Source organism: Cellvibrio sp. OA-2007 (genome assembly GCF_000953825.1).
GTDB lineage: Bacteria > Pseudomonadota > Gammaproteobacteria > Pseudomonadales > Cellvibrionaceae > Cellvibrio.
The window spans coordinates 173,015-230,285 of the sequence record NZ_BBUL01000092.1 but is presented as its reverse complement, the minus strand read 5'-3'; the positions used below and the strand labels follow the sequence as shown (position 1 = coordinate 230,285).

Sequence of the window (57,271 nt, the reverse complement as noted above, 5' to 3'; positions counted from 1 at the left end):
CGCGAAGCAAAAAAACTCACTAAAACCCTACTTGATGATGTGCGTCTGGGGGGGGGGGTGAACACTGAGCAGGCAAAGGCGACAGTTAAAGATTGCGTCGGTAGTATTTTGCGCAATGCCGATGCACTTATCTGGATGTCGCGCATGCGCAACGAGGATGAATACACCGCAGAGCACTGTTTGAATGTTTGTATTCTGGCGATTGCGTTTGGCCGCCATTTGGGCATGAGCGAGCCGGAGCTGGAAAAACTAGGTTTATGTGGTTTGTTGCATGATGTAGGCAAAATGCGTGTGCCGCAAAATGTGCTGAATAAATCCGATCCGTTGAGCGATAAAGAATTTAGCATGATTAAAGCCCACACTGTGCACGGGCGTAATTTGTTAATGTCATCGCCCGGTGTGCCAAACTCTACCGTCGATGTCGCCTACAGCCATCATGAGCGTGTTGATGGCACAGGCTATCCGCGCAAATTAAAGGCGGCTGGTATTTCTGATTTTGCGCGAATTGTTAGTATTGTTGATGCCTACGATGCAATGACTGGCGATCGCTGCTACTCCCGCGCAATTCCCAGTACCGATGCGCTTAAGCGTATCTTTCAAGATCGCGGCACTCATTTTGACGAGCGTCTTGCGCTTGAATTTATCAAGTGCGTTGGTTTATATCCACCGGGCAGTATTGTCGAATTGGTGAATGGCTTGGTGGGCATAGTGTTGGAGTCTAATCACCGCTATCGCCATCTACCCAAAATCATTGTGGTAAAAGATTTAAACCGACCGCTTGAAAAAGAACAAATTGTCAATTTGAACGAAATCGAACAAAAGACTTTGGATAAGAGCTTTTTGATTAAACGTGCGCTCTGTGATGGCAGTTATGGCATTCGCATACGTGAATATCGCGAGAAGGGCTTGGCATTTTCATACGGTTGATTTTTTGTTATCAACAGATAAGGCGCTCTAGGGCGCCTTATTTTTTTCAGGTAAAACAATTAGTCAGGATTAATGATTCGTTTGGGCTTTGATTTTTGAATCACCAGTGTTTTGGTAGCGGGTTTTGTTGTCGGTCTGGGTTTGTTCGCTGTCGTCGGCCGCGCATTGGGTTGCGTGCTTTTGCTTTTCGCAGCGCCAGTTTTATTGCTATCGGCCGAGTTGGCTTTCGCTGGATTAGTCTTTGCCGTTTTGCTTGCAGGCTTGTGCTGTGAACGGCTGTTTTTATTGCGCGCACTGCCAGTATTTGATTTAGGTGGTTGCACCGTTTCGGTTTTGTATTTCCCCTGTTCTATTCCCTCCAGGGTCCAATTGCCAATCTTTACGCGCACCAAGCGCAGGGTCGGGTGACCAACAGCGGCAGTCATGCGGCGCACCTGACGGTTGCGCCCCTCAGTAATAATTATCTCCATCCATTGCGTAGGAATATTGGCGCGTTCGCGAATAGGCGGTACGCGTTCCCAGAGCTTGGGAGTTGGAATCAGGCGTACTTCCGCCGGTTGGGTCATGCCATCGTTCAGCTCAACACCCTGGCGTAATTTGGTTAGGGCGTAGCTGTTCGGCGCTCCTTCAACTTGTACCCAATAGGTTTTTGGTTGTTTGTGTGCTGGATGGCTTATGTGATGTTGTAGGTCGCCATCATCGGTGAGCAGTAATAAGCCCTCTGAATCGTGATCCAGACGCCCGGCAGGGTACACATGGGGAACCTTGATATAGTCTTTTAAAGTCGGGCGACCTTCGCCATCGGTAAACTGGGAAAGTACGCCAAATGGTTTGTTAAAAAGAATCAGAGAAGCCATAAATATCGCTAGAGCCAAGTGATGATGCAGGGAAAAAGCGGATTCTAGCTGAGATTGATGCGGATGCCATAGCAACTAAACCATGCATAAACCTGTGTAGAGGTGTAGAATCGCCCGCGCTCTGGCAAGGGGCAGTTCCCTGTGGCGGGGCTCTTTTTCTAAATTTTCATATCGTTAATGGTAGAGCTCACAAGGCCGAGCCGCATGAATTGATGGAGCCATCTTTAAATGACAGATTCAAAAATTATTTATACCCAAACTGACGAAGCGCCAGCCCTGGCAACTTACTCCCTACTTCCCATCGTTCAGTCCTTCACCAAATCCTCCGGCATAGCCATTGAAACCCGCGATATCTCCCTCTCCGGACGTATTATTTCGGCATTTCCCGAGCTGTTGACCGACGCACAACGTATTGGCGACCATTTGGCTGAGTTGGGTAAATTGGCGACTACGCCAGAAGCCAATATCATTAAGTTGCCAAACATCAGTGCTTCAATTCCACAATTGAAAGCGGCGATCAAAGAATTGCAGTCGCAAGGCTATAGTCTGCCTGATTACCCTGAGAACCCAGCTAACGATGCAGAAAAAGACGCTAAAGCCCGTTACGACAAAATCAAAGGTTCTGCAGTAAACCCGGTTTTACGTGAAGGCAACTCAGACCGTCGCGCACCCTTGTCAGTCAAAAATTACGCGCGCAAGAATCCGCACAAAATGGGTGCTTGGGCTGCTGACTCTAAATCTCATGTGGCACACATGACCGCCGGTGATTTCTACGGCAGCGAAAAATCGGCGCTGATTGCTGATGCCGGCAACCTGAAAATCGAATTGGTTGGCAAAGATGGCAGCACTAAAGTATTAAAAGAAACCGTAAAAGTATTGGCTGGCGAAATTATCGATGCCTCAGTATTGAGTAAAAATGCACTGCGCACCTATATTGCTGCGCAAATTGACGATGCTAAAAAATCAGGTGTATTGCTGTCTGTGCACTTGAAAGCGACCATGATGAAAGTGTCTGACCCGATCATTTTCGGTCACTTTGTATCTGTGTTCTACGCGCCAGTATTGGAAAAACACGCCGCTGTATTGAGCGAATTGAAAGTTGATTTGAACAACGGTATCGGCGATCTGTATGCCAAAATCAAATCCCTGCCGGCAGACAAACAAGCTGAAATCGAAGCGGATATCAAAGCGTTGTACGCTGATCGCCCTGAATTGGCGATGGTGAACTCTGACAAGGGTATTACCAACCTGCACGTGCCAAGCGATGTGATTGTTGATGCTTCTATGCCTGCGATGATCCGTGACTCAGGCAAAATGTGGAACACCGCTGGCAAACTGCAAGACACCAAAGCCTGCATTCCAGATCGCTGCTACGCCGGTATTTACCAGGTTGTTATCGACGACTGCAAAAAGCACGGCGCATTTGATCCAAAAACCATGGGCAGTGTGCCTAACGTTGGTTTGATGGCGCAAGCGGCTGAAGAATACGGTTCACACGACAAAACTTTCCAAATCCCAACCGATGGCGTTGTGCGCGTGGTGGATGCGGCAGGTAAAGTGCTGATCGAACAAGCCGTCGAGCAAGGCGATATCTTCCGCGCCTGCCAGGTTAAAGATGCACCAATCCAGGATTGGGTAAAGCTGGCTGTTAATCGCGCACGCGCTTCCAGTACTCCAGCGGTGTTTTGGCTGGATCCAAAACGCGCTCACGATGCGCAACTGATCACCAAGGTAAATACTTACCTGAAAGATCACGACACTTCTGGTCTGGAGATTTACATCAAGACTCCAGAAGAGGCGATTCAATACTCGCTCGATCGTATCCGTGTAGGTAAAGACACTATCTCTGTGACTGGTAACGTACTGCGCGACTACCTCACTGACTTATTCCCCATTATGGAATTAGGTACTTCAGCCAAAATGCTGTCGATCGTTCCTTTGATGAATGGTGGTGGTTTGTTTGAGACGGGCGCTGGTGGCTCCGCTCCGAAGCACGTACAGCAGTTTGTGGAAGAAGGGCATCTGCGTTGGGATTCATTGGGTGAGTTTTTGGCACTGGCAGAATCCTTGGATCATTTTGGCAGCGTGACTAACAACGCCAAAGCCAAAGTGTTTGCCAAAACCCTGGATCAAGCGAACGGCAAGTTCCTCGACGAGAACAAATCGCCAGGCCGTGCTGCAGGTGAGTTGGATAACCGTGGCAGCCATTTTTATCTGGCGCTGTACTGGGCCCAAGCGCTCGCTGCGCAAACAGAAGACGCTGCGTTGCAAGCAGAGTTTGCCCCTGTTGCAAAAGCCTTGGCTGACAGCGAAGCCACCATTGTGGCTGAATTGAAAGCTGCAGCAGGCAAGCCGGTTGATTTGGGTGGTTATTATCGCCCGGATGTTGCCAAAGCCTCTGCTGCCCTGCGCCCAAGTGCCACCTTTAATGCAGTATTGGCTAGCTTGAGCTAAGGCTTCCTCGATACCGAAAGCACTAAAAGCCCCTCGTAGTAATACGAGGGGCTTTTTTATTGGGGGCTTTTTGCGCCAAACCTAGGCTGGAACTGCGCTCTTTCGGTTGCTGTGATCCACATTGCCTTCATTGGCGGGGGCAGCGATATTCACCGCGTGTAGCCCTTTATCGCCCTTGGTAACATCAAATGTTACCTGTTGGCCAGCCTTGAGGGTTTTATAGCCCTCCATTGTGATGGCGGAATAGTGTGCAAATAGATCTTCACCGCCTTCATCCGCAAGGATAAAGCCGTAACCTTTTGCATTATTGAACCATTTAACTGTGCCTGTTGGCATGATTGGAGTCCTTCTGCCCAAGTGATGCCCTTGAAAAACATCACTGTCGTTATTATTGTCCCAAGTACAGCACTTGCTTGGGGTTGGACGAGATATCAGTTTCGTAACAATGAGCGTCGTTATTTGAGTTTTGGTGCTTTTATTTGAACTATGTGCCGCATTTGTGTGCAGCTGTGCTCTTTTTTTATCCAACAATTGACCCAAAGTCAAGCATTTATCCGTATTAGACTCCATTAGGGCTTGTTATGCCGATGAGTTACAATACTTTCGAACGACTAATCATTTTTAATTTGTATTGAATCTCTATGGGCAATCTCCAAAACCTTCAACTAACCTTAGCTAAAGACGACGATAAGTTTGCCGATGACTCAGATGGTGGCCTTGCCGTTTTAACGTCCAAGCCAAAGCTAAAGCGGCCACCTATGTACAAGGTGATGTTGTTGAATGACGACTACACACCGATGGATTTTGTGGTGGAAATACTGGAAGTGTTTTTTTCCATGTCGCGCGAAAAAGCTACCCAAATCATGTTAACGGTACATGTTCAAGGCAAAGCTGTTTGTGGCATCTATACTCGTGATATAGCTGAAACAAAAGCGGCGCAAGTGAATCAATATGCAAGAGAGAATCAGCATCCGCTGCTGTGCGAAATCGAAGCGGTTGACGATGGAGAATGAGTGACTTTGCCAAAGCATTCAGATCTGGTTCAGTTAGCTACGGTTTAGATAAGGCTGAGCAGTAAAAGTAGATTTTAAATTTGTTGGTTAGATGAGGGTAAGCGCGATGTTAAGTAAAGATCTTGAAGTAACTTTAAATCTTGCTTTCAAAGGTGCGCGTTCCAAGCGCCATGAATTTATGACGGTAGAGCATTTATTGTTGGCGCTCATCGACAATGATTCTGCTGCGAATGTATTGCGCGCTTGCGGTGCCGATTTAATGAGTTTGCGAAAAGAGTTGATCGAGTTTGTCGATTCTACAACCCCACTTATCCCCGAAAACGATTCCGAGCGCGAGACTCAGCCAACACTGGGATTCCAGCGTGTATTACAGCGCGCTGTGTTCCATGTGCAATCTTCCGGTAAACAAGAAGTCACTGGCGCCAATGTATTAGTTGCTATTTTTAGCGAACAGGAAAGCCAAGCAGTTTATTATCTTAAACAACAAAGTATTGCGCGAATCGATGTGGTGAATTACATCACCCACGGTATTCACAAAGTGTCTGGTCAAACTGATCACGGTCACGATCATCACTCTGCGCCGGAAAATCAGGACGAAGATGCAGCGACAGGCGAATCCGCTTCACAAAGTCCGTTGGAAAATTTTGCCGCAAACTTGAATGAAGCGGCGATGCAAGGGCGCATTGATCCGCTTGTTGGGCGCGAGTTTGAAGTGGAGCGCGTCTGTCAAATTTTGTCGCGCCGCCGTAAAAATAATCCGCTGTTGGTGGGTGAGTCAGGCGTTGGTAAAACGGCGATTGCAGAGGGGCTTGCTAAACGTATTGTGGATGGTGATGTGCCTGAAACTTTGGCGGATAGTGTGGTCTACTCCTTGGATATGGGGGCGTTGTTAGCGGGCACCAAATATCGCGGTGACTTTGAAAAACGCTTCAAAAGTTTGCTCAACGAATTAAAGAAACAAAAAAATTCCATTCTATTTATCGATGAGATTCACACCATCATTGGTGCCGGTGCAGCGTCCGGTGGTGTGATGGATGCATCTAATCTATTAAAGCCATTGTTGTCATCTGGCGAAATTCGCTGCATGGGTTCAACAACCTATCAAGAGTATCGCGGTATTTTTGATAAAGACCGCGCGTTGTCTCGTCGCTTCCAAAAAGTGGATGTTAATGAGCCAACGGTGGAAGAGACTTATCAAATCTTAAAAGGGCTCAAGAGTCGTTTTGAGAAGCATCACAATTTGCGTTACACCGATGCTGCTTTGCGGGCGGCCGCGGAATTGGCCGAACGCTATATCAATGATCGCTTCTTGCCCGATAAAGCGATTGATGTGATTGATGAGGCGGGTGCTTATCAACAGTTACAAACACCGAGCAAACGCAAGAAAACCATTGGTGTGACAGATGTAGAAAATGTCGTCGCCAAAATTGCGCGCATTCCACCAAAAAGTGTCTCGTCTTCTGATAAAGAGCAATTGCGCAAGCTGGATCAGAATTTGAAAATGACCGTGTTTGGTCAAGACGAAGCGATAGATACCCTTGCCACTGCGATCAAGTTGTCGCGCGCTGGTTTGGGGTCGGCCGAAAAACCAATTGGCTCTTTCTTGTTTGCAGGCCCGACTGGTGTTGGTAAAACCGAAGTTTGTCGCCAGCTTGCGTCTTGCATGGGCATGGAGTTAATTCGTTTTGATATGTCCGAATACATGGAGCGTCATACCGTATCCCGTTTAATTGGTGCACCACCGGGTTATGTAGGTTTTGATCAGGGTGGTTTGTTGACCGATGCCATCACTAAACAACCGCATTGTGTGCTATTGCTGGATGAAATTGAAAAGGCGCATCCCGAGGTATTCAACTTGCTGTTGCAAGTAATGGATCACGGTAGCTTGACGGATAATAACGGCCGCAAAGCCGACTTCCGCAATGTGATCTTGATTATGACCACCAACGCAGGTGCGGAAGTGATGAGTCGTGCCTCTATCGGCTTTACCCATCAGGATCACACCACCGATGGTATGGAAGCAATCAAGAAGATGTTCACGCCTGAGTTCCGCAATCGCTTGGATGCAATTGTTCAATTTGCTTCGCTGACACTCAACACCATCAAAACTGTGGTTGATAAATTCCTGATGGAGTTACAAACCCAGTTGGATGATAAACACGTCACCTTGGAGATTAGTGATGAAGCGCGCGAATGGCTCGCTATTCATGGTTACGATGTGAAAATGGGGGCTCGCCCGATGGCGCGCTTAATTCAGGACAAACTGAAAAAACCATTAGCTGAGGAAATCCTGTTTGGATCACTTTCTCATGGTGGCGGTACTGTTGATGTGGATGTGGATGCGGCAGAAGATAAGTTGATTATCGATGTAAAGGCCAAACCCAAGCATGCGCAACCTGCCTAGGGTTTCAATGTGAATAGGTGAATAATCACCCGAAAAACAAAAAGCCGCACATGTGCGGCTTTTTGTTTTTATGCAAAACGTTAATTGATGCGATTAACGTGCGCGATAAGTGATACGGCCTTTGCTCAGGTCATAGGGAGTCATCTCAACCTTAACCTTGTCGCCTGTCAAAATGCGGATGTAGTTTTTACGCATCTTGCCGGAAATGTGGGCAATCACCACATGTCCATTCTCCAGTTTTACGCGGAAGGTGGTGTTGGGCAGGGTATCAACCACTTCGCCATCAAATTCAATGCAATCGTCTTTTGCCATGCGGCAGTTTCCTCAGGTTTTCAACAAGTCTGATCCAGCGCGCGGGGCGGTAGGATGGGGGTAAAAAAATAGGCGTGAATTGTGCCTTAATTAACCAGCGGCGCCAAGGGGAAAGGGAGGAAAAGCGACGTTTGCTGCAATTTATCCCTTTGATTCGCTGTAAATCTGCGCAAGTTGGGGGTGGTCTATTCAGTTGACTCGCATCCAGCGACGGTTCACCAGCAACTCTAGTGGGCGATACTGGATTTTATAGTTCATCTTTTCACATTCTTTAATCCAATAGCCAAGATACAAGTAATCAAGCCCCAGGCTCCGCGCTTTTTCAATTTGAGCGAGTATGGCGAATTTACCCAGGCTGCGGCTTTCTTCGGTGGCATCATAAAAGGTGTATACCGCCGAAAGTCCATCACCTAACTGGTCGCAGACCGATACTCCAATCAGGCGCCCGTCGAGACGAAATTCAATAAATTGGGTGATACCCCACTCGCTAGTGAGAAATGCCTTGTACTGATCTTCAGATGGGGGGTACATATCGCCATCTTGGTGGCGGCTTTCGATATAGCGAGAGTAAAGGTTGTAGTGTTCGAGAGTGTTGATAGTGTGATTAACATGCAGTGATAAGTCGCGATTACGCTGCAAACAGCGGCGTTGGGTGCGATTAGGTTTAAACAGATTGACAGGGATTCGGCAGGACACGCAAGCTTGGCAGCGCAGGCACTGTGGGCGATACAAGTGCGCGCCGCTGCGCCGAAAGCCCAATTGCGACAACTGGGTATAGAGTGTTGGATCTATTTTGGCTTCTGGATCGACAAAAACGGTAGTTGCCTCCTGACCATCAAGATAGCTGCAGGGATGAGGTTGGGTCGCAAACAGCTTGAGAGTGGAGAGGTCAGACATGATTGCCTCGCGTAATTCCAGTTATTCCCAAGCAGCGACAGCCAGTGTTGACCAAGGCAACACATTCGCACTGGGCCTATCGGTAAAGTCTATCAGCATTTGCTGGAATTCTTCACGGGGGATTTCAACAGCTCCCAAACTAAACAAATGATCGTTTGCGACTTGGCAGTCGATCAGTTGGAACTCCCACTCGCGCAGTTGTCGCACTAAATGGGCAAAACCGACTTTAGAGGCATTGTCAGCGCGGCTGAACATGGATTCACCAAAAAATATTTTACCCAGTGCTATACCGTAAAGTCCGCCCACCAGTTCATCACCACGCCAGACCTCAACCGAGTGCGCAAAACCGCGTTCATGCAGGGCAGAGTAACCGGCAATTATGTCTTCACTGATCCATGTTTCGTTGGCATAGGTGCGCGGCGCAGCGCAAGATCTCATTACTGCGCTGAAACACTGGTCAAAGGTCACGCGATAAATACCTTGGCGCAGGGCTTTGCGCAGGCTTTTGGAAATATGAAGTTGATCAGGAAATATCACGGTGCGCGGGCTGGGGCTCCACCACAAAATGGGGTCGCCTTTATTAAACCAGGGGAATATTCCGCGATGATAAGCTGCCAGAATTCGCTCTGGCGATAAATCTCCCCCTACGGCCAATAACCCTTCTGGGTCATCCAGCGCATTGGCTGGATCGGGAAAATCATAGCTGTCAGGGTTTAACCAAGGGATTGAAATCATAGAGTCCAGATCAATAATTTATACGTATAAAAATAGAATTTATCGAGTTTGTTATAGCGGGCTTCATACGGTCGCTTCTATAAGCTTGAATTACTTGGCGCGTTTTTTGAGTGTAAAAGTGTAGCGAGAAATCAGTCAATAATTTGTTATTCCCTTTAATGCTTGAGAATTTTAGGGCTATGCTTAGAAGTATGAGTTGATGGAGAATTTCTTATAGCTTGTTGCAGTAAAAATCGTTTACTGTTTTACCAGTCTGTTGTTTGCCGCTTTAGTCGCTAACCCGAGGTAGATTATGAGTATTTTCAGCCATTACCGCGAGCGTTTTGAAACTACCCAGCAGGAAGAATTGACGATTCAGGAGTATCTCGAACTCTGTAAAAAAGATCCCAGCGTTTATGCCTCCGCCGCTGAGCGTATGCTCATGGCGATTGGTGAGCCGGAAATGATTGATACATCGCAAGATGCACGCCTAAGCCGAATTTTTTCCAACAAAATTATGAAGCGCTATAAAGTCTTTAATGAATTTTATGGCATGGAAGAGTGCATCCAGCAGATAGTGTCATTTTTCAAGCATGCAGCACAAGGGCTGGAGGAGAAGAAGCAAATTCTGTATCTGCTCGGCCCAGTGGGTGGTGGTAAATCGTCACTGGCGGAAATGTTGAAATCCTTAATGGAAAAAATGCCTATCTATTGCATTAAAGGATCACCTGTTTTTGAATCGCCCTTAGGCTTATTTAATCCCGATGAAGACGGAAAAATCCTGGAGGAAGATTACGGCATTCCTCGTCGTTATATTAAAACGATCATGTCACCTTGGGCAGCCAAACGCCTGCACGAATTTCACGGTGATATTACCCAGTTCAAAGTAGTTAAAGTGTACCCGTCAATTCTCAACCAAATCGCGATTACTAAAACCGAGCCGGGTGATGAAAACAATCAGGATATTTCCTCGCTGGTCGGGAAGGTCGATATTCGCCAGTTGGAAGAGTTCCCGCAAAATGACCCCGATGCTTATAGTTTTAGCGGCGGCTTGTGCCGCGCTAACCAAGGTTTGATGGAATTTGTGGAGATGTTTAAAGCTCCCATTAAAGTTTTGCATCCACTGTTAACTGCAACCCAAGAGGGCAACTTCAACAGTACAGAAGGGCTGGGTGCTATTCCATTCGATGGTGTTATCCTTGCGCATTCCAATGAATCTGAATGGCAAAACTTCCGCAACAACAAAAATAATGAGGCTTTTATTGACCGTGTTTATATAGTCAAAGTGCCTTATTGTTTGCGTGTGACTGAGGAGATGAAAATTTACGAGAAGCTGTTGCAAAACTCGTCGCTCTCCAAGGCGCCCTGCGCGCCAGATACTTTACGCATGCTGGCACAGTTTTCGGTGTTGTCGCGCATTAAAGAACCGGAGAACTCTAACATCTTTTCTAAAATGCGCGTTTACGATGGTGAAAATTTAAAAGATACAGATCCGCGCGCAAAATCCTTGCAAGAGTACCGCGATGCGGCCGGTGTCGATGAAGGCATGAATGGCTTGTCTACCCGTTTTGCCTTTAAGATTTTATCCAAGGTGTTTAATTTTGATCCCACCGAAATTGCGGCTAACCCGGTGCATTTAATGTACGTGCTGGAGCAGCAAATCGAGCAGGAGCAATTCCCCAAAGAAGTGCAAGAGAAGTATTTGAATGCCTTAAAAGAATTCATTTCACCCAAGTATGTCGATTTTATCGGCAAGGAAATCCAAACCGCTTATTTGGAATCCTATGCCGAATACGGGCAAAATATTTTCGATCGCTATGTGACTTATGCCGACTTCTGGATTCAGGATCAAGAGTATCGCGACCCTGAAACCGGTGAAATTCTCAACCGCTCATCACTTAATGATGAGCTTGAGAAAATCGAAAAACCGGCAGGCATCAGCAATCCTAAAGATTTCCGCAACGAAATTGTCAATTTTGTATTGCGTGCCAAAGCAAACAATGCAGGGAAAAATCCGGATTGGCGCAGCTATGAAAAGCTGCGCATTGTGATCGAGAAAAAAATGTTCTCCAATACCGAAGATCTGCTGCCGGTTATTTCGTTCAATGCCAAAGCCTCTGTGCAAGACAAGAAAAAGCATCACGATTTTGTACAGCGCATGGTGGAGCGTGGCTATACGGAAAAACAAGTGCGGCTATTGTCTGAGTGGTATTTGCGGGTAAGAAAGTCGCAATAATTTAACTGGATAACCTGAAAGTGTTTTACCTTCATCATGTTAAGGTTGGGTTATGAGCTACATTATTGATCGACGTCTCAATGCTAAAAACAAAAGCGCCGTAAATCGCCAACGCTTTTTGCGGCGCTATCGTCAACAAATCCAAAAGGCCGTTTCTGATGTGGTCAGTGAAAGGTCAATTACCGATATTGATAAGGGCGGTAAAGTCAGTATTCCCGCGCGGGATATCAGTGAGCCTGTTATTTATCATGGCCAAGGCGGTTACAACGAACGTGTGCTGCCTGGCAATAAACACTTTTCGGAAGGCGATAAAATCGCGCGGCCGGAAGGTGGCGGTGGGCAGGGCAGTGGGGGTAAAGCGAGTGATTCCGGTGAGGGAATGGATGATTTTTCGTTCACCCTGTCGCAGGAAGAGTTTTTGGATTTTATGTTTGATGGCCTGGAGTTGCCCAATCTAATTAAACGGCAACTGTCTGGCTTGGAAGAATTTAAAACTGTGCGCGCTGGCATCGCCAATGAAGGTCAGCCGGGGCGCATTAACATTGTGCGCTCACTGCGCTCTGCCAATATGCGCCGCATTGCGTTGGCGTCGGGCAAGCGGCGTCAATTGGCCGAGCTGCAAGAAGAGTTACTGGCGTTGAATGCAGTGCCGGAAGAGCTGCGCAATAAAGCGCGCTTGGACGCTGTGATAGAAGCAATTGCCAAATTGGAAAAAGCGATTGGGCGCATTCCTTGGTTAGACACCTTTGACCTTAAATACAACCTGCATATCAAGCAGCCGATTCCACGTTCCAAGGCGGTGATGTTTTGTATTATGGATGTGTCTGGCTCTATGGATCAGGCCACCAAAGATATCGCCAAACGATTTTTTATTTTGCTGTATTTATTTTTGCAGCGAAATTATGAAAAAACAGAAATCGTATTTATTCGACATCACACCAGCGCTAAAGAAGTGGATGAAAATGAATTTTTTCACTCGCGCGAAACGGGTGGGACAGTTGTATCCAGTGCGCTAAAACTGATGCAAGAAATTATTCAGAACCGCTACTCACCGGAAGTGTGGAATATTTACGGTGCTCAGGCATCTGATGGCGATAACTGGGGTGAAGACTCCGATGTGTGCCGCGATATATTGGTCGATGATCTGCTGCCTAGTTGCCAATACTTTTCCTATATTGAAATTACCAACAACGAGCATCAAGCGCTCTGGACTACTTACGAATCGATTCGCGATGAGTATCCGGAATGTTTTGCGCTGCAACATATCCGCGAAGTGGGTGATATCTACCCTGTGTTTCGTGAACTTTTTCATAAGAAGGTTGCATGAATAAGCCCTTGTTTGTGACATCCGAATGGAATTTTGATTTGATCCGGGAGTGCGACCAAATTCTCGGCGAGTTGGCCAAAGAATTTGGTTTGGATACTTACCCCAATCAAATTGAAGTGATTAGTTCAGAGCAGATGATGGACGCCTATTCATCTGTGGGTATGCCGATTGGCTACAGCCATTGGTCCTATGGTAAACAATTGCTCAGCACGGAACATTCCTATAAGCGCGGGCAAATGGGCTTGGCCTATGAAATTGTGATTAACTCCAACCCCTGCATTGCCTATTTAATGGAAGAGAATACCATGACCATGCAGGCATTGGTGATCGCACATGCTTGTTATGGACACAATTCTTTTTTTAAAGGCAATTATTTATTCCGCACCTGGACTGATGCCAGTTCAATTATTGATTATTTGGTTTTTGCCAAAAACTATATCAGTAAATGTGAAGAGCGACACGGCATAGCTGCGGTAGAAGATATTTTAGATTCTTGCCATGCGTTAATGAATTATGGTGTGGATCGCTACAAGCGTCCCTATCCAATCTCTGCGCATGAAGAAGAGCGCCGTCAAAGTGAGCGCGAAGAGTATTTGCAAAAACATGTAAACGATCTGTGGCGCACTATCCCTAAGTCAGCATCAAGTGGGCCGCAAGATAATGCGCCCCATTTCCCCTCTGAACCGCAAGAAAATATTTTGTATTTTTTGGAAAAGAACGCGCCCTTGTTAGAGTCTTGGCAGCGCGAAGTGATTCGTATTGTGCGTAAAATTGCCCAGTATTTTTATCCGCAGCGTCAAACCCAAGTAATGAACGAAGGCTGGGCGACTTTTTGGCATTACACCTTGTTAAATGAATTACATGCACGTGGCTATGTAAACGATGGTTTTATGCTGGAGTTTTTGCAGTCGCACACCAGTGTAGTGGCGCAGCCGGCTTACGATAGCCCTTATTTCAGCGGTATTAATCCTTATACGCTGGGCTTTTCAATGATGTCTGATATTCGTCGGATGTGTGAAAACCCAACAGCGGAAGACCGCCACTGGTTTCCGGAAATTGCCGGTTCAGATTGGAAGGAGACCCTACAATTTGCAATGAAAAACTTTAAAGATGAAAGTTTTATTCTGCAGTTTTTATCACCTAAAGTTATGCGCGATTTAAAATTGTTCAGCATTGTTGATGACGATCAGCAAGATAAAATTAATGTCGATGCTATTCACAATGAAACCGGCTTTAAACGGCTGCGAGAGACTTTGGCGGGCCAGTATAACTTGGGTAATCGCGAACCGAATATTCAGGTGTACAACGTTGAAGTGCGCGGTGACAGATCGTTAACTCTGCATCACTTTATGCACAACCGCCGCCCGTTGGGCGATTCAACACCGGAAGTGTTAAAACATCTGCATCGCCTTTGGGGTTTTGATGTGCACTTACACTCGGTGGATGGCGGTGAGATAAAAAATAGTTTTCACTGCACCCAAGAAAAATTGGCCTAATTCTTTGCTTATGTTAGCGGCTGTAAGTGAGAATCTGGCCGGTAAATATTTTGCTGGTTTTTATGGCAATATCAGGTTTTTGTTGGCTGTGGCTATAACCAAGCGCAATCATTTTTTTACTAAATTTAGCGTGATGTCCACGGCCTGGATCGACCAAAATAATATCGCACTGCGGCGCGGCATGTTGGTTGATAAATTCCGATAGTAATCCCACATGTTCGCTTTCATACAATAAATCACTGCCGATAATAATATCGAACAAACCCAATCCACTGAGTGGGTCATTCCAGCCGGTGCGAATAAACGGGATGATTTTGTCTCGATTAAGTGTGGCGTTTTCAATTAAAAAACCTTCCACTTCCGGGTGATAATCTGTCGCAGTAATATTCGCTTGGCGATGGTTCAATACCAAACTGGCCAATGCTATGCCGCAACCCACTTCTAAAATGCGTTTTTCGCCCACTGCATAATCCACCATCAATTGCGCAAGCACCTCTCCCGATGGCCACACAATACCAAACAGCGGCCACGAAGCAGACGAAATACCTAAAGCCTCTGCTTCGCCTTTGTCATCAGAAAATTCTTGATTGTCGCGCAGACTGCGCACGTGAATATCAGTAGTGCCAAACTCAATGGTTTGGTAGCGAACACGTAGCGTTGCCATAAAAGGCCTTTAGGTGATGGGGTGATACGAAGCTCGTATTCGTCAAGACTGCGCTGCTGCGTGTGTGCGGCTATTGTACGCTGTTAGAGATGAATAACATTGTATAATTTTATGCAGTTGAACTATCTGATATTAATAGGGTCTGTGAACTCTCGTATTCTTTAAATATTGAAAATAAAAGGTGCGCAGTTTTTTCGAAATTGGCCGAGTTGCTGCTATCACCAATAGCTAAGGAAGTTAAATGTCATTCAAGAAAATGTATTTGTTGTCGTGCATTATAGGAGCTAATAGTTTTGTAACTAGTGTTTATGCCAGCGAAATACCGCCTTTTGGTTATCCTGCCTATGAAACAAAAAGTATTCATGCGAATAGCAACAATAATGAATATGAGCTTTATATTCAGCTGCCGAAGTCTTATGCGGACACTAAAGCGGCTTACCCACTTATTATCGTTAATGACACTAGTTGGGGCTTTCCGATTACCAATGGTGCTATGGCGCTAATGGGTGGGAATGTGGTGAAAGAGGCTATTGTTGTAGGTGTTTCTTATTCAAAGGGTGATGATCGCACCATCAGTCGTACGCGGGATTATACTCCAACCTATTCCCCTGATGAGTCTAATGGTCATTCATCAGCAGCACGTAAAGCCTCAGGTCATGCGAAAGAGTACACTGCTTTTCTTGCTGATCAGGTTATTCCGTTATTGAAAAATTCTTATCGTGTCGATGCGAATAATAAAATTTTCGTTGGTCATTCATTTAGTGGCTTGTTAGGTTGCTATATTTTGGTCAATAGGCCAGAGATATTTGACCATTACATTATTGGCAGTCCTTCATTGTGGTACGACAACAAAGTGATTTTTGAGATGGAAAAGCAATACGCCAAAAATCATAAATCACTAAAAACTCATGCAATGATTTATGCTGATCAAAATGATAGTAGCTTGAATAACAAACAAATGGCTGATGATGTATTTGCTTTTGAAAAAATCTTGCGCTCGCGTAATTATTCCGGACTGGATTTGCGGGTTGAAATTATAAAAGGAGAAAACCACCACAGCGTGTTTCCCGGTTTGTTATCTCGTGGTTTGATGGCGGCTATTCCTCTTAAGAACTAGCTCGATTGTAAGTCATATAACTGGCGCCGTGTTCTATAGCGGCGCCAGATCTTAGTAGGCGGTGTTTTCCAATTGTAGATCGCTATGTAAATAGCGGTTATTACTGGCGCGGCTAACGGAGAGCACCAAGCGCGATTTGGCGCTTATAGTGAATGGCGTTGAATTGCTTAGATTGACACCTGCAAAATCAATGCGTGCCTGATTAAGTTTTACCAAGCCGTTAATTGTACCTCCCGTCATCATTACCACCGATTTGTTAATCGTCAGCGATATTTGCTCCGCCATAAAATGTGAGTGTTGCACTTCAATAACCGAGTCGTTGACGATTAATTCATCGGCCACAACGCCATCCAAAAGCACACCGGTACAGTCTGTTAGTGTGATGCGGGCGTAGAGTCCGCGTAGTGTGTCGCCGGTTGAATGATCGCAAGTGTAATTTTGTTTTGTGCTTGTATTTTGGGGGGCGGGTTTCAGGATGGAATTAGGTAGTGTGTTTAAATTCGCCAGTAACCAGCGCGACACTTCTTGCGGATGGCTTGCCATAGGCACATGACCCGCGTTTTCAATAATAGTTAAGTTGCTGCTGGTTAGGTTAGCGGCAAGTAGTTGCCCGGTGCGGGGCGGCGCGACTAAATCTTTACTGCCCCATAAAATAAACACCGGTTTGGTTTGTTCAAATATGGCAGAAGCAAAACTTTCTTCCGCCAAACTTAGTGCTGCGTTGATATTGGGATAGCCTTGTAGCGTTGTGCCCCATGCCAGTTCACTTTTGCCTAGTACGGAAGTTGGGTCTGGCAGCCGGAGCATTTTTTCAATCAGATTGTTGCTGAAATCTTGCAGGCCAATTGCGTAGGACAAGAGGGCATTGGGTACAGCTTCAGGGTTTACCGGTATGCGATCTGTAGCACTGTGTTTTACAAAAGCGGTGCGCTGTAAAATTCCTGCGGCATCGATAAGCGCAATTTGATTAATGTCTTCAGGAAAGCGCTGCGCATAACGCAGTGTGACTGCGCCACCCATTGAGTGGCCGATAACAGTAATGGGCTTGTGGCTGAAATAGGGTTTAACAAAATGCAATAAGTTGGCGTAATGGGTGGGCGATAATTTTGCTTTGGGGCTAGGTGAATTGGCAAAGCCAGGTAGGTCGATCATGATTACGCGATAGTGTTTTTCTAGTTCGGGCACTATAGGTAACCAATCGCGCAGGCCGTTTTGCCCTAATCCGTGAACTAATAACAGTACCGGTGCGGATATTTTTCCTGTGTCAGCTAAAAAAATACGTGCGCCAAACTCGGGTTCATTTAACCAATAGCTGCGCCAGTGAGTCGGTAATTTATGTTCAGCGGCACTGGTGGCAATTAACTCAGCTTTAGTTTCTGTTGGGTTGGACGCAAAAGCGGTATCAATAATAGTGCCGACTTTATCAAGCCAGTTTGCCTGTGCCGTTTGAGCGCACAGCAGGGTTAATAAGATAAAAGCATAAAATTTCATTAGCGCATCAACTCATACACACACATATTCACCGCCGCTGCCAAATTCAGCGATTCAATTGCGCCGCAACCGGAAATAGTAAAAGGTTGTGCGTTCATGGTTTGCAAATTTTCACGTGGTACGCCGCGCGCTTCGTTGCCAAATACATAACAGTCGTGTTGCTTGAAGCTGCTATCGCTCAGTGTTTTTCCATTCATATCCAAGGTAGCGATAGATTTAAAGCGCGATGCAATCGATTCAAGTGGAACATCCAACTCAAGCGGCACGTGAAAGATAGAGCCCATACTGGAGCGAACAACTTTAGGGTTGAAGGGGTCGACTGAGCCGGGGCTGAGCAGGCAGCGGAAATTGCCAAACCAGGCCAGGCTGCGCAGGATGGTGCCTAAATTGCCTGGGTCTTGTACTTCATGCAAATAAATAGCGCGCTCGTTTTGGCTGCTAGTCTTTGTCGGCGATAAGAGTGGCGCTACCGCAATAATTCCCTGCGGAGTTTTGGTGTCTGACAGCTGCGCCATATTTTTTTCGCTGATCAGATTTTTTTTAAACCGGCTGGCAAAGTTCTGGTAATTTTCAGTGACAAACAGTTCGCAGTTTTGCAGCGCCGCATTTTGTTCGGCAGCTTTTTCCAATTCCAGAATCAGGTGCTCGCCTTCTACCAAAAAATAACCGAATTCACTGCGGTATTTTTTTTGGTGGAGTTTTTTTAGCTCGTCGATTTTTAATTGCATCTTAGTGACCTTGTAAATCAGCGAGCATGGCTTTGGCGACGGCTTCTGCGACTTTAATGCCATCGACACCGGCAGAGAGAATTCCTCCCGCATAACCTGCGCCTTCACCAGCAGGGTAAAGCCCGCGAGTATTTAAACTCTGCAAAGATTCATGCTCGCGGGTAATGCGCACCGGTGATGAAGTGCGTGTTTCGATTCCGGTGAGGATGGCATCTTTGCGGTCAAAGCCGCGAATTTGTTTGCCGAATTCCGGCAGTGCTTCGCGAATCGCTTCAATCACGTAATCCGGCAGGGACGATGCTAAATCGCCCAGTAATACGCCGGGTTTATAAGAGGGTTCTACTTCGCCGAATTGAGTGGAGGCTTTACCGCGAATAAAATCGCCTACCAGCTGGCCGGGTGCGCAGTAATCTTTGCCGCCCAATTCAAACGCATGGGATTCCAATTTTTCTTGCAGTTCAACACCTGCGAGCGGGCCGCCGGGAAAATCTTGTTCCGGGTTAATGCCCACTACAATGCCTGCATTGGCATTGCGCTCATTGCGCGAATATTGGCTCATGCCATTGGTAACAACACGGTTAGGTTCCGATGTGGCTGCAACAACAGTTCCGCCGGGGCACATACAAAAGCTGTAAACCGCGCGACCATTTTTTGCGTGATAAACGACTTTGTAATCTGCCGCGCCGAGTTCTGGATGGCCTGCGTATTTGCCCAGACGAGCGTTGTCGATCAGCGATTGCGGATGTTCGATGCGAAAGCCCACTGCAAACGGTTTTGCTTCAACATACACACCGCGCTCATGCAATTTGCGAAAGGTATCGCGCGAGCTGTGGCCGAGTGCAAGCACCACATAGCGGCTGCGTAGAGTTTCACCATCGGCAAGTGTGACACCTTCGATGCGGCCATGCTCGATAATAAAATCAGTGACTTTACTTTCAATCCGCACTTCACCGCCGAGGCTTTTAATTTCTTCACGCATCGCGGCCACTACACCGGTTAAGCGGAAGGTGCCTATGTGCGGTTTGCTCACGTACATAATTTCTTCTGGTGCACCGGCGCGCACAAATTCGTGCATCACTTTACGGCCATAAAATTTTGGATCTTTAATTTGGCTGTAGAGTTTTCCATCGGAAAATAAACCCGCACCACCTTCACCAAACTGCACGTTGGATTCCGGTGTTAATACTTTGTTGCGCCAGAGTGCCCAGGTGTCTTTGGTGCGTTTACGCACATCTTTACCGCGCTCCAACACAATCGGTTTAAAACCCATTTGCGCGAGTGTGAGCGCAGCAAATAGACCGCAAGGGCCAAAACCAATAACTAACGGGCGCTCGTTTAAATTTGCCGGTGCTTCCGCAACGGGATAGTAATTAGTATCGGGCGCGGGGCGAATATTTTTATCATCGGCAAAACGGGCAAGAATTTTTGCTTCGTTATTCACCTGTAAATCGATGATGTAAACAAACATGATCTCGCTGTTTTTTTTGCGCGCATCGTAACTGCGTTTAAATACGGTGAAATCGAGCAAATCGGCGTCGCTGATTTTTAACCGTTTAACGATGGCAATGCGAAGGGCTTCAGCTGGGTGATCCAACGGCAGTTGGAGTTCGGTAATGCGAATCATAAGAGGTTCCTGGCCGGTGACTCCGGCAAAGGTGGTGGATCGTTGCGTGGCGGGCATTTTACGCTGGTTTGTGGGCGCAGGCCATGAATTCAGAGGCGTTCATGGTGAAATTCCCTGGCTTTTTGTCATTAAAGCTTCATCTAACTGACACGCCTGGGTCATAAAACATTCCCATGCTTGCGGACTCATTGTCTTCTTAATCAACCTTTTTAAGGAACAGCCCATGAATTTTCCGCAAAAATTACTCTCCTTACTGGTAGTTGCATCGCTGCCTATTTTAATGACCGGTTGTGGTGGCGATGATGGTAAAAATGGCACCAATGGAACCAACGGTGCAAATGGCAGCAAGGGGGCAGATGGCGCTAATGGTTTAAAAAGCCTGATTAACCAAACAGTTTTAGCCGCAGGTGACATGCAGTGTTTTAACGGCGGCGTGAAAATTGAAACAGGCTTGGATTCAAATAGTGACAATAGTCTACAAACGTCTGAAGTCACGCAAACCACGTATCAATGCGATAAAAATACCGTCAATACAGCGATGAATTTTAATCGCATCGCTACCTTACATGCGTGTATGCAAATTAATGCTACCTGTAACACGGATGAAGAAACCGTGGCGGAAATTGTTGCTGCCAGTACCGATGGCATGACATTGGTGTATACCGATAGCCCTAAAAAACAAATTGGTTTCGTCGATATTGCTAACCCGAAAATGCCTAAAGCGATTGGCGTTTTGGCCATGGGCGGCGAGCCTACATCAGTTGCTGTTAAAGGTGCTAATGCATTGGTTGCGGTAAATACCTCTGCTAATTATGTGAATGTATCGGGCAAATTGGCGGTGGTTAATATCGCCACAAAAACACTGGTACACAGTATTGATCTTGGCGGCCAACCCGATTCTATTGCGGCAAGTCCGGATGGAAAATATGCGCTGGTAGCGATTGAAAATGAGCGCGATGAAAGTCTTGGCGACGGTGTACCGCCACAATTGCCAGCCGGTAAATTGGTCATTGTCGATATGAGCGCGACAACACCGAGCGCGTGGACTACCCGCAATGTGGATATCACAGGCATCGCCACACTCTATTCTGCTGACCCAGAGCCGGAATATGTGGACATTAATTCCGACAACATCGCCGTGGTTACGCTGCAAGAAAATAATCACATCGTATTAGTGAATATGGTTACTGGCGCAATCGTACGCCATTTCAGTGCGGGCAGTGTGGATTTGGTGAATGTCGATCTCACCGATAATCGCCCCGCAGTGATTAAACCCGATGAAGTGCAAAGCGCGCGCTTGCGTGAACCAGACGGTGTGAGTTGGATTAATAATGATTATTTTGCCACCGCAAATGAAGGGGATTTAAATGGCGGCACCCGCGGCTTTACCGTGTTTAATAAAATGGGTGAAGTGGTGTGGGATTCAGGCACCGAGTTAGATGATTGGGCAATTCGTTTGGGGCATTACCAAGATCGCCGCTCCGATGCCAAAGGCAATGAACCCGAAAATATCGAAATGGGCGTGTTTGGCAATAATCGTTATTTATTTGTCAATTCCGAACGCTCGAGTTTGGTCTTTGTATATGACTTGGCCGACCCTAAAATGCCTGTTTTAAAACAAATATTGCCAGCCAGTGCCGCACCGGAAGGTGGCTTGGCAATTCCCTCGCGCAACTTGTTGGTAGTGGCCTCAGAAAACGATACGCGCTCTGTCGCCATTCGCGCTGGTTTAAATATTTATTCCTACAACTTGCAAGCGCCGCAATATCCAAAAGTACAATCCGCTAATCGTGTTAACGGCAGCCCAATTCCTTGGGGTGCATTATCAGCTTTGTCGGCAGATCCCTACAGCCCGACCACGCTGTATTCCGTCGAGGATAGTTTTTATGGCCAGAACCGTATCTTCACGTTGGATGTCAGTACAACACCCGCGGTGATTGTGGGCGAAACCAAAATTATGGATAGCAATAATGTGTTTGCCAATTCCGGTGTGGATGCGCATTTGGCCAGTTTCTCCAGCGCTGAATTAGCGGCGATGATTAATGCTGACAAATCGGTCAATATCGACCCTGAAGGTTTGGCCAAAGCTGCTGATGGTGGTTTCTGGGTTGCGTCTGAAGGCTCAGGTGCAGCGGCTGATGCAAAATCCAGCAACCTGATTTTTAAAGTCAGTGCGTTTGGCGTAATTGAACAAGTGATTGATTTACCGCCTGCCGTGAATGAATTGCAAACCAACAACGGCTTTGAAGGGATTGCCGAGTACAACAACAGTTTGTACGTTGCCTTCCAGCGCGCGTGGAAAGGTGAAGCCAATCCGCGTATTGGTATTTATGATCTCGCCAGCAAAACCTGGAAATTTGCCTACTATCCGTTGGATGCTTATAGCTCGCAATACGCCGGTGGTTGGGTAGGCCTGTCGGAGATTACTGCCATTGGCAACGGCGAGTTTATGGTGCTTGAACGCGACAACCGTGGCGGCCCGGATGCAGCCATTAAACGCTTGTACAAAATAAATCTGCAAGCAGTGACTGAAGGTCAAACACTCACTAAAACCCTGATTAAAGATATCAAACCCATATTAGGAGCGACGACCGGAACTCTGCTCGAAAAAGTAGAAGGCACCGCGCTAATGGCTAATGGCGATGTGTACATAGTGACCGATAACGACGGCGTTAATGATCACAGCGGTGAAACCCAATTGATTAACTTGGGTAAATTGTTTTAATTAAAATAATTTCTCAGTGACTTGAGGGAGCTTCGGCTCCCTTTTTTTATATTAATTACACGCCATGGCTAATTACACCGGTTATGCCGGGGTTGCTAATGATGTAAATACGCCATCCGTTTGCATGGCGAGCAATGACTCTTTTACCGCATTGATGGTGAAATCAATTTGTGCTTCGGTGTGAACCGCGCAAATAAAATTGACCTCGCGACGCAACAGCACACCGCGCTTGGCCATTTGTGCGAGAAATTTTTCGGCAATTTTGGCGTGCTCCTGCAGATTGTTGGCAAACAAAAACATGGGGATTGGATCATAGCCTACCACTTGTAAAGGCGTGCCCAGATTGGCGGAGATTTGGTTTACGCCATTTTTTAAGCGCAGCCCCAGTGCGGCAATTTTTTCAATGTAATCGCTACGTTGGTATTCTTTTAATACTGCATCGCACACTTCCAGCGATAGCATTTCACCGCCAAAGGTGGTGGATACTTGCAGCTTTTCCATTTCCGCCATGTATTTGGTTGGCCCAGCCACAGCCGATAACGGCATGCCCGCAGCAATGCCTTTAGAGAGCGAAACCAGATCGGCCGCTACGCCAAAAAATTCCTGTGCACCGCCCAATGCCAAACGAAAGCCGGTTACCACTTCATCCATTACCAGCAACACATTATTAGCTGTGCAAGCGGTGCGAATTTTTTCCATAAATTCCGCAGTTAAGGTGCGGTTGTAAGGTACCGATAAAACTACTGCTGCTAATACAGTGTTGTGCGATGCAATTAAATCCAGAATGGGGTGTTCATCTGCCGGCGTAAATAACGGCATACGATGGGTAAGTTGTTGAATGGATTTGGGCACACCGGGTGTATCAAATTGATATTGGTCGTGCCAGCCGTTGTAACCCACGGTGACGATCTGCTCTTTACCGGTAATAAAACGCGCGAGACGCACGGCCGCGGAGTTGGCATCTGCACCGGTTTTAAAAAAGCGGACCATCTCCGCGCCGGGAATCATTTGTGACAGGGTTTCTGCGGTGCGGACTTCTACTGGCGTTGGCAGTGAGTGAATTAATCCTTTGGTCAAATTTTCCGTAATTGCTTTCACCACCACCGGGTGATTGTGCCCCAAGGTGTTGGCCGCCAGGCCGCAAATAAAATCGATATATTGGTTACCGTCGATATCGGTAACCAATGCACCTTCACCCTGTTCGATATAAACCGGGAAGTGGCCAGGGGCAAATTGCTCGGGTTTTTTCATCATTGACTGGGTAAAACCGGCCACCAGTTGTTGGCTTTTGGCGGAGAGCGCAAAGGATTTTTCGAGATTTAATGTTGTGTTAATAATAGGGAGTTCTTTTGCCATGATAAGCCTCGTTAAAAATTATCGATAAAAATAGAGTTTGTTAATCAACTGCTGCTATCAATTACTTCCGGGTAAACGCGCGTGCTACAAACCTAGGGTCGCACCACCATCCACCAAAATATTTTCCAAGGTGATATGAGCTGCTTGATCGGAGAGTAAAAATAAAATGCTGTGCGCTATGGTTTGGGGCGTGGCGATTTTTTGCAGGGGAATGCCTAAGCGATAATTTTCCAGCGAGCCTTTAATCACCTGTGCTGCGCCGGTTTCGTCGCGCCATAATTGGCGTTGCATTTGCGTATCGGTGGAACCGGGTGAAACTAGATTGCAGCGAATATTGTGCTGCGCTAATTCCAGGCCTAAACATTTAATCATTTGCGATAAAGCCGCTTTGGAGGCCGCGTAAGCTCCCATATTGGCGCGCGGTGTACTGGCCGCATTGGAACTCACCGCGACTATGGCACCGCGCTGGCGCATCTGCATATTCCTTGCAACGGCGCGACACAAATTAAATGCGCCGGTGGTGTTTACGGCAAAACACTGTTGCCATTGTTGGTCGCTGGTTTCCAACAGGGAATTCATTTGCAAAACACCGGCAATACTGGCTAGGTAATCAATCGCGCCGAGTTGCTGCTCTATTTGCGCAACCAATTCGTTAACCGCATTGACATTGGTAACATCCAAATGTACGGGAAAATAACTCTCTACCACTTTTTCGGGTGAGTTTTTCGCCGATAGCAGATTGCCGGTAAATTGAATATCGGCAGCAACCACTCGCGCGCCCAGCGGTAATATTGCGTCCACTACCGCCTTGCCAATGCCTTGCGCTGCACCAGTGACCAGTACAATTTTGTTATCAAATTCTGCAAAATAATTCACGAAGTTTTCCTTGGGCGCGCCTTAATGGGGTTAATAGACTTCATCCATAATTCGGTGGCGCTCCTGATGATAGGTTTCTTCATCTTGCCCGCGGCGCCAGTAGGGAATGGCGTAAAGATTTTTTTTGGTTAAGCCATAGCTCGCGCGCAAGTAATCGCGAATGGAAACTACCGCAAGATTTTCTCCGGCAATAAATGCCGAGATTGAACTCACACCACGCGGCGGTGCGACCTGTTTAATTGCCTCTACTAATCGCTCGCGCTGTGGTTCGCGCACTAACCATTGAATATGCATATTGGCCGGATGAATTAATTTCAATTCATTAGCCGCAAGATCCGTTTCAATAAAAACACAGCCTCGTGCATTGGCTGGCAGTGTTTCCAGGAGTGCGGCGATGGCGGGCAGGGCAGTCATATCGCCCGCTAATAAATGCCAATCCGCAGCGGCCAATAGCGGATCGGGTCCGCCGGGACCAGCGATGCCCAGGTAATCACCCACTTGTGCATTAGCGGCCCAGTGTGCGGCGGGGCCAGATTCCTCTCCTTCACCATGCAGCACAAATTCGACATCCAACTCGTTGCTGTCCGGGCGATAGGCGCGCACGGAATAGGTGCGGGTAATGGGGCGCTCTGCCGCTGGCGGCCACTGAATTCCCTGTGCAGTTAATTGCGGCAGCTGCGGTTGTTGTTGATGCGCGCGCGGTAAAAAAATTTTGATGTGGGCGCCCTGACTCTGCAGGGGAAAACCGCGCAGGTTTTCGCCACCCAAGGTAATGCGCTGTAAATGCGGTGCAATAGGTTGGCTGCGTACAACTTGTAACAACCGTGGCGGGGTGCGTGCAGGTTTTTCACTCATAGCACTTGCTCCTTTGTGGTAGGTCTCGCCTGTGTGTTAAGCGCAGGAGATTGTTCAAATATTGCTAAGGGTTTTGTCGCGGCAAACCAGCCGCGCGCTGCAGCATAGGTAAAGTAACGATTAAACAAGGCTTGATTGATAACCGGTAGCTGCAAATTTAATTCGGCCGCAGCCTGATCAAATTTTTGGTGATGGATATAAGGTGTGAGTGGCAGGCCTTGCTGATCCCCTGTGTCTTGGGTAGCCAGGTTTTGCAAAAAAAATTCGGCGATAGGTTGGTGTTGCGCATGACCGATTTTTTTTATTTCTGCACACCAGTGGGCGAGCGGAATAACTGCAAACGCTTGTCCGGCTTGTGCCAACCATTGATAGACTTGGCGAATTGCCACATTGTTAGCCGGAGCCAAATTCAGTACGCCAGTGTTGGGGTGTTGCAAACTGTGCTGCACAATAAATTGTGCGAGTGTGTCTACCGGTGTCCAGGGTTCTTCAAACCCCAACTCCGGCAAGATGCCAAGCGGTAAACCTGCTTGCAAAATACTCCACACCAAATCTTTTTGACTGACATAGGCTGAATCCTGCGCGCCAGTCACTCGCGCCAGGCGATACACATTAATCGCATAACCTTTTTCGCGCGCTATAGCGGCTATTTGTTCGGCCACCCATTTGCTTTGCTGATAGCCATCGCGCAACAAAGGATGTTGCGGGACAAAATCTTCTGGCAGTTGTGGGCGGGTGCTGATGGGGTCTTGATTCGCCAGAGCGACAGTGGAAATTAAATGAAACGGGATTTGTTTAATGCTGGCGAGTTGGATTAACTCACGGGTACACAGGGCATTGGCTGCGCGCAGGGATTGGTAGTCGCGCATAACACTGGTGTTGGCTGCGTTATGAATAATGACATCTACCTCATTGCCCAGCCGTAAAAAATCCGTTTCTGTTAAACCTAAACGTGGCTGTTCCAAATCAACTATTTGAAGATGAATGTTGTCAGCGAGTTCGTCACCCTGTTCATTGAGCACCTGTTGGTGTAATAGTTGGATTTTGCACGCTTCTAGCAAGCGGCGGCGGGCACTGGTTTGGTCTGCTGCGCGCACTAAACAAATAATTTTGTTGCCGGTTTTCACCAGTTGCGCCAGCAACTGCGCGCCTACAAAACCCGTTGCACCGGTCAAGAGTATGCAGCGGCTGGTGCTGGCAAGTTTGCGCAAAGGTGGATTGGTGGCGTGTTGATTTGCAGCGGGTAAATTGCGGGAAAAATCAGCGCAATCTTGCGCCATAAGTTGATGGCTTTGGTTTGATAGCGCATCAGCATCGTAAGTGTTTGTCGACTCATTTAATAAAACATCGAGCGCCTGAATACTGGGATGTTGAAACAACCAAGCCACTGGGATATCGCGCTGCAATTTTGCACTCAAACGATTCGCTACCTGGATACATTGCAGGGATTGTCCACCCAAGGCAAAAAAGTCGTCATCCAACTGAATATTGTGTTGCCCCAGTACCTCCTGCCAGATAGTGCGAATAATGTTTTGCTGGGTAGTAAATACCTGCGCAGTGAGTGCTTCAGTTTGATTTGACCCGGCATTCAGTAGCGCGATGGATTGTTCTTGCAGCGCTGCGCGATTGATTTTGCCGGATGCATTTTTAGCTAGCTGTTGATGGTAGATAACAGCGCTGGGCAGCATCGGGGCAGGTAACAGGTGTTTTAGTTGGCTGCGCAATTGTTTGATCTTGTCTGCATGCTTATTGCTTGCCGTGCAATCACCTTCCAAACAATCACCTTCTGAACAATTACTTACCAAATGATCGCTCACCACATGCGCGACCAGCGTTTTTTCTTGGTGCCCTTTGGCAATTGCCACTACAGCAGCCTCGCGCACGCCGTTCAATTTTATTAACGCGGCTTCAATTTCCAGCGGATCAATACGGTAACCGCTGATTTTTATTTGATCGTCCAAGCGGCCAATAAATTCAACCTGATTGCACGCATTAATTTTTACCCGGTCACCGGTGCGGTAGGCGCGTAATGTTTTTTCTTGCCAGGGCAACGCCAGTTGAATAAAAGCGGACACGTTTTTTTCGGGCAAATGCAAATAGCCATCGGCTAAACCGCCGGTGAGTTCATTTTCCGTTGCGCTCGCAGGCAGACCAGTTAATAGTAGTTCGCCCTCTTCACCTTTAGGTAGTAGCTGTAAGTTTTCATCTACCACTGCGAGTGCGCGGCCACTCAAGGGTGAGCCAATTGTAATGGGCAAGTTTTGGTTAAGCTGTTCTGCGCTGCATAGGTTTACACAGGTGGCGATCACCGTTGCTTCGCTGGGGCCATAGGTATTAAACAGTGCAACACTTTCGCCAAAACAGGTGTGCCACTGGGCTACACGTTCGGGCATAACCGCTTCACCGCCAATAATAATGGCGCGCAGCTGCTCGGGTAGGGCGAGGGCTAAATGTTTGCAGGCAAATGCCAACTCATGCCAAAACGCAGTGGGTAAATCCAGCAGTGTTATTTGCCATTGCGCACATTGTTGTAAAAAAATCGGCATGGATTCCAGCATCGCGCTGTTGCGCAATACCAAGCGCGCGCCTTGGCTGAGGGTGACAAATATTTCTTCAATGCAGGCATCAAAATGCAAGGGCGCAAATTGCAGAACCCGATCTTGCCGCTGGATCTGGTAAGAATCCTGATTGCTGGCGACAAATTCAGCCAAAGCCTGATGACCTATGACAACACCCTTGGGCGTTCCGGTTGAACCCGAGGTGTAAATTAAATAAGCCGGTGCATGTGCCTGCGCGCATTTTTTTTGCGTCGCTCTTTGCCAGAGAGGATGAAACTGTTCGCTTGCCAGCGGCTGTTGGGTTTTGCGCAAATAAGGCAGGCTGACCAGTTTGCTATCGGTGTGGGTGAGCAGTTCACTGAAATCCGGCGTTATTTTGTCTAGGATTACCAGCGCCGGTTGCGCATTGGCAATGATCAGCGCGTTGCGTGTTTGGGGCGCTTCCGGATCGAGAAATACAAAGGTGCAATCCAACAGCCAACACGCAAGAGCTGCGCTAATAGCCTCGGTACTGCGCGGCAATATCAAGGCAATCACACAACGGGGCACAACACCCATATCGGCAATGCTAATTGCCAGGCTAGCGCTGTGTGCGGCGAGTTGCTGATAGGTTAATGTTTCGTCGTCTTGCTGCAGTGCAATTGCCGCTGGCTGCGCACACATTTGCTGATAAATACTGTGCAATACCGAATGGGTGGGGGCGGCGAGACATTTCCCTTCCAGCCAGGACAGTTGTTGTTTATCTACGCTGAGTGGCGCATCTGGATTTTGCAGAATCTGGTGTAATAGCCCGTGAAATTCTTGCTGGATCTGATTCAACTTTGTTTTAGTGTAGCGATTGGGATTTGCATCCAGATCAAAGCGCAGACAACTTTCTGGTGCGCACTTGTTTGCAGTTAATTTGTTTTCCAATACAAACGCAAACGAAATATCTTCCACTGGCCCGGCGGATAGATTGTGTGCATGCGCTTGTAATCCGCTAAAACCCAAGGGGCGATCAAAGGGCATGATATTAACTACTGGGCCAAATAATTTTTGTGTGCTGCCAATGCCTAAATCGTGTTTAAGTTGTTCGTAGCGATAGCGCTGGTGTGGGCGCGATTTTTTGAGTTGCTGGCTAATGGCCTGTGCCAGCGCTGTAGTTGTGGTTATTCCCTGCAGGTTAATCGGCAGGGGAATAATGTTCATTACCATGGCGGGAATACGCAAACTGGCAGAGCCCATGCGGTTCATCACTGGAATGCCCAGCGTTATGGTTGCAGCTGCTGTTTGGCGATAAAGCAATTGTGCAACGCATGCCAAGAGAAAATCTGACCAGGTTAGGCCTAAGGGCGCAGTCAGTCGTTGCAGCTGGGCTAATTGTTCGGCGCTGATATAACTACTATTGCGTAAATGTGTATTAGCCGGTGCTGCGCTAGCGCGAGAAAAACTGGCAGTGCCAAATGATGAGCGCATCTCATCGGCTTTGATATTTTTTCGGTTAAGGGCATCGCGCCAATAAGCTCGATCTTTTGCAAGCGCGGGCGATTGCAGATAGGCACTATTTTCTACTGCGATTAATTCAAAACATTTTAGTTGTTGTTCAATCTTAATTGCAGATTGACTCGTTTTGTTGGCGAGCAATTCCGAATAGCGTTCCGCTAGCTGTTGCGTGAGTAACGCAAAGGCAAAACCATCGCAGGCGATATGGTGAATACGCTGGTACCACAGGTGATGATTTTCTCCGAGCTTTAACAACGCCTGCTTAAATAACGGCCCCTGTTGTAGGTCTACTGGCACTGCTAAATCCTGCTGCATCCAGGCCTGCGCTGCATCCATGGCCGATTCATCGCGACCATCTACTCCATGTTGACTGAAATCCAGTTGTTCCAGCTGTGCGATATTGTCTACGTGACTGAATTGATTAAACGTCTGTTGTGGTCCGTTTTCGGTTTGTTTAAATCTCAGTTGCAAACTGATACTGTTAGCTACCACTTCATTCAACGCTTGTTGAAAACAGCTTGTGTTTAACACGCCGCGCAATTCAATCGCTTCAGCGGCGTTGTAGCGCGGGCTGGCAATATCCATTTGCTGCCCGAGCCAAATGCCCAGTTGCGCATCGGTAACTGGCCGCTGCCATTCGCGCGTCATTATGCAGTTTCCTTCAGTGCTGTTTGCGCTCCAGCATTAACTGCTGCGTTGCTTTTTTCTTGTGTCAATTGCCACCACTCATTGAGGGTGGTTTTTTCGGCGAGGTCGATAAACTGTATCTGTGCGCCCATGCTGCGCCATTGCTCCAATAGCGACATAAGGCGAATGGAATCCAGCCCCAGATAACTCAAGTTTTCATCGGGATCTATTTCATCCGGCGTCAGCATTAATATCTGTGCAATATCGGCTTGCATGCGCTCGCGGGTTAAGCCTGTTGTAACTGGGGTGAGCTGGGGCAGAATATTTTCCAGCGAGGTGATATAGCCACAGCGTTGCGCAATATAATTCAGTGCCATCTGGTGATTGGCTAGTGAAAAATCGGCGACTGCATCGGCCACTAGCGTTGGTTTTATATCTTCCATAAAGGCTTCCAGCGCAGTGGATAAAATGCCGATATGTGCGTACACACCACAAATAATTAATTGATCGCGTTTTTCTTCGCGCATAAATTCACGCAGCGGTGTGCGTTTAAATGCGCTGTAGCGCCACTTGGTGTATTGAATGTCATTCGCTGCGGGTGTCAGCTCGGGCGTGATGCTAGTGAGTGCGGGGTTTGCCGTTAAACCAGTGCCCCAGAAATCGGTGAGCAATGCGCGGTCTTGCGCTGTTTGACTGCCGGGTTGTGCGGTATACACCACCGGAATTCCCGCTGCTTTACAGGACTCTATCAATTGCTGGATATTGCCCAGCAGGCTGCGCATTGGCTCTGCATCGCGCTGATAAAAATCGACAAAATAATTTTGCATGTCGTGTACCAGTAAAACTGCCTGTGTGGGATCAATCGGCCAGCTGACATTGTTGAGCGTGATTTTATTTACAGGTAATTGCGCAGCTTGTTGCAGTGAATAGGGGGCTATTTTGGGAATGGCCATGGTTTGCTCCGGGTATTGGGCTCAGGTGGCTTTTAGGTTTAATTGACTTTACGAGGGCGAATTAAATTTTTAATTGGGTAGCGCGCGCCAGCTTTTCCGAAATCCACTCGCGCAAATATTTTTTATCGACCTTGCCTAAACGGGTTTGCGGCAGTGAAGCGATAAATTCAATGCGATCGGGAATTTTGAAAGTAGCCAGATTGCACTCGCGTAAAAAGCGCTGCAGGTCGCTCGCTTTTATTAGCTCGTTACTTTTGAGTGGTTGTTGATTGCAGCCGGTGCGCAAGGTGACAAAGGCGCAGCTGCGCTCGCCCAAAAACGGGTCGGGCATGGCGACGAGTGCGGCGTCTTGCACTTGTGGGTGAGCGAGTAAACAATTTTCAATTTCTTCGGCGGCAATTTTTTCACCGCCGCGATTAATTTGATCTTTTGCGCGGCCTTCAACTATTAAATATCCCCGCTCCGTCATGCGCACCAGATCGCCGGTGCGATAAAAACCATCGGCAGTAAAGGCTTTGGCATTGTGCTCAGCGGCGCGAAAGTATCCGCGAATAGTGTAGGGGCCTCGGGTGAGTAAATGACCGGTTTCGCCATCGGCCACAGGGCGATCTTCATCATTAACAATGCGTATTTCATCATGCGGGGAAATAGGGCGACCTTGAGTGGCCATAGTGGTGTCTTGGTCATCGCTCAAGCGGGTGTAGTTCACCAGGCCTTCCGCCATGCCAAACACTTGCTGCAATTGACAGCCGAGAATAGGTTGAATGCGGCGCGCGGCGGTTTCGCAAAATTTTGCACCGCCCACTTGAATCACTTGCAAACTTTTCAGTTTGGGCGCATCGCCCATTTTTTGGCGATTTTCAGCGGCGCTGAGCCAGGTTAATGCCAAGGGCGGAACCATGGCCGTAACCGTAACCTGATGTTGTTCAATCAAGCTGAAGGCCAGATCCGGTGCGCCATTTTCAGCTAAGACTAAAGTGCCGCCCGCCCACAACACACCCAGCGCACCGGGAGAACTCAGCGGAAAATTATGTACGACGGGCAGCACAGCCAAATAAACGGATGCCTGTGTTAACTCGCAAATTAATGCGCTCGCACGCAGGCTGTAATAATAATCATTGTGGGTGCGCGGAATTAATTTGGGCACACCGGTGGTGCCGCCGGATAATTGATAGAGCGCTACGTCGCTGGCATTTATGTTGGGTAGTGCAATCGGCGTTTGGTAGAGCGAATCCAATGCACAAAATTCTTCAGCATCGCCGGTGCTATCGCCGACAATAATGACGCGCTCAATAATATGATTGTGCTGAAGTTGCCGCGCGAGTTCGCGGTGATCAAAACCATTGTTGTTGGCGCATGTGATGTAAGCATCGGCTTCGGCGAAGCTGCAAAAATAACTGATCTCGGCAAAGCGATGACTCGGCAGTGCCAGTATGGGGGCTACCCCTATGCGAAATAATGCAAACAGAATTTCAAATAATTCGCCGCAGTTGGGTAGGTGCACCACGACTCGTGTGCCCGGTTGCAAGCCGGACGCAAGCAACCCCGCGGCTAATTGATTGGCGCGCTCATCGAGTTGGCTATAGCTCCAGCGTTTGTCACCGGCAATTATGGCGATGTGTTCACCGGCGGCAGCGGCAGTTTGTGCGAGTAATGTGCCGAGTGGTGCATCGCTCCAATAACCTTGTGCGCGATATTGCTGTTGCAATTCTGTTGGCCAGGGCGTGAAGTCTGTAGTTGGATTCATTGTGTGTGCCTCCTACAAATGAATGCCGAGGGCATTGAGCATGGTGTTAAATTTGGCTCCGGTTTCGGCCAATTCTTTTTCGGGGTTGGAACCCGCCACCACACCGGCGCCTGCGTAAAGACGAATCGCTTGCGCTTCTACTTCGGCGCAGCGAATGGTGACCACCCATTCACCATCGCCCGCGCTGTCGCACCAGCCGACCATGCCGGTAAACATGCCCCGGTCATAACCTTCAATTTCGCGAATGGCGGTGCGCGCTTTGTCGGTGGGGTAGCCACAGACAGCGGGTGTTGGGTGCATGGCTAACGCCAATTCCAGTGAGGAGGTTTGCGGATCTTCCAGCACGCCTTCAATCCGCGTGGATAAATGCCAGAGCGTGGGTGTATTGATGAGCGATGGCTCGGCAGGGACCTGCAGCTCTTTGCAAAACGGTTGCAGTGCCGCAACCACAGCTTGAATGACCAGTGCGTGTTCATAGCGATCTTTTGCCGAGGCAAACAATTGTTCCGCGCGCGCTTGATCGATTGCGGGGTCGCTGCTGCGCGGCTCGGTGCCAGCGAGTGGATTGGCAACAATGCGATTGCCCTGCCGTGAAATTAATAATTCCGGGCTGGCGCCAATCAGGGTGCGAAAATGTTTTCCCTCGCCCAGTTTTACCGCAAAAGTGTATGCATTGGGGTTGCGCGCTTCCAAATTGCCGAGCAATTGTTTGATATCCAACGTGTGTTCGCACTGCACTTCCAGCGTGCGCGACAAGACGACTTTTTCCAATTCGCCGCGCACAAAACGCGCGAGTGCATCCTTAACGCCATTGAGATAAATATTGGCCGTTGGCACTTCGCGCAGCTGGTAATTGCCTGGCGATGAATTCAGTTGTGGCGCTTTTGCTGCAATGCGTGGCGTGTTGCGAATTTCGCTGCAGGTGCTCAGGCGCAACCAGCTTTGTGCTTCCGCATCAAAACCTATGGCTCCCACCACACGCGGGTTGCTGTGACCTAGCTCCCGAGCAAAACGCAACGACTCGGTTACCCGCTGCAGCAGACCTTGCATACCGGCATCGAGTAAATTTGCGAAGGGTGGTTTGGCTAGCAGGCTTTGGCGCGGCGAAGAAAAATACAGCGAATTTTCCGGTGCATAGCCATCCAGCAGAGGTGCTTGCAGGCTGGCATCCGATGGGGTCGAGCTGACATCAAAGTGGCTTTTCATAGCAAGCATACCTCCCAGTAAAATATGGTGGATTAGAGTGCGGGAAATACTTCTAGCGTTAGGGCGTAACTGGCCACGCGAATACTGGCGGGCTTTTTGGCTTTGTTATCCTGATACTCAGCACTTAGCCAAAACATGCCAGCGCGCGGCCAGGTGATACTTACCTCGCCATTACTGTCGCTGGTGAGCTGTATTTCACCTTGATCGCTGCGGTAGCGCATGGCATCGGGAATCACGCTGACCTGAATTCCCGCGGCGGCTTTACCATTCATTAAGAAACGAAAACGCGCCGCTTCGCCCACATACAAATCATTGGGATGAGTGACAGGAACCAGTTCCAGGCCAGTCTTGCTTGGCTTGAATACCTGAGTGTCGGGCGCGCCCGAGGTGACATAGGTTTCTACCCGCCGGTAGAACTCTGAAACTTCAAGATTTTTGGCTTGCTTGGGAACGGCTTTATCAAACTCTGCCGGATCTGCTTTTGCGCCGCGATAGGGCCACATTTTGTGTTCGCCGCTGGCGGTTTCCCACGTGGCCATAATGCCGTTAGCGGCCATAGCGACTTTGTAGGTGCCTTTATTCACCAGCGGAAATTCAAAACTGCTGCGAAATTTTCCGCTGTAAATATTGTGCAGGGGAATTGTCTTGTTGTCCGGCCCGACTACCTCCACATAGTTAACCGGCATAGGCGCGTGATCGGCATGGAATATATCGTTCGATGCCGCGGCATCAACACTTATCCACGCATCGGTGCCGCTGGAAATAATGGTTGAGTTGGGCAGTAGCCATACGCGATGAGCCTCGGCACTGAGGGGCAATAACAACATACTCAGGCTAAGGCTTAAAATTTTAAGGCTGTTAGTCATGGTCTGGTCTCTTGGTTGTTCGGGGCGATAGGACGCACTGAAACGGTGAATTAAAAGCGATAGCTCAGCGTAATTTTTGCGTTGCGACCCGGCTCATAATCCATCAAATAGAGTTGACCAAAACGCGGGTGGAAGGAGGTTCCCGTGCGCGATGATTGCGATGCGTAAAACTCATCAAAAATATTATCGACACCGGCGGTAATGCCTAGGCCGCGCGCCGATTCCCAGTGCGCAGAAATATTGGAAACCACAAAACCGTCTTTGGAATTTTCCAGCGTCGCGCCGTCCAAATCTTTTCCGGATGCAACATCGCCCACATAGAGCGTGTCCCAGTGCAGACTTAAATCTGTGCCGATAAAGGTGTAGTCCAGCGACAAGCTGAGAGTATCGCCCTGTTGGCGATCAATACGGGCGCCATCAAATACGGCGTATTCCGGTGCCGCATCCAGCTCGCTGTCGGCGTCGGAATAGGTGAGCAGTGCTTTAAGACCCTGGATGTCGTAACCCACATAGGCTTCAAAACCTTTGATATTCATATCGCCAATATTGTCGGTGATATAAGCGCGCGGGCTGGGTTCGGCGTAGTCGTAAATATGATTTTCAATAGTGGTGTAAAAATACGTGGCGCCCAGTGAAAAATTATCGGCACCGAGCATTTCATCCTGATACGCAAACGATAGCTGTTGGTTATTACCTGTCTCGGCTTGTAAATTTGGGTTGGGGGTTTTGCCTAAACCTGCACCAATAAACACTTCATTTAATTCCGGTGCGCGAAATAATTCGGTGCTGCTGGCGCGGAATAACAGGCTGTCGCTGGCTTGATACTCAACCGCCAGTGCGGAGGTAAATTCGCTAAAGGTATCGCTGACAATGGTGGAGTCAACGTCTACTGATTCATAACGCAGGCCGGGAATAAAACTGAAGCCTGTGTCAGTGGTAATTTTATTTTGCACAAACAGCGCATCGGTATTGGCTTCTTCACCGGCAAGGCGGGCGGCATCGACTATATAGTCAGTGTCGTGCTGAATGTGTTCCCAGCCATAGCTAATGTCATGGCCAACACTGCCTTCCAGTGTGGTATTAAAAAGTAGATTGATGCCGGTGTTATTGGCGTCGCCTTGGTTGATAGTGGCGAATGCAGGGCTCCAGCTCACCAAGCCGCGCTCATCGCGCCAGAAGGTACTTTGGTTGCGATAAAACGCAGCATCCACTTGGGTATTTGCGGTCAATTGGCCTTCATAGCTGAGGGTAGCTGTGTCGCGGCTAAACTCGGTGGGGTAGGTCAATGGGATTTTTAACGAGTTGGCAATTGCCAGATCGGTGGCCAGCCCCATATCCGGGCGATAGCTGTAGTTGCCTTCATCGGTATAGGTTTCATAGCCAAGTTTGATGCGGTGGCCTTCGGTTATATCCCAACCGAATTTGATCAATGCATCTTCTACTTCACCTTCCAGCCCGCGCACTGTGCCATCGGTGCCCGCGACTTGAGTGCCATCGGCACCCAGAATTTTGCCGCCGCCTACTTCATAGTTATCGCGATTCACTTTGTTGAAGTACACCAGCGCATCGAATGAATCGGTCAGTTGGCCGTAACCGGTCAGCGAGGTGCTATCGCCTGAATTGTCAGCATAAGAAGCTTGTAACCGGCCGCCAAACTGCGCGCCTTCATCGAGCAGGCTGCGGGCATTTTTGGTTTTGAAGCGCACCGCGCCACCCAGCCCACCGTTAACCACCGAGTTGTTGCCTACGTCTATTTCGGCGGATTCGAGAATGTCGGCATGAATCTGCAGATTGCCCATGTGGTGATACATGTAGGTGTTTTGGCTGGCGCCATCGATACTGATGCGTAGATCCTTATCGTCCATGCTGCGAATGGTGATGCGCTGGTTGAGGGAGTGAGCGCCGCCCACATCTACCCCGGGAATGGTGCGCAACAGGTCGCTGATGTGATCGGGTTGTCTGATCTCCATCGCCTCCGCATCCATCGACAGCGACGACGCCTTAACCTGAGTACCCCAAACTGCAAGAGTTTCTATTTCCGCCTGCTCACTGGTGCTGGTGTCAGAGGTGGCCTGAGCAGTGCCGTGAACTGCAACTAATCCGAACAAGGCGAGGGCGAGAGGGTGCGGGGTAAAGCGGAGTGTCTTCATGATTCATCCTAGTGAGTGAGCGTGGAAACTATCAGTTCGGATGCATTCTATTATCAAATGATAATTAATATCAAATGAGATGTTGTTTTATATGTCATTTTTTTTTATTTGCGCTGTGCCTTTTGATTGAGGGGTAAAGCAGAATCCACACTTATGTGTTGGTTGTATAAAGTTTGGTATCGCCTATAATACCAAACATGATTCCGTCGATCGTTATAGATACCAATATCCTTGCTTCCGCCCTCAAGTCCAGTAATGGTGCCTCGTTCAGATTGCTCATGGCGTTACAGGCGCAAGCCTACAATCCCTGCTTATCCGTACCTTTATTTGTAGAGTATGAGGCGGTGTTAAAACGGCCGGGGTTGTTGCCTCACATGGGCGCAAATGACATTGATGCGATATTGGATTACCTATTGAGCCGGGCCAGTATCCACGAGGTTTTCTTTTTGTGGCGACCATTTCTGAAAGACCCCAAAGATGATCTGGTATTGGAGGCGGCGGTGGCATCTCAAAGCCGTTATCTCATCACGTTTAATCTGCGTGACTTTGCCGGCGTTGAAAAACAGTTTGGTATTAAAGTAATCACACCCCAAGAGTTTTTACGAGAGTGGAGGTTGTTATGAGTACACTCAGTTTGCGTTTGCCTGATTCGGTGCATGAGCAAATTAAATTGTTGGCGAAAAAAGATGGAATCTCTATTAACCAATTTGCCGCCTCTGCAATTGCAGAAAAAATGGCAGCCTATCTCACGGAAGAGTATTTAAAAAAACGCGCTGCTGCTGGCAATGAGGCTGCATTTTTAGCCGCAATGGCAAAAGTGCCGGATGATGAAACCATAGCCGACGATAAGCTGCCCTAGGGAAATTGACGGATACCCGCGTTGCGGGTAGTACACACATTTTTAACCACCATCACCAAAAACAACACTCTGGTTTTTATATGGCCCGATCCAAAAGCAGTAACCGTTGGTTGGAAGAACACGTCAACGATCCTTATGTCAAAAAAGCGCAGGTGGATGGCTATCGTGCGCGCGCGGCTTATAAGCTGCTTGAGTTGAATGAGAAAGATAAGCTGATTCGCCCGGGCATGATGGTGGTGGATTTGGGTTCGGCACCGGGCAGCTGGTCGCAAATTGCCGGGCGTTTGGTCGGCGTGAAAGGGCGGGTGATAGCGTCTGATATTTTGCCGATGGATTCACTGGAACATGTGGATTTTATTCAGGGCGATTTCACCGAAGAAGCGGTATTTAATCAAATCATGGACAAGCTCGGCGGCAATCGCGCCGATGTGGTGATCTCGGATATGGCGCCCAATATCAGCGGTGTCGATGCGGTAGATCAGGCTTCTTCGATGTATTTGGTAGAGTTGGCACTGGACATGGCGCGCAGCGTGTTAAAACCCAAAGGGGATTTTGTCGCCAAGGTGTTTCACGGCGAAGGCTACGATGACTACGTAAAAGAAGTGCGCACTTCGTTTGATAAGGTGGTCATTCGCAAACCCGATGCCTCACGCCCACGCTCGCGTGAAGTGTATGTGGTGGGCAAGGGATTTAAAGGGTAATTGTTCTAATTTATTTCTTTTGTTGCCGCTACAAACAGTTTGATTGTTTGTTCAACATGCGCGTGCAATTCATTGAGCAAGTTCACGCAGGTTTCGCTCGGTTGAGTGGTGTGCGCTTGCGCGATGATGTATTTGATATTTTCTTCAGCTTCAATTCGTTGCGCTAATAACTCGTGGGTGTAATCCGGTGTGAATGCCGCGCCTACATGATGCATTATCATTTCACTCGTCTCTTTGTCCGGGTCGGGAACCGAAGGCAAATCACCCAACTGACGTATTTCTTCTTCCAGCTTATTAATGAATGGTTTGCGCGCGGCGGCGATCTTGCGGAAGCTGTCGGTAATCACTGGGTTTTCACTCAGGTTTATTGCATCTTCATAATGATCGATGCTCTCGCGGCAAGCGACGAGTAATTCGTTGAGTGCGACTTCGCTATCAGACAATAAGTGAAACATACGAATTCCTTTGTGTTAAGCCAAAATGTATTAAATTAAAGTGTAGCGGGTCTTGGCCGGATGACTTCCAAGGCTTGGGGAATGATTTCGAAAAGCGCGGGCGTATTACACACACCTTCGCCATCGGCGTGAATTTCTTTTGGCCGTTTGGTATTAATTTCGATTCGCTTACCGCTGGCTGTGAAGATATTTTCTATCTCCCGTTGTTTGCCATTGCGCAACAAAAACGCATGGCTTAACAGGTCCCAAAAACGAGTTGGGGGAATACTGTAAACTCGCAACAGCCCATCATTAATTGCTGATCTTTCATCGACAATATTACCGCCGCCGTAATAACGCCCATTGCCTACAGTTAGTTGGATGGAGCGTAAAACCTGTGTCTTGCCATCAATCGTAATGTTAACCCGAAATGATTTGTTATTTTTAAAGGCGGCAAACACGGCGTGAAGATAGCTAAAAATACCCAGTTTCTTTTTGATGTTGGGCGTTAGCTCATGGGAGACTTTTACCCCAAGGCCTATATGTGCTGCATTTAAAAAATAATGTCCATTGAGTACACCAAGATCTATTTTGCTGCGGCGATTGTCGAGAATGGTTTGAAATGCTTCGGTTAAATTGGTGGGGATCTCCAGCGAGCGTGCTAAATCATTCGCTGTACCTAAGGGCAAAATCGCCAGTGGTAACTTATGTTGGTAAAGTGTTTCCGCCGCTGAACTGATTGTGCCATCGCCGCCGCCCAGAATAACTAATTGCACTTGATTCGCGTGCTCGGCGATAATTTTTCGACACTCTTCAGCGCTGCTGGGTGATTTTCGGATAAGTGTAATGTTCGCGTTTTCCAGCAGCGATAACCCTTGTTGAATATCGGCATCGCCACCGTTGCGGCTACTGTTGTTGAGTATGAGCAGTGCAGTGATGTGGCTGGTCACGCGTATTTAAACCTCTGTGTTATCCGTAAACTGTTTGCGCACTTTTACAAAATGATTGTAATTTTTCCCCAGAAAACGAGCCTGCACCTGCCCCTTTTAATGTCAAATGGGAGTGTTCTTTATCACTTAGCAATCCTTGAGCCAGCCTGTTGTTGTTTCACGTATTTCATAATGTTGACAAAAGAATCAGTCCAATAAATATCTTTGTTATCAGCCAAATATTTCACCAATTCATCGTGAGCTTCCTTGGAGGTGACAAGGTGATCGCCGCCTATACCGTGAAAGGTGAAGTTCGCCATAGTGCCTTTGGCTGCCGCTTCTTTTACTACGGCAATTAACTGCGCGCCGGTAACACCACTGGGAAAATCTACACTGACTGCATAGGGGTCGAGTGTATTCATATCGGGTGTGACGCCACCAAAATTGGTTTTAAAGGCGACAAATTCACTTTTTAACCCATCCACATAATTGGCGCCGCCGGCTTTTAAATCGATACAGGGCGGGGTAAAGGTACGTTCGGTTTTGCCGTCGATCGCATGTAAAAAACTATTCGCTACTTTTACTTGGTCCTGCATTTGAATAACGCTGACTTTATCCAAATCGCGATCTTCCGCAACCCATTCGCGTCCAGGTTGGCTTTTGGCGCATTGATGAAAAATACTGTGGTTGCCCAATTCATGGCCTTGTTTAGCTGCTGCGCGCCAGTCTTCTAAGCGAGTGACCAGTGTTGGGCTGACGACGTTTAAATAAAAGGTGCCGCGCAGATGGTATTTGTTGAGGGTGGGGATGACGTTATCCAATTGGCTGTCTAGCGCATCGTCATAGGCGAGGTTAACTGCGGCTTTGGCACCTTTTGGCCAAACGAACGGCTTATCAGCAGCAAAACTGCTTGAAGCTGTGCACAGTAGGCCAAGTAATAGGCTGGCGATTAAATGCGATGGGTGGATTTTTATTGTCATTGCGGTCGTCCTGTAACAGTGAATTCGTCTGTGCAACCTTAGCTGCGAAGTCGCTGAGTCGCCATGGCATTTACATTTCTGCACGGAATATCGGTGTTGTAATTGTGCTTGGAAGCGACAGTAAATGAATACTGAATATAAAAAGTAAGATAAATAATAAAAAGGTATGATCATTTGTTAATCAGGTCGCAGAACTCCCGTGCGATAAAAATGAGAATGACAGCGCTGTTTTGGTGATGTTGAAACCATCAACAACACAGCCATCGCAGTACAGGCACCAGATCCAATAATAAAAATAATGATGTTTGACGTGGCCTCTCCACCTCGTTCATGCAGTAATCATTCAAGCCTGTGTCATGACTACACACTGGGCGTTCAGCCCTTTTCTCATGCAATCAAGGAGACACCTATGATTACACCACCCAAAAACCGCCTGCGCTTGGCCGCAGCGCTGGGTATCTTAGTCGCTACCAGTTACAGCGGCGCAGCCTCAGCCGCCTGTGTTTACAAAATTGATAATGAATGGAATAGCGGCGCCACCGGCACGATTACTATCACTAACTCTACTGCGACTCCGATCAATGGTTGGTCAGTGAATTGGCAGTACAACACCAACCGTTTAACCGGTTCATGGAATGCCAAACTCACCGGCAGCAACCCCTATACCGCAACCGATATGGGTTGGAATGGCACACTGCAACCAGGTCAGGCTACTAGTTTTGGTTTCCAGTTAAATAAAAATGGCGGTGCGCTTGAACAGCCAACCCTGAGTGGCAGTGTATGTGGTGGCGCAGGCAGTTCGGCGTCGGCAATGTCATCGCGTTCATCTACGCCCAGTTCAATTGCGTCTTCCTCGCGCTCGTCAACGGTCAGCTCATCAGCTAGCAGCATTAGTAACTGCGTCCAGCAATGCAATTGGTACGGCACCGTGTACCCCTTGTGTGTGACTACTACCAGCGGTTGGGGTTATGAAAATAATCGTAGCTGTATTTCGCGCAATACTTGTACCAGCCAGCCTTCACCTTACGGTGTTACTGCCTGCGCTAATTCATCTAGTGTGGTGAGTTCTTCGGTTTCCAGCTCCCGTTCCAGTACACCCAGTTCGATCAGTAGTGTGGTCAGCTCATCGCGCTCAAGTACGCCAAGCTCCATCAGCAGTTCGATTAGCTCATCGCGCTCCAGTACACCTAGCTCGATTAGTTCATCGAGCCGCTCCAGTGTGCCTGCAGGCGCTGTCTTCCGCGTGGATACAACGGGTAACATCACCAAAAATGGCACTGTATTTCCGGTGCGGTGCGGCAACTGGTTTGGCCTTGAAGGTCAGCATGAACCCAAAAATGCAGCGAATAATCCCGACGGTGCGCCGATGGAGTTGTATGTGGGCAATATGTGGTGGGCGAATACCGGCCGCACTATTCAGCAGACGATGAATGAAATTAAAGCCCAGGGTATCAACGTGATTCGGCTGCCAATAGCACCGCAAACGTTGGACCCCAATAACCCACAAGGGCGTGGCGATATTCAAGCGGGCGGCGTGCTGAAAAACCATGCTTCTGTGCGCCAAACCAATGCGCGTCAAGCGATGGAGGATTTCATCAAACTGGCGGATCAAAACAATCTGGAAGTGATTGTGGATATCCACTCCTGCTCTAACTATGTCGGTTGGCGCGCAGGCCGGTTGGATGCCAAACCGCCTTACGCAGATGCTAATCGCGAAAGCTATGACTTCAAACGCGAAGGCTATTCCTGTGCGCCAGTGAGTGGTGCGGGCGTGGTGGTACATGAGTACAACGAAGCCAAATGGCTGGCTAACTTGCGTGAAATCGCCGGGCTTTCGGCGCAACTCGGCGTAGACAATATTATTGGTATCGATATTTTCAACGAGCCATGGGACTACACCTGGGCCGAGTGGAAAGCGCTTTCTGATAAAGCCTATCAAGCGATCAGTGCAGTTAACCCCAATGTGTTGATTTTTGTTGAAGGTGTGTCAGCCACCGCAGGCGGGGTAAAAATTCCTCACGGCAGCGAAGACCTGAATCCAAACTGGGGTGAGAACATGTACGGCGCACGTGCTAATCCATTAAATATTCCGAAAGATCGTTTGGTGCTTTCACCGCACACTTACGGACCTTCGGTGTTTGTACAAAAACAATTTATGGACCCTACACAAGTTAACTGTACTGAATTGGAAGGCGATGAAGCGGGTAACTCTGATTGCAATATAGTGATTAACAAAGCCAAGCTCAGCGTGGGTTGGGATGAGCACTTTGGTTATCTGCGCGATCAGGGGTTTGCAATGGTAGTGGGCGAATTTGGCGGCAATATGGATTGGCCGGCAAAAGGTTCAGTTGCAGATCGCAGTCGCTGGAGCCACATCACCACCAATGTTGACCAACAATGGCAGCAGGCATTTGTGAGCTATATGAAAGAGAAAAAGATCCAGGCCTGTTATTGGTCAATCAATCCGGAATCAGGTGATACCGGTGGCTGGTATTTGCATTCTCACGATCCAGACAGCAATCCCTCTGGCTGGGGCACCTGGCTGAATTTTGATGCGCGTAAAACCACCTTGTTGAAGGATCTGTGGGGTAATTAATTTCCTCTTGCTCATCAACACTAAAACCGGAGTCGGCGTCAGTTGGCTCCGTTTTTTTGAACGATAAGATTTATCAATTGGGATTTGATTTTATGGGTGATCTCTATAAGCTGGGCAAAATTTTTCACCCTGGAGTTACCCATGACCTGGTTGTTGTTAGTGGTTGGTTTAGTGCTGTTAGTAATTGGTGCCGATGTATTGGTCAAAGGGGCTGCGCGCCTCGCATCTAATTTTGGCGTACCGGCATTGGTGGTTGGTCTCACGGTGGTTGCGTTTGGCACCAGTGCGCCGGAATTGGCGGTGAGCGTGAAGGCTGCTTACTCTGGGCAAGCGGAATTGGCCATCGCTAATGTGGTGGGCAGCAACATTATGAACATCCTCTTTATTCTCGGCCTTTCTGCGGTTATATCGCCGCTGTTAATTTCCCGTCAGCTGATTCGTCAAGACGTGCCGATTATGGTGGCCTTATCGGCGCTGGCGGTATTTATGGCTTATGACGGCAGCATCAGTCGCGTTGAAGCGGGCATTCTGGCGGCAGGCCTGTTTGGCTACACCTTTTTCCTGTTTTATCAGGGCAAGAAAAAGGGTGTTGATGTAGTGGATGAAGAAGTAGAAGAAATGCTTAAAACCAACGTTCCCATGTGGCAAAACATACTGTTGGTGATTGTTGGCTTGGTGCTCTTGGTACTGGGCGCGCGCTGGTTGGTACAAAGTGCGGTAGAGCTAGCGACTGCTTGGGGTATCAATGAAGCCGTTATAGGTTTAACCATTGTTGCAGTGGGCACCTCCTTACCTGAGCTGGTGACATCGGTAGTGGCCACTATGAAGGGCCAGCGCGATATAGCCGTAGGCAACGTAGTGGGCAGTAATATTTTTAACATCCTCTGTGTATTGGGTATTTCTGGCGTAGTCTCGCCCACCCCTTTATTGGCCGGTGAACAACTGGCGAGCTTCGATATTCCGGTGATGCTCGGTGTAGCGGCACTGTGTTTACCGTTATTTTTTATTGGTGCATCGCTCAACCGTATAGAAGGTTTGTTATTTCTTGCGCTCTATACCGCCTATGTATGGATTTTGATTGCGATGACCTTGTCACTGGGGTATTTGGCGCAATTGCAAACCGCCGTGTTGTTTGGATTGGTTCCGGTGGTGGTGCTCTATGTAGTGGTTGCACTGGTGTTGGATTTGCGCAAGCGTCGTGCACAAGTAAGTACATAAATAATAAAAGCTTAAGTATAGAAAGCAAAAAGCTGGCCGCTTATTGCTTATCAGTTAAATAACTCATTGTCACTCCCGCTCGCGGGAGTCCAGCTTTTGATCGTAAACCTATGGATCCCCGCACGCGGGGATGACGTTTTGGGGAATATTGCTTAGCTTATTGCGCCCAATTTTTTACGTAATCGGGCGTGGTCAGCCCCTCACTGTTTGCATGAATCGGTTCGCCATGAACCACCCGCAAGGGTAAAACACCTGCCCATACCGGCAAATCCAGATCCTCTTCTTTATCCACCGGCAAGGTGTTGCTGATTTTGCTTGCAGCTTCAACGAGGGAAATTCGCAGCACGCTGGTTGCCGCTAATTCTTTATCGTTACCGGGGCGCGCTTCCTGTTTGCGGCCTGCGGCTATCTTGTCCATAAACACATCCATCGCTGCCAGTTTTTGTTCACGCCCTTCAATTAATTCAAACGCGCCATAAATCACTGCGGAGCGGTAATTCATGGTGTGGCTAAACGCCGATTTTGCCAGCACCAACCCATCCACATGGGTAATTGCAATCGACACCTGGCGCCTGCCCAATAACATCTTGGTCAAGCGGCCACCATTAGAACCGTGGATATATAAAAAATCCTCATCGCGCCAACAGGCGGTGGGAATGCAGTGGCTATTTTCGCCATCGTGAAAGGCGATATGGCAGACATAGCTTTCATCGATAATTTGATACAGCGCACTGCGGTCATAACTGGCCAATTCGGGAATGCGGCGAATGCGGGTGCGGGGCGATGGTGCGGTAGTGTGCGAGTTGTTCATGGTGATCCTTGTTAATCGCGTAGAGGGAGATGCTAGGTTAATCTGCCATTGGCTCTATAATAAGATCCATTATTGATAAATTTTTTGGAGCCACTTTTTGGATTACCAACTCTTGTTTGATCAGTATCAGCCTGCCCATAGCGGCTTGAGGTTATCCCAGCAGCGCCGTTTGTATGGCTGCTTGCGCGAGGCAATTTTGAATGGGCATCTTGTCGCCGATGCAAAATTACCCGGTACTCGCTCGCTGGCGGCAGAACTTAACGTCGCACGCAACACGGTGCTGTATGCCTATGAACAATTGGTGACGGAAGGCTTGTTGCAGACCCAAGGTAGCAGCACGCGGGTGGCAAAGGGAGTCTGTGCCGGTCGCCATCTTGTCGATGAGGCAAACAGTGCAACACGCGCGATTTCGACGCGGGCGCAATTGACGCCTTGGCCGGTTGATCCACACGGTGCGTTTACCGCTTTTATGCCGGGTGTTCCCTCCCTTGCGGATTTTCCCCTGCCGTTGTGGCGCCGCTGTGTGGAGCGCAGTTGGCGCAAGCTGAGCCATAAACAACTCGATTACGCCGATGTCGCCGGTGAACCAGAATTGCGCAGCGCCATTGCCGACCATCTCACCACTACACGCGGTGTACGCTGTACCGCAGCGCAAATTTTTATTACCGATGGCACCCAACAAAGTCTGGGTATTTGTGCCCATGCACTGGCCAATGCGGGCAATACAGTTTGGATTGAAAACCCTGGTTACGGCGGTGCGTTTCAATCGCTCAAGGCGGCCGAATTACATGTGCGTGGTATTGCGGTGGACGAGCAGGGCATAGCGCCCAGTGAATCGGATTGGAATAATTTTCCGCCTAAATTTATTTACACCACACCCTCCCATCAATTTCCACTGGGCAGTGTGATGAGTATTGAGCGGCGCATGAGCTTGATCGAATCAGCCCAGCGTGTGGGTGCGTTAATTATTGAAGATGATTACGACAGTGAATTCCGTCGCGATGGCCCACCGCTACCAGCAATGCAAGGTTTGGTAGAAGACGCGCCGGTGATTTATCTCGGTACGTTTAGCAAGACCTTATTTCCTGCATTGCGCATTGGTTTTATGTTGGTGCCCAAGGGCTTGGCCACCGCGTTTTATGGCATGTTGCGCTTGGGGCATCTGCGTGGTCGCAGCGCTGACCAATTGGCGCTGGCAGAATTTTTACGCGCCGGGCATTTTGCCCAGCATCTGAAAAAAATGCGCCGTTTGTATGCAGCGAGGCGCGATGCATTAGTGAGCGCAATTGAAAAATATCTTGGCGACAGTGTCACAATTTATGGCGGATCTTCCGGTATTCACCTCACCATCGCCTTAGCTGAACAGTGTAATGATCTTGTCATTAGCCAAGCGCTATTAGCGCAGGGTGTCTACGCGCAACCGCTCAGCAAATTGGCAACCGATAAAGTCCTGCGCAATGGTTTGATGCTGGGTTACGCGCAGGTTGACGCGATTGAGATGGATAAATACGTGCAGATTTTGGCGCAGGTGATTAAGGCTGGCACTGTATGTGCAACAACTGAAACGTAAGTAAATAATGTGAGTTTTTAGTGTAACAAGCTCAGCGGTTGAGATGCCTGAGCTACTTTCAACTACACTCATAACAGGCTGTAAAAATCCTTAGCGCGCAGCAGATTTTTACATCCTGTTCCTTCTGGCGTACAAGAGGTTGCGGTTATGTCGTTACAAGAACTGGTTGCACAATGGGAAGCGCACGCGCAAGGTAAATTAACCAAAGAGACTTACGCAGTACATTTATTAGTGGAAGATGCGGCGCGGCTGGCTGCGCTGGCGGAGATGTACCCCAAGCGTTCCAAAGAACAATTAATCAGTGAATTACTCTCGGCCGCCTTAGGGCAACTTGAGGCCAGCTTGCCCTATGTGCAGGGCACAAAAGTAGTGGCGACCGATGAAATGGGCGATGCGATTTACGAAGACGTAGGTCCAACTCCACGCTTTATGGCGCTCACCAAAAAATATTTGCAACAGCACCAAGGTTAGATTCACGGCGAGCAAAATTGTGTTGGCGCGATGAGTCTTTTGGTGGTGCTTATACACATCACTTGGGTTTAATTTGTTGTGCAGCTTTGCTGGTCAGGGATAAGATTTTTTTTGCGAGTGTTTCATCCGTGAGGCTGCGCGCCAGTGCCATGCCTCCAATCATCAGTACGGATTGGAGTAGCGCATTGTCTTCTTCATCTGCCCCACCGTTATTGCTGCCGAGGTGTTTGGTAAAACCTTTATAGAGGCGGGTATAGATCTGTTTTACCCGTTCATCATCGTGGGCGACATCGCTTACCAAACAGGGCAGAGGGCAGCGAATGCTGGTAGAAGTAAGGTGACCTTCACTTAAGTAATGATTAATGATGCTATTGGTGTCAGTTACATGCTCACTAAAATGCTGTGCCGCTGCGTTTCCCGCCGCGATGATTGCCTCTTCGTACAGGTCAATTTTGGACTTGAAGTGGGCGTAAAATGCACCGCGTGTCAAACCTGCCTGCGTCATGACCTCATCTATACCGACCTGATTAAAACCTTTACGGGTAAATAATTCAGCCGCCGCATTAACGATCCGCTCGCGCGACTCCTGCTTGTGTGACTCTTTCCATGCCATGGTGTACCTCCGCTTTAAAATATGTTCTTGATCATATTATGGTAGCGATAGAAGATTGCCAAGGAAAAACAGCCGTTCTTAAATCAATACAAAGGAGTTATTTATGAGCCATCAAATTCATATTGTGGGTGTGCAATTCAGTAGTTTTACCCGTGCAGTGCAATTTTGTTGTGAAGAGATAGGGTTAACCTACACCTTGGGCACCGCGGTTAATGGTCAGGAATACAGCTTGCGCAGCCCTGCGTTGAAAACAATTAATCCGTTTAGCAAAGTGCCGGTATTGTTAGATGCTGATCGTCCGCTTTATGAAACACAAAGCATTTGCCGTTATCTGGATAATCAGTACAACCAAGCCCGCTTGCAGCCGCAGGATGCATGGCAAAAAGCAGAAGTGGATCAGTGGTGTGCGGCGATCACTACCTATGCTGATAAGGCCATAGTGCGCAATTATCTGCTGGAATTTTTATTTCCCAAAGGCCCAAATGGCAGTGTGCGCGAAGACGTTGTTGCTGCCGCTATTCCCGACGTGATTCAAGTAGTCGGCATTTTAGAGCAGCAACTAGGTGGGAAAGATTTTTTGGTGGGAAATCAATTTTCCTTAGCGGATATTTTGCTTGCTCCGATGATTACCTATTTAGTGAATGCGCCGCATAATTTGGATTTGGTGAGTAAAGACAGTGTATTGCGTAGTTATGCAATGCGTATTCTTGCGCGACCTGCGGCGAAAAATGTGTTTATTCCAATAGTGAAATAAGGTCGCGGCAAGCTTGAAAATATATCGCTGCATAGCATTTTCAAATTTGTCGCCGCAGCTGCGGTAGGTAATAGCCAAGGCAAATGGCCCGAGCGATTACGTAGATAATAAAAGCAAGCCATAAGCCATGGTTGCCTGCGGTGCGCGTTAATATTTCTGCGGCGCTTAAAAATATCAGCAGTGATACCAGCGCGGCATTGCGCATGGCGCGGCTGGCGGTAGCGCCGATAAAAATGCCATCTAATTGAAACGCGGCAAATGAAACCAGAATGTAAATTGCGGCGTAGGGCAAATAACCCTGCGCCGCATTTTGTATTGTCGCTAGTGGTGTTAGCCAATGGATGAACTGGCTTCCACCTAAACCCACTATCAGCATTAAACCCAAGGCGCTAAACGCTGCAATTTGTGTTGAGGCGATAATCGCGCGATCAAATAATTTACGATTTTTGGCGCCCATGGTTTTGCCAATCAGCGATTCCAACGCAAAGGCAAAACCATCCAGAAAAAACGCCGAGAATGAAATGAATTGCAGCAGTATGTGATTGGCGGCCAGGGTTGTGTCGCCAAATTGTGCGCCTTGATTGGCGAACCAACCAAACCCCGCGAGCATAAATAGGGTGCGCCACATGATATCGCTGTTGGTTTTCAGGGTGCGGACAATGGCGGTGCGTTGAAAAATAGCGGGCCAAGTCGCAAAGGGTGCGCGATGCTCAGGTCGCAAAAGGTTAAACAAAATAATGGCGCCGACAACAAAACCGATCCATTCAGATATTAAGGTTCCCAGCGCAATGCCGCGCACGCCCCAATCAAAACCTGCAACAAAAATAACATCCAGTAATAGGTTCAGGCCATTGAGTAAAAGTTGTAACCAGAGCAGTTTTCGCGTCTGCCCCAAACCGATCAGCGTGCCCACAATCGCATAGGTGCCGAGTGTAGCGGGTGCGCCCCAAATGCGGATTTGCCAATACTCTGCCGCACCTTGCTCGACAGTCTTGCTGCCATGCAGTAACCAGAGGGCAAAATGCTTGAGCGGGTATTGGGCGATGATCAAACTCAGGCCAATGGCTGCGCCGAGCAATAACGCGCGCAAACAGGCAGCGCGCACTTCATTGTGATCGCCTGCGCCGGCAGCTTGTGCGGTAAAACCGCTGGTGCCCATGCGCAGAAAACCAAAGCCCCAATACACAAATGAAAATATCAATGAGCCAAACGCAATCGCACCCAAATCTGCACTGGTGCCGTTATGGCCAATCACGGCAGTATCCACCAAACCCAACAAAGGAACGGCGGCATTAGCCAGAATAATGGGAATCGCTAAGCGAATGATATTGCGGTGACTGGTGCTCTGGTGGATCTCGGCGGGGGATGCCTGCTGCATAGTGTTGTCTCAATCGGTGCGCTGCACTCACCTAAATGCTCGCCCTTTACGTATAAAGCACAGGTCACATCAATCCAGTGAGTTTATTGCGGAGATTCTATGTCACAAAAGCCCAATACTGCAGCAGATAACACCACCCCAGCGCGCTTACCTTGTCGCGGCTGTCAGCCTGGGTGTTCAAGTTATGCCATTTGCGATGGCAAACCCTGGCGGTTGGAGCCTCAGCCCAAATCCATTACCCAGTAACAATTCCCAATAACAATGCCCATTAACAACAAACCCGGCTAATTGCCGGGTTCGGTGACAAATCCTAATTTTAAAATGCCTGATCGCTGTACCGCCGCCATGGTCTTGATCACATGTTCATAGGCGACCGCTTTGTCGCCGCGAATATGCACTTCGGGCTGCGGTTGTTGCGCTGCTGCAGTTAGCAGGCGCACTTCCAGTTCTTCCATATTTATCTGATTTTCATTCCAATAAATTTGTCCTTCAGCATTCACTGAGAGGTTTACCGTTTCCGGTTTTAATTCATTGGGGGTGTTATCCGCTCTGGGTAAATCTACTTTTACCGAGTGCGTTAATACTGGCACTGTGATGATAAAAATAATCAACAATACCAACATCACATCCACTAAGGGCGTCATGTTGATTTCGTTCATTACCTCTGTATCGTCGTCGAGTCCACCGCCGAAGGCCATGGCTTAACCCTCTTTACGTGGAGTGAGTTTGGTGATCGCACCTTTATTTTGCATAGGGCTGCCGGTAATAAAGTAAGCGTGCAGTTGATGTGCAAAACGGTTGAGTTTATTGAGCACACCTTTGTTGGCGCGGGTGAGGGCGTTGTAACCCAGTACCGCAGGAATAGCGACCGCCAAACCAAACGCCGTCATGATCAGCGCTTCGCCCACTGGCCCGGCAACCTTATCGATACTCGCTTGGCCAGAAATACCAATCCCAACCAGTGCGTGATAAATCCCCCACACAGTGCCAAACAAACCCACAAACGGCGCGGTAGAGCCAACCGAGGCAAGAATCGCCAGGCCGCGCTGTAGGCGCTCGGCACTTTCGTCAATCGAGCCGCGTAAACAAGCGGTCAGCCATTCGGCGAGTGGTAAGTGGCCGTGTAAATCGGTTTTGTGATTGCTGTGATGATCAAGTGCAGCTTGACCTTCCTCGGCCAAGTGGCGGAAGGGTGTTGCGCGATCTTCACCAAGGGTGCGTAAACCTTCGGCAAAACTTTGTGCGTGCCAAAAATCATTTAAGCCCTGCGCAGGGCGACGTAAACGCCATAAGCCCCAAGCGCGCACAACAATGACCCACCAACTGGCGATGGACATAATTAACAACATAATCGCAACGCCTTTGATCAGCAGATCGCCCTGCTGCCAAATGGAGGCAATACCATAAGGTGAATCCATAAAAACCTCTGACTACAAGCAATAGAAAATAAAAGATAGAAAAATAAAAAGTTAAAAAGCGAAAGAATTAGCGCAAATTAAATTCAACCGGCTGTTCGTACCAAAAATCGATTTTTTGACCACCTTGTGTTGCCGGCAGGTAGCGCCAGCGGCTCACGGCTTTTACCGCAGTCTCATCCAAGCGTTTAAAGCCGCTAGAGGTTTTGATTTTGATCTCGCCTACTGTGCCGTTAGCTTTAATCAGGATCTCCAATACCACCGTGCCTTGCTCGCGCAACCGGCGCGATAAACTCGGGTACACAGGTGCCGGATTACTCAGCTGCCCGGCTTCTGCACGGGGTGGAACTATAGGTGCCGGGGGCGCAGGCTCTGCCGGTTTTGGTTCCGCTGGCTGTTCTACCGGTGGTGGCTCAGGTTCTGGTGCTTTGACCGCGCGTTCCGAAGGTGGCGCCTTGGGTGGCGGTTTTGGTGTTGGTTTAGGTTCAGGCTTTTTTTCCGGTGGTGGCAGGGGGTCTGGTGGAGGTGGGGGTGCCTGTTCCGGTTCAGCCATAACCAACATGCCTTGAATGGTGGGAATCACGATTTCAACGGGCTTGGGCTCAGACTTGGATAGCATCACTGCCGCAAATACCCCGGCATGAGCACTGATAACGAGCAGCAAAGAGATAAGAGAAGCGTGTTTTGAGTGCATCGGTAACTGCTGTGGAGAGTATTGGAAATGTGAATAATAATATGGCGCTAATGATAATACTTCTCATTGCTAAAGGCAATGCGATCAGCAAAACAGAATGGCTATATCGATAGAGGGGTGGGCTGGCGTTGTGCGTGGCTGCTGGTGTTATACTCGGCCTCCCGCGTGAAGGCGCACTATCAGTAGGGTTCCATGGAAATCTTTGTACTACTCGGCCTGATTGTTTTGAACGGCCTTTTTGCGATGTCTGAAATCGCCATTGTCACTGCAAAAAAATCCCGTTTAATGGCGCTTGCCGCCAAGGGCAATAGCTCGGCGCAGGTTGCGTTGCGCTTGGCGGAAGACCCCACCCAGTTTTTGTCTACGGTGCAAATCGGCATCACTTCAATCGGTATTATGAATGGTATTTTTGGCGAATCGATTCTCGCTGAGCCATTTGCGCTCTGGCTGCAAACCTTCGGTGTGCCGGTTCATTTCAGTGATAATTTCGCCACCATTTTAGTGGTAGTTGTGGTGACGTATTTGTCGATAGTGGTGGGAGAATTGGTGCCCAAACGTATCGGCCAACTTAGCGCTGAACGGATTGCCTGTTTTGTGGCAAAACCGATGCAAATACTCGCCATTATCACCAAGCCGTTTGTGTATTTTTTATCGGGCTCTACCCGCGCATTGATGCGCATGATGGGTTTTCATCACACCCAAAACCAGCAGGTCACCGAAGAGGATATTCACGCAATTCTGGATGAAGGCTCCAGCTCCGGTATTTTGGAGCAGCAAGAACATGCGATGGTAAAAAATGTATTGCGTTTGGAAGCGCGTAGCATTGTGTCATTAATGGTGCCGCGTTCGGATGTGGTGTATTTGGATACCGCCTTGCCACTGGAAGAAAATTATCAGCGAGTAATGAAGTCGCCGCACTCGCGCTTTCCCGTTTGCACCAAACAGAATGACAATTTAATTGGTGTTATCAACGCCAAAGAATTGTTGGCCGAGGCGATACGCGGCAGCACAGTGGATCTGGAATCCATGGCGCAGCCTTGTCATGTAGTGCCGGAATCGCTCACTGCGATGGAATTGCTGGAATTTTTCCGTTCATCGCACAGCCAAATGGTATTTGTGGTGGATGAGTACGGTGACCTAAAAGGCATAGTTACCTTGCAAGATTTATTAGAAGCGCTTACCGGTGAATTTATTTTAGGTGAAGGTGAAGACGCTTTTGTGATTCGTCGCGATGATGGTTCGCTATTGCTGGATGGCATGTTGCCCATTGTGGATTTAAAAGATTGCTTGGCGATTGATGACTTGCCGGAAGAGGGTAATTACCAAACGCTCAATGGTTTGATTATGTTGCTGATGGGGCGTATGCCCGCCACTGGCGATAAAGTGGTAATACAAAACTGGCAGTTGGAAATTGTCGATATGGATGGTCGCCGGATCGATAAAGTGCTCGCCTACTGTATCGCTGAAGAATAATAGAATTCAGTTACTTCCAGCTATAAAAAATCCTCGCTGAAATAAATCTCAGCGAGGATTTTTTTTGACAGAAATTGTGTTAGTCCAGCTTAAGTTCTTTAACCAGGTGCTTGGCCTTATAAACCTGTTTTAAGGCTTCCGTCATTGCGGCGGGGTGAACCGATACGGCCCGATTTACCGATTCATCAAAAAAGTACGAGCCACCCAGTGAATTGATATTGCCATCAAAAATCAGACCGACTAATTCACCCTTTGCATTAATTAACGGGCTGCCTGAATTGCCGCCGACTATGTCATTGGTGGACACCTGATTAAAGCGTGTTTTTTTATCCAATTTTTTCTGCGCTGCAACCCAGCTGTCCGCCAGTTTAAAGGGATCAAAATCGGTGGCGCGATCAAACAGCCCAGCAATGTCGGTGAAGGGCGGAATCGTTTTGCCTTTTTCTTCCCAGCCGCGAATCACCCCGTGGGATAAACGCAGCGAAAAAGTTGCATCTGGGTAAACCCGCGTGCCCTGATAGGCAAAACGCGCTTTGGCTAATTGATTGGCCGCCGCCTTTTGTACTGGCTCAATATTTTGATCGTAATCCGTGCGGAATTTTCGCGCCTGCTCATCAATTAAATAGGCGAGTCTAATCGCTGGATCATCGCTATTTTTTATCGCATCGACGCCACCTTCCCATAATTGTTTGCGCACTGCTGCATCGCCTAACTTGCTGTGAGTGACAATTTCATTGGCCAAGGCTTCTGGTGATTGTTTGCCCAAAATACTTTTCACCACCGGATTATCAACGCCGAGCTTTTCACGCAACTTGCTCAGCGACCAAGCGAGCTTGGTGCGCTCAAAATCCGAATAGAGTGGGACCTCGGCAAACAGACCGGCTTGTACTGCCGGTAAACTGGCATCAGAAAATTCACGCAAGCGGGTATTATCGGGTTTGGCTTTTTCAGTGGTACCGCGCACCAGTGTGCGCGCCCAGTTTATGTGCTGGGACATAGCGCCAAAACCAATTTCCACCATGACATAATCTACGTAGAGATTGCGCCACGCGGTTTGTGTATCGCTTAAGGTTTGCCAAGGGTCGCCATAGGTTCGCGTGCGTGTAGCATCGCTACTGACCCAGGCGCGAAAGGTATTTTCTTGCTCGCGTTTTTTTTGCATCACGCTCGGCGATAGAAGTGCTTGAAACATTCCGGTGCGCGCTTTAATTCCATTTTCCACCATGGTTAATTCCGTTTGTGCAATGCGCGCTTTTTCTTCGCTCTGGGTTGAATATTGCAACAGCAGGCCGCGATATTCAGAGGCGAGCATCAACCGAAAAGGCAATACCAGATCGCGCTGTGTTTCCAATTCCGCCATGGTCAACTGGCGCTGGGTGGAGCCTGGGTGGCCGAGTGTCATCACCAGCTCGCCTTCTTTTGCGCCCTTGGGGTTGATAGGAAACCAATCTGCATTGACGAGTGGTTTCCCCGCGTGATCATAAACACGCAATAAACTCATGTCGAGGTTGTAGCGGGGGAAATTAAAATTATCGGGGTCACCACCAAAAAATCCTGCGGCGTATTCTGGTGAAAATACCAAGCGCACATCTTGATAACGCGAATATTGATACACGTGATATTCGCCGCCGCCATAGAGCTCGACAATATCGCAGCGGCGCTCATCGCCAGCATCGCCGACGCAGGCTTTTTCAATCAGTGACTGCTCGGCTTTTTTTGCTTCGCTAAATGCTTTGCCCGACAAACCTGCGAGCGCTTTTTGCATGCGCGCAGTCACATCTTCAGTTTTCTCCAAACGATTCACTTCCATGCCGGGGCACTGCTTTTCTTCACTCAAAGATTTTGCGAGAAAACCTTTGTTGATCAGATCTTGTTTCTCGCTGGATAAGTCTTCCACGCAGCCGATCACACAGTGATGATTGGTCAGCACCAAGCCCTGCGCAGAGACAAATGAACCAGAGCAACCACCGGCCAGCCGCACCGCACTGCGCATGGATTTATGCAGCCATGTGGCTGTCGGTTTAAAACCGTAGGTTTTTTCCAGTGTTGTATGGGGCAAATTATCCATAGTCCACATGCCTTCGGCGGCAACACTCGGTAATGTCAGCATGCTGTTGGCCGCTAATACACAACCGCTCAGCAATAACGCCCTTGTTATTAGTCGCATAAGTAAACTCCTGCCAGTAAGTGAATAATTGTTGGTGAGTTGCTAGTGATTGGTGAGTTAATAATAGTTAGACGATTCTTGCAATGGTGGGTGGAATGCAGCAATAAATTATTTTTGCAGTGTAGACCAAGGTGGCTAGTCATTTCCATGACGGGATTCTTAACGGTAGCCGAATCCTCTCGCAGGTAATAAACTCCACTTTACTTCACATAAATTTGGTTGTTGTTATGAAAAAGTTAGTTGTCCTATTGCTTGGCGTTTGCGCGTTATTTTCAGTCCTGCCAGTGTTGGCTGACAGTCAACCCAGTCAATATGCGCAAGTCAGTGCCGATGAGCGGGCGGCGGTTGCTACGGTCAATCCTTATGCCACACAAATTGCTATAGACACCATCGCGCGCGGTGGCAATGCGATTGATGCAGCGATTGCCGCTGCGTTTACGCTCGGTGTGGTCGATGGCCACAACTCCGGCATTGGCGGTGGTTGTTTTATTTTAGTGCGCATGGCCGATGGACGAATATTTGCGATTGATGGCCGCGAGATGGCGC

General features: G+C 48.3%; 47 protein-coding genes and 1 pseudogene (1 of these 48 only partly in view). 20 read left to right on the top strand and 28 right to left on the bottom strand.

Annotation, left to right across the window (positions count from 1 at the left end; all coding sequences use genetic code 11):
- Positions 1-927: HD-GYP domain-containing protein (locus AWU77_RS13700; protein ID WP_062064402.1), on the top strand; the 927-nt coding region annotated here is incomplete at its 5' end.
- 272 nt (positions 928-1,199) lie between these two features.
- Here AWU77_RS13700 and AWU77_RS13695 read toward each other — a convergent pair.
- Positions 1,200-1,784 (bottom strand): annotated as a pseudogene (locus AWU77_RS13695) (pseudouridine synthase); the annotation flags it as partial.
- A gap of 228 nt (positions 1,785-2,012) precedes the next feature.
- Here AWU77_RS13695 and AWU77_RS13690 point away from each other — a divergent pair.
- Positions 2,013-4,238 (top strand): NADP-dependent isocitrate dehydrogenase, encoded by a 2,226-nt coding sequence (locus AWU77_RS13690; RefSeq protein ID WP_062064397.1) that lies wholly within the window; start codon positions 2,013-2,015, stop codon positions 4,236-4,238.
- A gap of 81 nt (positions 4,239-4,319) precedes the next feature.
- Here AWU77_RS13690 and cspD read toward each other — a convergent pair whose 3' ends face one another.
- The gene (cspD, locus tag AWU77_RS13685) at positions 4,320-4,574 is read right to left on the bottom strand and encodes a cold shock domain-containing protein CspD (protein ID WP_062064395.1); all 255 of its coding nucleotides are present in this window, start codon (positions 4,572-4,574) and stop codon (positions 4,320-4,322) included.
- 305 nt (positions 4,575-4,879) lie between these two features.
- Here cspD and clpS point away from each other — a divergent pair, with 305 nt between their 5' ends.
- Together clpS and clpA are read left to right on the top strand one after the other, a co-directional pair.
- Complete coding sequence (clpS, locus tag AWU77_RS13680) at positions 4,880-5,251, top strand: ATP-dependent Clp protease adapter ClpS (RefSeq protein WP_062064392.1); 372 nt, start codon at positions 4,880-4,882, stop codon at positions 5,249-5,251.
- A gap of 106 nt (positions 5,252-5,357) precedes the next feature.
- A complete protein-coding gene (gene clpA, locus AWU77_RS13675; protein WP_062064390.1) occupies positions 5,358-7,655 on the top strand; it encodes an ATP-dependent Clp protease ATP-binding subunit ClpA in 2,298 nt (765 codons plus the stop codon).
- 93 nt (positions 7,656-7,748) lie between these two features.
- On the opposite strand, the gene infA is transcribed toward clpA, so the two are convergent.
- The 3 genes from infA to aat all read right to left on the bottom strand — a co-directional run bounded on the left by infA (position 7,749) and on the right by aat (position 9,599).
- The gene (gene infA, locus AWU77_RS13670; RefSeq protein WP_062064380.1) at positions 7,749-7,967 is read right to left on the bottom strand and encodes a translation initiation factor IF-1; all 219 of its coding nucleotides are present in this window, start codon (positions 7,965-7,967) and stop codon (positions 7,749-7,751) included.
- Between the two features lie 189 nt (positions 7,968-8,156).
- Positions 8,157-8,864: an arginyltransferase gene (locus AWU77_RS13665; RefSeq protein WP_062064378.1), complete on the bottom strand. Its 708-nt coding sequence runs from the start codon at positions 8,862-8,864 to the stop codon at positions 8,157-8,159.
- Positions 8,865-8,885: 21 nt separating this feature from the next.
- Entirely contained in the window at positions 8,886-9,599 is a 714-nt protein-coding gene (gene aat, locus AWU77_RS13660) for a leucyl/phenylalanyl-tRNA--protein transferase (protein WP_062064376.1), read from the bottom strand.
- A gap of 292 nt (positions 9,600-9,891) precedes the next feature.
- Between aat and AWU77_RS13655 the strand changes: the two genes are divergently transcribed.
- From AWU77_RS13655 to AWU77_RS13645, 3 genes are read left to right on the top strand one after another with little or no spacing between them, the layout of a single operon-like run.
- A complete protein-coding gene (locus tag AWU77_RS13655; protein ID WP_062064374.1) occupies positions 9,892-11,814 on the top strand; it encodes a PrkA family serine protein kinase in 1,923 nt (640 codons plus the stop codon).
- 52 nt (positions 11,815-11,866) lie between these two features.
- Positions 11,867-13,141: a YeaH/YhbH family protein gene (locus AWU77_RS13650; RefSeq protein ID WP_062064372.1), complete on the top strand. Its 1,275-nt coding sequence runs from the start codon at positions 11,867-11,869 to the stop codon at positions 13,139-13,141.
- Positions 13,138-14,637: a SpoVR family protein gene (locus tag AWU77_RS13645; RefSeq protein ID WP_062064369.1), complete on the top strand. Its 1,500-nt coding sequence runs from the start codon at positions 13,138-13,140 to the stop codon at positions 14,635-14,637. Before AWU77_RS13650 ends, AWU77_RS13645 begins: the two co-directional genes overlap by 4 nt.
- Before the next feature lie 13 nt (positions 14,638-14,650).
- On the opposite strand, the gene AWU77_RS13640 is transcribed toward AWU77_RS13645, so the two are convergent.
- Entirely contained in the window at positions 14,651-15,301 is a 651-nt protein-coding gene (locus AWU77_RS13640; RefSeq protein WP_062064367.1) for a methyltransferase, read from the bottom strand.
- A 241-nt stretch (positions 15,302-15,542) separates the two neighbouring features.
- Here AWU77_RS13640 and AWU77_RS13635 point away from each other — a divergent pair, with 241 nt between their 5' ends.
- Positions 15,543-16,418, top strand: a complete 876-nt coding sequence (locus AWU77_RS13635) for an alpha/beta hydrolase (RefSeq protein ID WP_062064365.1) — start codon at positions 15,543-15,545, stop codon at positions 16,416-16,418.
- Between the two features lie 51 nt (positions 16,419-16,469).
- Here the strand turns inward: AWU77_RS13635 and AWU77_RS13630 are convergent, their stop codons facing one another.
- From AWU77_RS13630 to AWU77_RS13620, 3 genes are read right to left on the bottom strand one after another with little or no spacing between them, the layout of a single operon-like run.
- The gene (locus AWU77_RS13630) at positions 16,470-17,909 is read right to left on the bottom strand and encodes an alpha/beta fold hydrolase (protein ID WP_062064363.1); all 1,440 of its coding nucleotides are present in this window, start codon (positions 17,907-17,909) and stop codon (positions 16,470-16,472) included.
- Positions 17,909-18,637 (bottom strand): RNA methyltransferase, encoded by a 729-nt coding sequence (locus tag AWU77_RS13625; protein ID WP_062064361.1) that lies wholly within the window; start codon positions 18,635-18,637, stop codon positions 17,909-17,911. The genes AWU77_RS13630 and AWU77_RS13625 overlap by 1 nt, the downstream gene beginning before the upstream one ends.
- A 1-nt stretch (position 18,638) precedes the next feature.
- Positions 18,639-20,261, bottom strand: a complete 1,623-nt coding sequence (locus tag AWU77_RS13620; protein ID WP_062064359.1) for an NAD(P)/FAD-dependent oxidoreductase — start codon at positions 20,259-20,261, stop codon at positions 18,639-18,641.
- Between AWU77_RS13620 and AWU77_RS20515 the strand changes: the two genes are divergently transcribed.
- Positions 20,251-20,409 (top strand): hypothetical protein, encoded by a 159-nt coding sequence (locus AWU77_RS20515; RefSeq protein WP_193747538.1) that lies wholly within the window; start codon positions 20,251-20,253, stop codon positions 20,407-20,409. The two genes, AWU77_RS13620 and AWU77_RS20515, sit on opposite strands and share 11 nt — an antisense overlap.
- A gap of 75 nt (positions 20,410-20,484) precedes the next feature.
- Positions 20,485-22,986 (top strand): esterase-like activity of phytase family protein, encoded by a 2,502-nt coding sequence (locus tag AWU77_RS13615; protein ID WP_062064356.1) that lies wholly within the window; start codon positions 20,485-20,487, stop codon positions 22,984-22,986.
- A gap of 81 nt (positions 22,987-23,067) precedes the next feature.
- Here AWU77_RS13615 and AWU77_RS13610 read toward each other — a convergent pair whose 3' ends face one another.
- The 9 genes from AWU77_RS13610 to AWU77_RS13570 all read right to left on the bottom strand — a co-directional run bounded on the left by AWU77_RS13610 (position 23,068) and on the right by AWU77_RS13570 (position 37,662).
- Positions 23,068-24,342: an aminotransferase class III-fold pyridoxal phosphate-dependent enzyme gene (locus AWU77_RS13610; protein ID WP_062064354.1), complete on the bottom strand. Its 1,275-nt coding sequence runs from the start codon at positions 24,340-24,342 to the stop codon at positions 23,068-23,070.
- Positions 24,343-24,426: 84 nt separating this feature from the next.
- Positions 24,427-25,218 (bottom strand): 2,3-dihydro-2,3-dihydroxybenzoate dehydrogenase, encoded by a 792-nt coding sequence (gene dhbA / locus AWU77_RS13605; RefSeq protein ID WP_062064352.1) that lies wholly within the window; start codon positions 25,216-25,218, stop codon positions 24,427-24,429.
- A gap of 30 nt (positions 25,219-25,248) precedes the next feature.
- Positions 25,249-26,073, bottom strand: coding sequence for a siderophore-interacting protein (locus AWU77_RS13600; RefSeq protein WP_062064350.1), 825 nt, complete (start codon positions 26,071-26,073; stop codon positions 25,249-25,251).
- Complete coding sequence (locus AWU77_RS13595; protein WP_062064348.1) at positions 26,070-30,761, bottom strand: non-ribosomal peptide synthetase; 4,692 nt, start codon at positions 30,759-30,761, stop codon at positions 26,070-26,072. Before AWU77_RS13595 ends, AWU77_RS13600 begins: the two co-directional genes overlap by 4 nt.
- A complete protein-coding gene (locus tag AWU77_RS13590) occupies positions 30,761-31,693 on the bottom strand; it encodes an isochorismatase (RefSeq protein ID WP_062064346.1) in 933 nt (310 codons plus the stop codon). The genes AWU77_RS13595 and AWU77_RS13590 overlap by 1 nt, the downstream gene beginning before the upstream one ends.
- A 61-nt stretch (positions 31,694-31,754) precedes the next feature.
- Positions 31,755-33,440: a (2,3-dihydroxybenzoyl)adenylate synthase gene (locus AWU77_RS13585; RefSeq protein WP_062064343.1), complete on the bottom strand. Its 1,686-nt coding sequence runs from the start codon at positions 33,438-33,440 to the stop codon at positions 31,755-31,757.
- A 12-nt stretch (positions 33,441-33,452) separates the two neighbouring features.
- Complete coding sequence (dhbC, locus tag AWU77_RS13580; protein ID WP_062064341.1) at positions 33,453-34,646, bottom strand: isochorismate synthase DhbC; 1,194 nt, start codon at positions 34,644-34,646, stop codon at positions 33,453-33,455.
- A gap of 32 nt (positions 34,647-34,678) precedes the next feature.
- Positions 34,679-35,512, bottom strand: a complete 834-nt coding sequence (locus AWU77_RS13575; RefSeq protein ID WP_062064339.1) for a DUF4198 domain-containing protein — start codon at positions 35,510-35,512, stop codon at positions 34,679-34,681.
- A 50-nt stretch (positions 35,513-35,562) separates the two neighbouring features.
- A complete protein-coding gene (locus AWU77_RS13570; protein WP_062064337.1) occupies positions 35,563-37,662 on the bottom strand; it encodes a TonB-dependent receptor domain-containing protein in 2,100 nt (699 codons plus the stop codon).
- A 197-nt stretch (positions 37,663-37,859) separates the two neighbouring features.
- Here AWU77_RS13570 and AWU77_RS13565 point away from each other — a divergent pair, with 197 nt between their 5' ends.
- The 3 genes from AWU77_RS13565 (at position 37,860) to rlmE (ending at position 39,222) form a co-directional block, all read left to right on the top strand.
- Positions 37,860-38,285 (top strand): putative toxin-antitoxin system toxin component, PIN family, encoded by a 426-nt coding sequence (locus tag AWU77_RS13565; RefSeq protein WP_062064335.1) that lies wholly within the window; start codon positions 37,860-37,862, stop codon positions 38,283-38,285.
- Positions 38,282-38,521 carry a toxin-antitoxin system HicB family antitoxin gene (locus tag AWU77_RS13560; protein WP_062064333.1) on the top strand — a complete coding sequence of 80 codons (240 nt, stop codon included), beginning with the start codon at positions 38,282-38,284 and terminating at the stop codon, positions 38,519-38,521. The genes AWU77_RS13565 and AWU77_RS13560 overlap by 4 nt, the downstream gene beginning before the upstream one ends.
- Positions 38,522-38,601: 80 nt before the next feature.
- Complete coding sequence (gene rlmE, locus AWU77_RS13555) at positions 38,602-39,222, top strand: 23S rRNA (uridine(2552)-2'-O)-methyltransferase RlmE (RefSeq protein WP_062064331.1); 621 nt, start codon at positions 38,602-38,604, stop codon at positions 39,220-39,222.
- 5 nt (positions 39,223-39,227) lie between these two features.
- Here the strand turns inward: rlmE and AWU77_RS13550 are convergent, their stop codons facing one another.
- From AWU77_RS13550 to AWU77_RS13540, 3 genes are all read right to left on the bottom strand, one after another.
- Positions 39,228-39,677: a DUF2383 domain-containing protein gene (locus AWU77_RS13550; RefSeq protein ID WP_062064329.1), complete on the bottom strand. Its 450-nt coding sequence runs from the start codon at positions 39,675-39,677 to the stop codon at positions 39,228-39,230.
- A gap of 35 nt (positions 39,678-39,712) precedes the next feature.
- Positions 39,713-40,606 (bottom strand): lipid kinase, encoded by an 894-nt coding sequence (locus AWU77_RS13545; RefSeq protein WP_238582435.1) that lies wholly within the window; start codon positions 40,604-40,606, stop codon positions 39,713-39,715.
- Between the two features lie 122 nt (positions 40,607-40,728).
- Positions 40,729-41,565 (bottom strand): polysaccharide deacetylase family protein, encoded by an 837-nt coding sequence (locus AWU77_RS13540; protein ID WP_062064325.1) that lies wholly within the window; start codon positions 41,563-41,565, stop codon positions 40,729-40,731.
- 409 nt (positions 41,566-41,974) lie between these two features.
- Here AWU77_RS13540 and AWU77_RS20145 point away from each other — a divergent pair, with 409 nt between their 5' ends.
- Together AWU77_RS20145 and AWU77_RS13530 are read left to right on the top strand one after the other, a co-directional pair.
- Entirely contained in the window at positions 41,975-44,161 is a 2,187-nt protein-coding gene (locus tag AWU77_RS20145) for a cellulase family glycosylhydrolase (protein WP_084618390.1), read from the top strand.
- A gap of 141 nt (positions 44,162-44,302) precedes the next feature.
- Positions 44,303-45,379: a calcium/sodium antiporter gene (locus AWU77_RS13530; protein WP_062064322.1), complete on the top strand. Its 1,077-nt coding sequence runs from the start codon at positions 44,303-44,305 to the stop codon at positions 45,377-45,379.
- Between the two features lie 157 nt (positions 45,380-45,536).
- Here the strand turns inward: AWU77_RS13530 and AWU77_RS13525 are convergent, their stop codons facing one another.
- Complete coding sequence (locus AWU77_RS13525) at positions 45,537-46,190, bottom strand: pyridoxamine 5'-phosphate oxidase family protein (protein ID WP_062064320.1); 654 nt, start codon at positions 46,188-46,190, stop codon at positions 45,537-45,539.
- Between the two features lie 97 nt (positions 46,191-46,287).
- Here AWU77_RS13525 and AWU77_RS13520 point away from each other — a divergent pair, with 97 nt between their 5' ends.
- Both AWU77_RS13520 and AWU77_RS13515 read left to right on the top strand, forming a co-directional pair.
- Positions 46,288-47,760, top strand: a complete 1,473-nt coding sequence (locus AWU77_RS13520; RefSeq protein ID WP_062064318.1) for a PLP-dependent aminotransferase family protein — start codon at positions 46,288-46,290, stop codon at positions 47,758-47,760.
- Between the two features lie 147 nt (positions 47,761-47,907).
- The gene (locus AWU77_RS13515; protein ID WP_062064315.1) at positions 47,908-48,231 is read left to right on the top strand and encodes a hypothetical protein; all 324 of its coding nucleotides are present in this window, start codon (positions 47,908-47,910) and stop codon (positions 48,229-48,231) included.
- 58 nt (positions 48,232-48,289) lie between these two features.
- Here the strand turns inward: AWU77_RS13515 and AWU77_RS13510 are convergent, their stop codons facing one another.
- The gene (locus tag AWU77_RS13510) at positions 48,290-48,844 is read right to left on the bottom strand and encodes a TetR/AcrR family transcriptional regulator (RefSeq protein ID WP_062064313.1); all 555 of its coding nucleotides are present in this window, start codon (positions 48,842-48,844) and stop codon (positions 48,290-48,292) included.
- A 103-nt stretch (positions 48,845-48,947) separates the two neighbouring features.
- Between AWU77_RS13510 and AWU77_RS13505 the strand changes: the two genes are divergently transcribed.
- Positions 48,948-49,598: a glutathione S-transferase family protein gene (locus AWU77_RS13505; RefSeq protein WP_062064311.1), complete on the top strand. Its 651-nt coding sequence runs from the start codon at positions 48,948-48,950 to the stop codon at positions 49,596-49,598.
- 40 nt (positions 49,599-49,638) lie between these two features.
- Here the strand turns inward: AWU77_RS13505 and AWU77_RS13500 are convergent, their stop codons facing one another.
- The 4 genes from AWU77_RS13500 to AWU77_RS20860 all read right to left on the bottom strand — a co-directional run bounded on the left by AWU77_RS13500 (position 49,639) and on the right by AWU77_RS20860 (position 53,085).
- Complete coding sequence (locus AWU77_RS13500; protein ID WP_062064309.1) at positions 49,639-50,976, bottom strand: MATE family efflux transporter; 1,338 nt, start codon at positions 50,974-50,976, stop codon at positions 49,639-49,641.
- A 284-nt stretch (positions 50,977-51,260) separates the two neighbouring features.
- On the bottom strand, positions 51,261-51,674 hold the full coding sequence (locus tag AWU77_RS13495) for a biopolymer transporter ExbD (protein ID WP_062064307.1): 414 nt from the start codon (positions 51,672-51,674) through the stop codon (positions 51,261-51,263).
- Positions 51,675-51,677: 3 nt separating this feature from the next.
- Entirely contained in the window at positions 51,678-52,394 is a 717-nt protein-coding gene (locus AWU77_RS13490; RefSeq protein ID WP_062064305.1) for a MotA/TolQ/ExbB proton channel family protein, read from the bottom strand.
- A gap of 67 nt (positions 52,395-52,461) precedes the next feature.
- Complete coding sequence (locus AWU77_RS20860) at positions 52,462-53,085, bottom strand: energy transducer TonB (protein ID WP_062064303.1); 624 nt, start codon at positions 53,083-53,085, stop codon at positions 52,462-52,464.
- A gap of 192 nt (positions 53,086-53,277) precedes the next feature.
- Between AWU77_RS20860 and AWU77_RS13480 the strand changes: the two genes are divergently transcribed.
- A complete protein-coding gene (locus AWU77_RS13480) occupies positions 53,278-54,558 on the top strand; it encodes a hemolysin family protein (RefSeq protein ID WP_062064301.1) in 1,281 nt (426 codons plus the stop codon).
- Positions 54,559-54,637: 79 nt separating this feature from the next.
- Here the strand turns inward: AWU77_RS13480 and AWU77_RS13475 are convergent, their stop codons facing one another.
- Positions 54,638-56,725, bottom strand: coding sequence for a S46 family peptidase (locus AWU77_RS13475; protein ID WP_062064298.1), 2,088 nt, complete (start codon positions 56,723-56,725; stop codon positions 54,638-54,640).
- 227 nt (positions 56,726-56,952) lie between these two features.
- Here AWU77_RS13475 and ggt point away from each other — a divergent pair, with 227 nt between their 5' ends.
- Positions 56,953-57,271: the start of a gamma-glutamyltransferase gene (ggt, locus tag AWU77_RS13470; protein WP_062064296.1), read on the top strand. The gene runs 1,379 nt beyond the window's last position; only the first 319 of its 1,698 coding nucleotides appear in the window; the start codon lies at positions 56,953-56,955; its stop codon lies beyond the right edge, outside the window.

Excerpts from the sequence above, each read along its gene's own strand:
- rlmE (WP_062064331.1), top strand. The coding sequence starts at position 38,602 with ATGGCCCGATCCAAAAGCAGTAACCGTTGGTTGGAAGAACACGTCAAC.
- AWU77_RS13480 (WP_062064301.1), top strand. The coding sequence starts at position 53,278 with ATGGAAATCTTTGTACTACTCGGCCTGATTGTTTTGAACGGCCTTTTT.
- clpA (WP_062064390.1), top strand. The coding sequence starts at position 5,358 with ATGTTAAGTAAAGATCTTGAAGTAACTTTAAATCTTGCTTTCAAAGGT.
- AWU77_RS13510 (WP_062064313.1), bottom strand. The coding sequence starts at position 48,844 with ATGGCATGGAAAGAGTCACACAAGCAGGAGTCGCGCGAGCGGATCGTT.
- AWU77_RS13525 (WP_062064320.1), bottom strand. The coding sequence starts at position 46,190 with ATGAACAACTCGCACACTACCGCACCATCGCCCCGCACCCGCATTCGC.
- AWU77_RS20860 (WP_062064303.1), bottom strand. The coding sequence starts at position 53,085 with ATGCACTCAAAACACGCTTCTCTTATCTCTTTGCTGCTCGTTATCAGT.
- dhbC (WP_062064341.1), bottom strand. The coding sequence starts at position 34,646 with ATGAAAAGCCACTTTGATGTCAGCTCGACCCCATCGGATGCCAGCCTG.
- AWU77_RS13570 (WP_062064337.1), bottom strand. The coding sequence starts at position 37,662 with ATGAAGACACTCCGCTTTACCCCGCACCCTCTCGCCCTCGCCTTGTTC.
- AWU77_RS20515 (WP_193747538.1), top strand. The coding sequence starts at position 20,251 with ATGCGAATCATAAGAGGTTCCTGGCCGGTGACTCCGGCAAAGGTGGTG.
- AWU77_RS13500 (WP_062064309.1), bottom strand. The coding sequence starts at position 50,976 with ATGCAGCAGGCATCCCCCGCCGAGATCCACCAGAGCACCAGTCACCGC.
- AWU77_RS13620 (WP_062064359.1), bottom strand. The coding sequence starts at position 20,261 with ATGATTCGCATTACCGAACTCCAACTGCCGTTGGATCACCCAGCTGAA.
- AWU77_RS13665 (WP_062064378.1), bottom strand. The coding sequence starts at position 8,864 with ATGTCTGACCTCTCCACTCTCAAGCTGTTTGCGACCCAACCTCATCCC.
- AWU77_RS13625 (WP_062064361.1), bottom strand. The coding sequence starts at position 18,637 with ATGCAATTAAAAATCGACGAGCTAAAAAAACTCCACCAAAAAAAATAC.
- AWU77_RS13640 (WP_062064367.1), bottom strand. The coding sequence starts at position 15,301 with ATGGCAACGCTACGTGTTCGCTACCAAACCATTGAGTTTGGCACTACT.
- AWU77_RS13495 (WP_062064307.1), bottom strand. The coding sequence starts at position 51,674 with ATGGCCTTCGGCGGTGGACTCGACGACGATACAGAGGTAATGAACGAA.
- AWU77_RS13550 (WP_062064329.1), bottom strand. The coding sequence starts at position 39,677 with ATGTTTCACTTATTGTCTGATAGCGAAGTCGCACTCAACGAATTACTC.
- AWU77_RS13490 (WP_062064305.1), bottom strand. The coding sequence starts at position 52,394 with ATGGATTCACCTTATGGTATTGCCTCCATTTGGCAGCAGGGCGATCTG.
- AWU77_RS13585 (WP_062064343.1), bottom strand. The coding sequence starts at position 33,440 with ATGAATCCAACTACAGACTTCACGCCCTGGCCAACAGAATTGCAACAG.
- AWU77_RS13630 (WP_062064363.1), bottom strand. The coding sequence starts at position 17,909 with ATGAAATTTTATGCTTTTATCTTATTAACCCTGCTGTGCGCTCAAACG.
- AWU77_RS13690 (WP_062064397.1), top strand. The coding sequence starts at position 2,013 with ATGACAGATTCAAAAATTATTTATACCCAAACTGACGAAGCGCCAGCC.
- AWU77_RS13475 (WP_062064298.1), bottom strand. The coding sequence starts at position 56,725 with ATGCGACTAATAACAAGGGCGTTATTGCTGAGCGGTTGTGTATTAGCG.
- AWU77_RS13530 (WP_062064322.1), top strand. The coding sequence starts at position 44,303 with ATGACCTGGTTGTTGTTAGTGGTTGGTTTAGTGCTGTTAGTAATTGGT.
- AWU77_RS13650 (WP_062064372.1), top strand. The coding sequence starts at position 11,867 with ATGAGCTACATTATTGATCGACGTCTCAATGCTAAAAACAAAAGCGCC.
- AWU77_RS13655 (WP_062064374.1), top strand. The coding sequence starts at position 9,892 with ATGAGTATTTTCAGCCATTACCGCGAGCGTTTTGAAACTACCCAGCAG.
- AWU77_RS13600 (WP_062064350.1), bottom strand. The coding sequence starts at position 26,073 with ATGAGTGAAAAACCTGCACGCACCCCGCCACGGTTGTTACAAGTTGTA.
- clpS (WP_062064392.1), top strand. The coding sequence starts at position 4,880 with ATGGGCAATCTCCAAAACCTTCAACTAACCTTAGCTAAAGACGACGAT.
- AWU77_RS13565 (WP_062064335.1), top strand. The coding sequence starts at position 37,860 with ATGATTCCGTCGATCGTTATAGATACCAATATCCTTGCTTCCGCCCTC.
- AWU77_RS13575 (WP_062064339.1), bottom strand. The coding sequence starts at position 35,512 with ATGACTAACAGCCTTAAAATTTTAAGCCTTAGCCTGAGTATGTTGTTA.
- AWU77_RS13590 (WP_062064346.1), bottom strand. The coding sequence starts at position 31,693 with ATGGCCATTCCCAAAATAGCCCCCTATTCACTGCAACAAGCTGCGCAA.
- AWU77_RS13615 (WP_062064356.1), top strand. The coding sequence starts at position 20,485 with ATGAATTTTCCGCAAAAATTACTCTCCTTACTGGTAGTTGCATCGCTG.
- AWU77_RS13515 (WP_062064315.1), top strand. The coding sequence starts at position 47,908 with ATGTCGTTACAAGAACTGGTTGCACAATGGGAAGCGCACGCGCAAGGT.
- AWU77_RS13560 (WP_062064333.1), top strand. The coding sequence starts at position 38,282 with ATGAGTACACTCAGTTTGCGTTTGCCTGATTCGGTGCATGAGCAAATT.
- AWU77_RS13595 (WP_062064348.1), bottom strand. The coding sequence starts at position 30,761 with ATGACGCGCGAATGGCAGCGGCCAGTTACCGATGCGCAACTGGGCATT.
- infA (WP_062064380.1), bottom strand. The coding sequence starts at position 7,967 with ATGGCAAAAGACGATTGCATTGAATTTGATGGCGAAGTGGTTGATACC.
- AWU77_RS13540 (WP_062064325.1), bottom strand. The coding sequence starts at position 41,565 with ATGACAATAAAAATCCACCCATCGCATTTAATCGCCAGCCTATTACTT.
- AWU77_RS13505 (WP_062064311.1), top strand. The coding sequence starts at position 48,948 with ATGAGCCATCAAATTCATATTGTGGGTGTGCAATTCAGTAGTTTTACC.
- AWU77_RS13645 (WP_062064369.1), top strand. The coding sequence starts at position 13,138 with ATGAATAAGCCCTTGTTTGTGACATCCGAATGGAATTTTGATTTGATC.
- aat (WP_062064376.1), bottom strand. The coding sequence starts at position 9,599 with ATGATTTCAATCCCTTGGTTAAACCCTGACAGCTATGATTTTCCCGAT.
- AWU77_RS20145 (WP_084618390.1), top strand. The coding sequence starts at position 41,975 with ATGATTACACCACCCAAAAACCGCCTGCGCTTGGCCGCAGCGCTGGGT.
- cspD (WP_062064395.1), bottom strand. The coding sequence starts at position 4,574 with ATGCCAACAGGCACAGTTAAATGGTTCAATAATGCAAAAGGTTACGGC.
- AWU77_RS13610 (WP_062064354.1), bottom strand. The coding sequence starts at position 24,342 with ATGGCAAAAGAACTCCCTATTATTAACACAACATTAAATCTCGAAAAA.
- AWU77_RS13635 (WP_062064365.1), top strand. The coding sequence starts at position 15,543 with ATGTCATTCAAGAAAATGTATTTGTTGTCGTGCATTATAGGAGCTAAT.